Annotated in this window: 51 protein-coding genes and 1 tRNA gene (1 of these 52 running past the window's edge); 31 read left to right on the top strand and 21 right to left on the bottom strand. The window is 63.8% G+C overall.

From position 1 onward, the window contains the following. From GNK13_RS07890 to GNK13_RS07870, 5 genes are all read left to right on the top strand, one after another. Positions 1–277 carry the end of an FHA domain-containing protein gene (locus GNK13_RS07890; RefSeq protein ID WP_164101962.1) on the top strand. Its footprint begins 1,166 nt before the window's first position, so 277 of the gene's 1,443 nt are visible here — the last part of the coding sequence; its start codon lies off the left edge, out of view; the stop codon is at positions 275–277. Between the two features lie 4 nt (positions 278–281). Next, complete coding sequence (locus tag GNK13_RS07885) at positions 282–926, top strand: hypothetical protein (protein ID WP_203545348.1); 645 nt, start codon at positions 282–284, stop codon at positions 924–926. Positions 927–1,041: 115 nt separating this feature from the next. Then, the gene (locus GNK13_RS07880) at positions 1,042–2,019 is read left to right on the top strand and encodes a formylglycine-generating enzyme family protein (protein ID WP_164101960.1); all 978 of its coding nucleotides are present in this window, start codon (positions 1,042–1,044) and stop codon (positions 2,017–2,019) included. Beyond that, on the top strand, positions 2,016–2,930 hold the full coding sequence (locus GNK13_RS07875; RefSeq protein ID WP_164101959.1) for a TRAFAC clade GTPase domain-containing protein: 915 nt from the start codon (positions 2,016–2,018) through the stop codon (positions 2,928–2,930). The genes GNK13_RS07880 and GNK13_RS07875 overlap by 4 nt, the downstream gene beginning before the upstream one ends. 21 nt (positions 2,931–2,951) lie before the next feature. Next, entirely contained in the window at positions 2,952–3,746 is a 795-nt protein-coding gene (locus GNK13_RS07870; protein WP_164101958.1) for a GAP1-N2 domain-containing protein, read from the top strand. Here GNK13_RS07870 and GNK13_RS21685 read toward each other — a convergent pair. Further along, positions 3,743–3,847: a ribose-phosphate pyrophosphokinase-like domain-containing protein gene (locus GNK13_RS21685; protein ID WP_164101957.1), complete on the bottom strand. Its 105-nt coding sequence runs from the start codon at positions 3,845–3,847 to the stop codon at positions 3,743–3,745. The genes GNK13_RS07870 and GNK13_RS21685 overlap by 4 nt on opposite strands. A 281-nt stretch (positions 3,848–4,128) precedes the next feature. On the opposite strand from GNK13_RS21685, the gene GNK13_RS07860 reads away from it, so the two are divergent. From GNK13_RS07860 to GNK13_RS07850, 3 genes are all read left to right on the top strand, one after another. Further along, positions 4,129–6,405 (top strand): CehA/McbA family metallohydrolase, encoded by a 2,277-nt coding sequence (locus GNK13_RS07860; protein WP_203328980.1) that lies wholly within the window; start codon positions 4,129–4,131, stop codon positions 6,403–6,405. 83 nt (positions 6,406–6,488) lie between these two features. After that, positions 6,489–8,120 (top strand): DUF1549 domain-containing protein, encoded by a 1,632-nt coding sequence (locus tag GNK13_RS07855; RefSeq protein ID WP_164101955.1) that lies wholly within the window; start codon positions 6,489–6,491, stop codon positions 8,118–8,120. 17 nt (positions 8,121–8,137) lie between these two features. Next, positions 8,138–8,641 (top strand): hypothetical protein, encoded by a 504-nt coding sequence (locus tag GNK13_RS07850; RefSeq protein WP_164101954.1) that lies wholly within the window; start codon positions 8,138–8,140, stop codon positions 8,639–8,641. Positions 8,642–8,664: 23 nt separating this feature from the next. Here the strand turns inward: GNK13_RS07850 and GNK13_RS07845 are convergent, their stop codons facing one another. The 3 genes from GNK13_RS07845 to rpsU form a co-directional block, all read right to left on the bottom strand. After that, positions 8,665–9,525 (bottom strand): alpha/beta hydrolase, encoded by an 861-nt coding sequence (locus GNK13_RS07845; RefSeq protein ID WP_203328979.1) that lies wholly within the window; start codon positions 9,523–9,525, stop codon positions 8,665–8,667. 611 nt (positions 9,526–10,136) lie between these two features. Next, positions 10,137–10,210, bottom strand: a tRNA-Val gene (locus GNK13_RS07840). Between the two features lie 197 nt (positions 10,211–10,407). After that, on the bottom strand, positions 10,408–10,602 hold the full coding sequence (rpsU, locus tag GNK13_RS07835) for a 30S ribosomal protein S21 (RefSeq protein WP_164101953.1): 195 nt from the start codon (positions 10,600–10,602) through the stop codon (positions 10,408–10,410). Positions 10,603–11,091: 489 nt separating this feature from the next. Here rpsU and GNK13_RS07830 point away from each other — a divergent pair, with 489 nt between their 5' ends. Beyond that, entirely contained in the window at positions 11,092–11,307 is a 216-nt protein-coding gene (locus GNK13_RS07830) for a hypothetical protein (RefSeq protein WP_164101920.1), read from the top strand. Positions 11,308–11,316: 9 nt separating this feature from the next. Here GNK13_RS07830 and GNK13_RS21680 read toward each other — a convergent pair whose 3' ends face one another. Beyond that, positions 11,317–13,218, bottom strand: a complete 1,902-nt coding sequence (locus GNK13_RS21680; RefSeq protein ID WP_235934925.1) for an ABC1 kinase family protein — start codon at positions 13,216–13,218, stop codon at positions 11,317–11,319. Between the two features lie 262 nt (positions 13,219–13,480). Between GNK13_RS21680 and GNK13_RS07820 the strand changes: the two genes are divergently transcribed. Continuing rightward, entirely contained in the window at positions 13,481–14,791 is a 1,311-nt protein-coding gene (locus GNK13_RS07820) for a DUF1570 domain-containing protein (RefSeq protein ID WP_235934923.1), read from the top strand. A gap of 159 nt (positions 14,792–14,950) precedes the next feature. Here the strand turns inward: GNK13_RS07820 and GNK13_RS07815 are convergent, their stop codons facing one another. Together GNK13_RS07815 and GNK13_RS07810 are read right to left on the bottom strand one after the other, a co-directional pair. Then, positions 14,951–16,762 carry a tetratricopeptide repeat protein gene (locus GNK13_RS07815; protein WP_164101952.1) on the bottom strand — a complete coding sequence of 604 codons (1,812 nt, stop codon included), beginning with the start codon at positions 16,760–16,762 and terminating at the stop codon, positions 14,951–14,953. A gap of 240 nt (positions 16,763–17,002) precedes the next feature. After that, positions 17,003–18,151, bottom strand: coding sequence for an ADP-ribosylation factor-directed GTPase activating protein isoform b (locus tag GNK13_RS07810; RefSeq protein WP_164101951.1), 1,149 nt, complete (start codon positions 18,149–18,151; stop codon positions 17,003–17,005). Between the two features lie 405 nt (positions 18,152–18,556). Here GNK13_RS07810 and GNK13_RS07805 point away from each other — a divergent pair, with 405 nt between their 5' ends. Then, positions 18,557–19,195: a hypothetical protein gene (locus GNK13_RS07805; RefSeq protein WP_235934921.1), complete on the top strand. Its 639-nt coding sequence runs from the start codon at positions 18,557–18,559 to the stop codon at positions 19,193–19,195. Positions 19,196–19,339: 144 nt separating this feature from the next. Here the strand turns inward: GNK13_RS07805 and GNK13_RS07800 are convergent, their stop codons facing one another. Then, positions 19,340–20,197 (bottom strand): aminotransferase class IV, encoded by an 858-nt coding sequence (locus tag GNK13_RS07800; RefSeq protein ID WP_164101950.1) that lies wholly within the window; start codon positions 20,195–20,197, stop codon positions 19,340–19,342. After that, positions 20,194–21,186 carry an alpha/beta hydrolase gene (locus tag GNK13_RS07795; protein ID WP_164101949.1) on the bottom strand — a complete coding sequence of 331 codons (993 nt, stop codon included), beginning with the start codon at positions 21,184–21,186 and terminating at the stop codon, positions 20,194–20,196. The genes GNK13_RS07800 and GNK13_RS07795 overlap by 4 nt, the downstream gene beginning before the upstream one ends. A 253-nt stretch (positions 21,187–21,439) precedes the next feature. Between GNK13_RS07795 and GNK13_RS21980 the strand changes: the two genes are divergently transcribed. Continuing rightward, positions 21,440–22,114, top strand: a complete 675-nt coding sequence (locus tag GNK13_RS21980; RefSeq protein ID WP_203328978.1) for a hypothetical protein — start codon at positions 21,440–21,442, stop codon at positions 22,112–22,114. A 120-nt stretch (positions 22,115–22,234) separates the two neighbouring features. Further along, positions 22,235–23,386, top strand: coding sequence for a transglutaminase-like domain-containing protein (locus GNK13_RS07785; RefSeq protein WP_164101948.1), 1,152 nt, complete (start codon positions 22,235–22,237; stop codon positions 23,384–23,386). Between the two features lie 177 nt (positions 23,387–23,563). Here GNK13_RS07785 and GNK13_RS21670 read toward each other — a convergent pair whose 3' ends face one another. Beyond that, positions 23,564–23,830, bottom strand: a complete 267-nt coding sequence (locus GNK13_RS21670; protein ID WP_235934919.1) for a hypothetical protein — start codon at positions 23,828–23,830, stop codon at positions 23,564–23,566. Between GNK13_RS21670 and GNK13_RS07780 the strand changes: the two genes are divergently transcribed. After that, a complete protein-coding gene (locus tag GNK13_RS07780; RefSeq protein WP_235934918.1) occupies positions 23,825–24,919 on the top strand; it encodes an EF-hand domain-containing protein in 1,095 nt (364 codons plus the stop codon). The genes GNK13_RS21670 and GNK13_RS07780 overlap by 6 nt on opposite strands. An 82-nt stretch (positions 24,920–25,001) precedes the next feature. Here GNK13_RS07780 and GNK13_RS07775 read toward each other — a convergent pair whose 3' ends face one another. The 3 genes from GNK13_RS07775 to GNK13_RS07765 all read right to left on the bottom strand — a co-directional run bounded on the left by GNK13_RS07775 (position 25,002) and on the right by GNK13_RS07765 (position 28,221). After that, a complete protein-coding gene (locus GNK13_RS07775) occupies positions 25,002–25,916 on the bottom strand; it encodes a DUF1559 domain-containing protein (protein WP_164101946.1) in 915 nt (304 codons plus the stop codon). Positions 25,917–26,242: 326 nt separating this feature from the next. Then, positions 26,243–26,665, bottom strand: a complete 423-nt coding sequence (locus GNK13_RS07770) for a hypothetical protein (RefSeq protein ID WP_164101945.1) — start codon at positions 26,663–26,665, stop codon at positions 26,243–26,245. Positions 26,666–26,874: 209 nt separating this feature from the next. Continuing rightward, on the bottom strand, positions 26,875–28,221 hold the full coding sequence (locus tag GNK13_RS07765) for a hypothetical protein (protein WP_164101944.1): 1,347 nt from the start codon (positions 28,219–28,221) through the stop codon (positions 26,875–26,877). Between the two features lie 480 nt (positions 28,222–28,701). Here GNK13_RS07765 and GNK13_RS07760 point away from each other — a divergent pair, with 480 nt between their 5' ends. The 6 genes from GNK13_RS07760 to mqnE all read left to right on the top strand — a co-directional run bounded on the left by GNK13_RS07760 (position 28,702) and on the right by mqnE (position 34,622). Further along, complete coding sequence (locus tag GNK13_RS07760) at positions 28,702–29,895, top strand: hypothetical protein (RefSeq protein ID WP_164101943.1); 1,194 nt, start codon at positions 28,702–28,704, stop codon at positions 29,893–29,895. A gap of 43 nt (positions 29,896–29,938) precedes the next feature. Continuing rightward, the gene (ygfZ, locus tag GNK13_RS07755) at positions 29,939–30,928 is read left to right on the top strand and encodes a CAF17-like 4Fe-4S cluster assembly/insertion protein YgfZ (RefSeq protein ID WP_164101942.1); all 990 of its coding nucleotides are present in this window, start codon (positions 29,939–29,941) and stop codon (positions 30,926–30,928) included. A 127-nt stretch (positions 30,929–31,055) separates the two neighbouring features. Next, on the top strand, positions 31,056–31,847 hold the full coding sequence (gene ubiE, locus GNK13_RS07750; RefSeq protein ID WP_164101941.1) for a bifunctional demethylmenaquinone methyltransferase/2-methoxy-6-polyprenyl-1,4-benzoquinol methylase UbiE: 792 nt from the start codon (positions 31,056–31,058) through the stop codon (positions 31,845–31,847). Beyond that, entirely contained in the window at positions 31,844–32,521 is a 678-nt protein-coding gene (locus tag GNK13_RS07745; protein ID WP_164101940.1) for a UbiX family flavin prenyltransferase, read from the top strand. The genes ubiE and GNK13_RS07745 overlap by 4 nt, the downstream gene beginning before the upstream one ends. Continuing rightward, entirely contained in the window at positions 32,518–33,441 is a 924-nt protein-coding gene (locus GNK13_RS07740; RefSeq protein WP_164101939.1) for a UbiA-like polyprenyltransferase, read from the top strand. Before GNK13_RS07745 ends, GNK13_RS07740 begins: the two co-directional genes overlap by 4 nt. A 32-nt stretch (positions 33,442–33,473) precedes the next feature. Then, positions 33,474–34,622, top strand: a complete 1,149-nt coding sequence (gene mqnE / locus GNK13_RS07735; protein ID WP_164101938.1) for an aminofutalosine synthase MqnE — start codon at positions 33,474–33,476, stop codon at positions 34,620–34,622. Positions 34,623–34,703: 81 nt separating this feature from the next. On the opposite strand, the gene GNK13_RS07730 is transcribed toward mqnE, so the two are convergent. Further along, a complete protein-coding gene (locus GNK13_RS07730) occupies positions 34,704–35,066 on the bottom strand; it encodes a (2Fe-2S) ferredoxin domain-containing protein (protein WP_164101937.1) in 363 nt (120 codons plus the stop codon). Between the two features lie 94 nt (positions 35,067–35,160). Here GNK13_RS07730 and GNK13_RS07725 point away from each other — a divergent pair, with 94 nt between their 5' ends. Next, complete coding sequence (locus GNK13_RS07725; protein ID WP_203545347.1) at positions 35,161–35,541, top strand: hypothetical protein; 381 nt, start codon at positions 35,161–35,163, stop codon at positions 35,539–35,541. 176 nt (positions 35,542–35,717) lie between these two features. Here GNK13_RS07725 and GNK13_RS07720 read toward each other — a convergent pair whose 3' ends face one another. Next, a complete protein-coding gene (locus GNK13_RS07720; RefSeq protein ID WP_164101935.1) occupies positions 35,718–36,176 on the bottom strand; it encodes a ferritin-like domain-containing protein in 459 nt (152 codons plus the stop codon). Positions 36,177–36,994: 818 nt separating this feature from the next. Between GNK13_RS07720 and GNK13_RS07715 the strand changes: the two genes are divergently transcribed. The 7 genes from GNK13_RS07715 (at position 36,995) to rdgB (ending at position 45,650) form a co-directional block, all read left to right on the top strand. After that, positions 36,995–38,149 carry a glycosyltransferase gene (locus GNK13_RS07715; protein WP_164101934.1) on the top strand — a complete coding sequence of 385 codons (1,155 nt, stop codon included), beginning with the start codon at positions 36,995–36,997 and terminating at the stop codon, positions 38,147–38,149. Between the two features lie 269 nt (positions 38,150–38,418). Further along, the gene (locus tag GNK13_RS07710) at positions 38,419–39,504 is read left to right on the top strand and encodes a hypothetical protein (RefSeq protein ID WP_164101933.1); all 1,086 of its coding nucleotides are present in this window, start codon (positions 38,419–38,421) and stop codon (positions 39,502–39,504) included. A gap of 6 nt (positions 39,505–39,510) precedes the next feature. Further along, positions 39,511–40,587 (top strand): AAA family ATPase, encoded by a 1,077-nt coding sequence (locus tag GNK13_RS07705; protein ID WP_164101932.1) that lies wholly within the window; start codon positions 39,511–39,513, stop codon positions 40,585–40,587. Then, positions 40,584–42,005 (top strand): DUF58 domain-containing protein, encoded by a 1,422-nt coding sequence (locus tag GNK13_RS07700; protein ID WP_235934916.1) that lies wholly within the window; start codon positions 40,584–40,586, stop codon positions 42,003–42,005. Before GNK13_RS07705 ends, GNK13_RS07700 begins: the two co-directional genes overlap by 4 nt. Then, positions 42,002–43,777, top strand: coding sequence for a DUF4129 domain-containing protein (locus tag GNK13_RS07695; protein WP_164101931.1), 1,776 nt, complete (start codon positions 42,002–42,004; stop codon positions 43,775–43,777). Before GNK13_RS07700 ends, GNK13_RS07695 begins: the two co-directional genes overlap by 4 nt. Before the next feature lie 182 nt (positions 43,778–43,959). Then, the gene (locus GNK13_RS07690; RefSeq protein ID WP_235934914.1) at positions 43,960–45,045 is read left to right on the top strand and encodes a hypothetical protein; all 1,086 of its coding nucleotides are present in this window, start codon (positions 43,960–43,962) and stop codon (positions 45,043–45,045) included. Continuing rightward, entirely contained in the window at positions 45,045–45,650 is a 606-nt protein-coding gene (rdgB, locus tag GNK13_RS07685; protein WP_164101930.1) for an RdgB/HAM1 family non-canonical purine NTP pyrophosphatase, read from the top strand. The genes GNK13_RS07690 and rdgB overlap by 1 nt, the downstream gene beginning before the upstream one ends. A gap of 282 nt (positions 45,651–45,932) precedes the next feature. Here rdgB and GNK13_RS07680 read toward each other — a convergent pair whose 3' ends face one another. The 6 genes from GNK13_RS07680 to GNK13_RS07655 all read right to left on the bottom strand — a co-directional run bounded on the left by GNK13_RS07680 (position 45,933) and on the right by GNK13_RS07655 (position 51,130). After that, positions 45,933–47,132 carry a baeRF3 domain-containing protein gene (locus GNK13_RS07680; RefSeq protein WP_164101929.1) on the bottom strand — a complete coding sequence of 400 codons (1,200 nt, stop codon included), beginning with the start codon at positions 47,130–47,132 and terminating at the stop codon, positions 45,933–45,935. A gap of 51 nt (positions 47,133–47,183) precedes the next feature. Beyond that, complete coding sequence (locus tag GNK13_RS07675; RefSeq protein WP_164101928.1) at positions 47,184–47,909, bottom strand: hypothetical protein; 726 nt, start codon at positions 47,907–47,909, stop codon at positions 47,184–47,186. 154 nt (positions 47,910–48,063) lie between these two features. After that, the gene (locus GNK13_RS07670) at positions 48,064–48,615 is read right to left on the bottom strand and encodes a pyridoxamine 5'-phosphate oxidase family protein (protein ID WP_164101927.1); all 552 of its coding nucleotides are present in this window, start codon (positions 48,613–48,615) and stop codon (positions 48,064–48,066) included. 145 nt (positions 48,616–48,760) lie between these two features. Then, positions 48,761–49,681 carry a 16S rRNA (cytosine(1402)-N(4))-methyltransferase RsmH gene (gene rsmH / locus GNK13_RS07665; protein WP_235934912.1) on the bottom strand — a complete coding sequence of 307 codons (921 nt, stop codon included), beginning with the start codon at positions 49,679–49,681 and terminating at the stop codon, positions 48,761–48,763. A gap of 5 nt (positions 49,682–49,686) precedes the next feature. Further along, a complete protein-coding gene (locus GNK13_RS07660; RefSeq protein WP_164101925.1) occupies positions 49,687–50,280 on the bottom strand; it encodes a thioredoxin family protein in 594 nt (197 codons plus the stop codon). Between the two features lie 70 nt (positions 50,281–50,350). After that, a complete protein-coding gene (locus GNK13_RS07655; protein WP_164101924.1) occupies positions 50,351–51,130 on the bottom strand; it encodes a hypothetical protein in 780 nt (259 codons plus the stop codon). 374 nt (positions 51,131–51,504) lie between these two features. On the opposite strand from GNK13_RS07655, the gene GNK13_RS07650 reads away from it, so the two are divergent. Genes GNK13_RS07650 through GNK13_RS07640 form a run of 3 tightly spaced genes read left to right on the top strand, consistent with a single transcriptional unit; the run spans position 51,505 to position 56,291 of the window. Then, positions 51,505–53,976, top strand: a complete 2,472-nt coding sequence (locus GNK13_RS07650) for a DUF1549 domain-containing protein (protein ID WP_164101923.1) — start codon at positions 51,505–51,507, stop codon at positions 53,974–53,976. 21 nt (positions 53,977–53,997) lie between these two features. After that, positions 53,998–55,302 (top strand): DUF1501 domain-containing protein, encoded by a 1,305-nt coding sequence (locus GNK13_RS07645; RefSeq protein WP_164101922.1) that lies wholly within the window; start codon positions 53,998–54,000, stop codon positions 55,300–55,302. After that, on the top strand, positions 55,299–56,291 hold the full coding sequence (locus GNK13_RS07640; protein ID WP_164101921.1) for a WD40 repeat domain-containing protein: 993 nt from the start codon (positions 55,299–55,301) through the stop codon (positions 56,289–56,291). Before GNK13_RS07645 ends, GNK13_RS07640 begins: the two co-directional genes overlap by 4 nt. The last annotated feature ends 147 nt before the right edge of the window (positions 56,292–56,438 follow it).

The following is a 56,438-nucleotide window of genomic DNA, read 5'->3' as shown; positions in this document are numbered from 1 at the left end:
CCGCGACGAAGAGGCCCTGCGGGAAGAGCGCGTGGCGCTTGCCCAGGAGCGGGCGATCGTCTCCCGCTTGCGAAGCGAACTGGCCAATAAACTCTCCGCCTTGGAAGAGTCGCCCAAACCACTCAAACCCGCGGAGTCGGATGCGGCGACGCGTCTGCAGGCTCTCCGCGAACACCTCCGCGAGATCCACAACGAAGAACAGCAAGCCTCCCCCAAGCCACGCAATCATGGCTTGAGCGGTCGGCTCTCACGGATCTGGAAACGCCTTGAGAATTGATGCGATGGAGATGGATACAACAACAAATCGATCCCACCCTGCGCCGCGGTCGGGGAATCTGGCGTCGGCGGCACCGGGGGCGTCGGCGGCTGAGCTCGGTCGCATCGCAGCCGATGTCGAAGCCTTTTTGGAACTTTGGGTGGGGCGTCTCGAGAAAGTGCTCGGGCAAATCGCTTCCGGTTCCACCGATGAACAGACCCAGCAAGAACGTTTGGTCCTGCAACAGCGGATGGCGGAGTTCGAACTCGCGCGCCGTCACTGGAACGAAGAACGGCGTCGCGACGTGCAGCAAATTCAAGAAACGACCGAACAGCTCTCGGCGGCTTGGGAACGCTTGGAGGAAGAGCAGCGGCGAGTCCTGCAGTCGCAAACTGGCGTGGCCGGACCGGGGGCTCCAGGGCCACGCCCGACGATCGACCGACCGCTGGTCCCGGCCAATCCGGCTCCGAGCCTGCACCCGCAGACTCCGCCACAACCCCACCCGGTCTCACCGCATCCGGCGTCAGTGAATGTGCCTCTTCACGCTCGCGCCTCCGAACCACCCGCGGGGGGCGAACTCCGCTCGAACGAGACCGCCTCGGCCGCGCGTGATCGAGCCGTGCGGCAGTTTCAGATATTGAGGCGTCAAGTCGGGAGTCTGCCCGGATAGAAACCGAGTCTTTTGCCAACATTGTCCACGCGATTTCCGCCGGATCCCTATCGTGTCACTCACTTCGCTTTTTGCCCAATCGGTCGCGTCACTCTGGCACCGCTCCTCTCCCGTCATGGCCGTTGCCCCGGAGGCTGCGTTGGCTTTTGCCGCGGCACCGCCCGATGTCCGTCGGCTGATCCGCGATCGCCGCTACTGCAAACTGCTCGCGGTCGATTCCGATCTCCCCTTCGAGGAATCGTCCAAGGCATTTGCCTGGCAGGCGGTCGAGCAGGAGATGGCGCTCGTGCCGGCCGGCGAGGTCCGGTTGGCGACGAGTCTCGCCGCAACGGCCGGATGGGTCCTCGAAGCCAATGCGAATGCGTTTTGTAGCGATCGAGTCGAAACGCTCTACCTCGATCGGTATCCGGTGACGAATGCCGACTTCGCCCGGTTCGTCGCAGCCGGTGCCTACGAAGAGGCTGATTACTGGCCGGAGGAAGTGTTGCCGAACGTATTGCAGTTCGTCGATATCACGGGCCATCCAGGACCTCGCTATTGGTCACAGGGACGACCCGACGCCAACAAATTGAATCATCCGGTCGTTGGGGTTTGTTGGTATGAGGCGAATGCTTATGCCGTCTGGGCGGGCAAGCGGCTGCCGACATCGGCCGAGTGGCAGCGGGCCGGAACGTGGTCCAGAAGCAGCAGCAGTGCGCAGCTTCGCTACCCTTGGGGCAACGCATTTGATCCCCGCAAAGCGAACCTTCGCGCGGCCGGGATTCTTGATACGGTCGCCGTCGATGCCTTTCCCGAAGGTCGCTCGCTCAATGGGGTCCAACAGTTGATCGGCAACGTATGGGAGTGGGTGCGCGATCTATTTCACTTGGAAGTTAGCGATGAGATTGCCGTTGTCTTCGACCAGCCGATGGCTGAAGTCCGTGGGGGAGCGTTTGATACGTTTTTCCAATCCCAAGCGACTTGCCAATTCCGCACCGGCCAACCCTATCTGCATCGAAGCTCGAACGTTGGATTTCGCTGCTGTATCTCCGACGGTCGACTCGCTCCCTTGCCCGACTCCATGGACTCCTCCGAGGGAATTGCAAACGCATGATTACGGCACCTCCTCATGATGACTATGCGCCATCGCTCGGCAATCTGAGCTGTGCGAGCTGTGGATTTGACATCTCCGACTACGAAGGCTCCTGTCCCGATTGTCAAACCCCCGTGGAACTCTCGCGGATGATCGCCACGCGAGGGATCCCCCAGCGGTTCGTCTCGGTGCTTGGAGCGAGCGGTGCGGGGAAGACGGTTTATCTCGGCTTGCTCTTGGACCTCCTCAATCGTGGAGAGAACCATCTCAAGGGTTTAGCCAACGATGCGTTTTCCGTCGCTCTGCAGGAGCAAGTCGTCACGGCGCTCGAGCATCGCGTCTTTCCCGATAAGACACCTGCCGAAGCCGATGCGTGGAAGTGGGTCCACTGTGAGATCACCTCGGGAGAAAAAGAACGACTGAAGCAGATCGACTTGGTGGCACCCGATTTTGCCGGCGAAGCGATCGCAATGGAGATCAGCCAGGCTGGCCTTTATCCAGCGATTCGGGACGTCGTCAAAAAGTCGCAAGGGTTGTTGATCCTGTGCGACTCGCTGAAGGTGCGGGACGCGGGACCTGGCGAAGATTTATTCGCTATGAAGTTGGCCTCTTACATTGCCCAGCTCCACGCTTCGGGAAAAGAATCGGATCGCAAGCGTCAAGATATTCGGGCGGCAATCGCCGTGGTCTTCACGAAGTCGGACGTTTGCCCGGAGGCTCGAGAAGATCCCGCATTGTTCGCGGCCAACAATATGCCGAGGTTGGCGGAATTTTGTCGCAGGACGTTTGGGAAACATGCCTTTTTTGCGGCCAGCGTGGCGGGCAGTACGGGCATGCTTACCGATCGCTCGGGACGGCAGCGGCAGATCCCCCTGCATATCGAACCGCACGGAATTCTGGAGCCGCTCGAATGGATCGTCGCCAACTGCTGATCCAGGGGCGCCGAGGGCACGATGGAGGCAGCTACGATGCAGGCGGGTACGATGCAGGTTGAACAAGCGATCTTTGCTTCCGCCGACAAGGGAGTGATGAAAGGCTATCAGCTCGTCTCTCAGTCTTCCGGAATCGATCGTCGCTTGGCTCAGGAACTTTGTCGCTGGGCGCCGTCGCATGCCGCGCTCGCCGGGGAAGAGGAAAATGCATCGAGTTGGAATTACTTTCCTGCCGGGGACGACTGGGTCGCAATCACGCGGACGACCTACGGCGGACCGGAGTACAGCCGCCGAGGTGGCCGACAGGTCGTCACGATGATGGTGGCGATGCAGCTAGAACAGTTTGCCGGCTACGCATTCAACCCTCTGGCGGTGGCCAAAACGGCGTTTGCTTTGGGGCATTTGCGGCTGCGCGCCGTGGTGCCGGAGGCGTTGCCGACGATCACCCTGCCCCGTCGCTCGTTCGACCTGCTGGCTGAAGCCTCTCCGCTGGATGTCGGGGGAGCCGCCGCTTCCGGTGGAAGGACCGCTGTTCCGCCGCTGCTGAGCAAGGTGGTCGAGCTGTTGCGGAGCGAGCAACGGGTGGCGGTCGCGGGAGTTCGCGATCCGCTGGCAGCGTTTGAAGAGTTGATCGCGAGGATTCCGCTCGACGAGCGACCCGGAGTGAGCTTCACGACCGGCCTCAAACCCTCGGCTCGGCGACCATTTCGGCTGCACTTCCTCACCACCAGCGATCACGCCCTGAGGCGGGTGCTCGCGACCCAAGGGATTCAGTGCCTCCCCGAGCCGGGCAAACCGCTCGCCACCCTCGGCTAGACATCGGGGTACAACGTTTGGGAGTCGCCGGAGAGCGATTGAACCACATAGACATCCCGCCCCCGGCAATTGACCAGTGGGCGGATCTCGTCGCTATTCATCGCCAGGCCTCGAGGTGGTGCATCAGGGTTGCTCGTCCGGGCGTCCTTTTTGCGAGTGTGCAGCGGCTATACCAACCGGCGGTCTCGAATTTGGTTGCTCCGCCGACCAAAATGCTCCATAAACCAAAGGGTTCCGAAGGACGTATTCCGCACCCCGAGACGTCGCGCAGCTCCCGCCATTCACTCCCCACCCACAGGCTGCTGACATGTCCTGCCTCCGCACCGCTGTCGCGGTTGGTCTTCTAATCCTGGGCAGTTGGGTCACAGCGGCTGAGCCTCCCTTGCCCACGATACGCGCGGTGGAGGCTCAACCCTTCAAAGCCCAAGCCAAACGGGTCGCCGCTGCGCTCGAGTTCCTCGGCTCGCCGCTCACCGACCAGCAGCGCCAGCGGCTCCAGGAGGCGAACGACGAAGCCGACCCGCGCGAGGCCACCGAGCAACTCCAGCAGATTTTCGATGAGCGAGTTCTGGCGGTCGTAAATATCAACCCCGAGAGTCGCGTCAAAGTTTCCACTGGGCCGGCAAGCCGTCGGTTGGTGGAGCAGGGCTGGACCGTGTTCCTGGTGAAGGTGCACAACCAAGCGGGGGTCACGGCGAGCCTGAATGTCAGCAGCCCCCATGCCGCACCGGTCTACAAACGCTCGACCGGTGACAAGGATCCCGAGCCCGAGATTGGGCCCTCCGACGTGCTCGACCGGTGGATGGACGTCGATCTGTTCGACGAAAGCCCGCTGCAGCCAAATCTCAGCGGTTTGGAAGTCGAATACCGGCTGCTGTCGATCTACAGCCGCGATGCGGGTAAACGCGAAGCGTCGTTGGTGTTTGACGTCGGTCAGGGAACGCAAGATCTGGGGTTCCGCAACGAGCTGCCCGTCTTGTTCGAGTGTCAGCCGGCGGTGCGAGTTCGGCTGGATGTGTTGGATGACGATGGCCAGCCCACCACCGGCCAGTTCGTCTTTCGCGACGCGAGCGGCCGGGTCTATCCGGCCCGCTCGCGACGGCTAGCGCCCGACTTCTTTTTTCACGATCAGATCTATCGGCACAGTGGCGAAGAAGTCACGCTCCCTCCCGGCCAGTACGAAGTTACCTACACGCGTGGTCCGGAATATCGAATTCTGAAGCGGACGATCACGGTTCCCGATGCCGAAACGCATGAAGAGTCTTTCCGGCTGGTGCGGTGGATCAAAATGGCGGACTACGCGTGGTATTCTGGCGACCACCATATCCACGCGGCCGGATGCTCGCATTATGAATCGCCCACCCAAGGCGTGGCTCCACCGGACATGATGCGGCACATCCTGGGCGAAGACTTGAACGTTGGATGCGTTTTGTCCTGGGGGCCGTGCTGGTACTATCAAAAAGACTTTTTCGACGGTGCGATCCATCCGTTGTCGGGGCCGAGCCACTTGATGCGGTATGACGTTGAGGTCAGCGGCTTTCCCTCTTCTCACGCCGGCCATCTCTGCTTGCTGAACTTAAAAGAGGATGACTACGAGTATCCCTCGCCCGTCGAATTCGACTGGAGCTATGCGGCTGCGAGCGGCCACTTCTCCGGGACGAAAACCAAACAAGTGGGCGAGTGGCCTTCGTGGGACTTGCCGGTATTAGCATGGGGCAAGCAGCAGGGCGGGATCGTCGGGTTCTCACACAGCGGCTGGGGGCTGCAGGTTCCGGGAGATGAACTGCCGAACTACAACCTGCCCAAATTCGATGGAATCGGTGCGAATGAATACATCGTGGATGTCACGCACGGCGTCTGCGATTTTATTTCCGCCGTCGATACGCCGAGTGTGTGGGAGTTAAATATTTGGTACCACACTCTAAACTGCGGCTACGATTGTCGAATCAGCGGCGAGACTGATTTTCCTTGTATCTACGGCGACCGTGTTGGATTGGGGCGGTCCTATGTAAAGCTGGGTGAGGACGAGCCGTTGACCTACGAAAGCTGGATCGAAGGAATTCGCGACGGCCGCAGTTATTGCAGCGACGGGTTGAGCCACTTGATCGATTTTCAAGTCAATGGCTTGGGAGTGGGCGAACCGGGGGACGCGGGGCGAGCAAGCTATCTGGCGGTCAGCGGTGGCGAAAAGCTGAATGTGACTGCGAAAGTGTCCGCTCTGCTGGCGGAAACCCCTGACGAGACGATCCGCCGACGGCCGCTCGACCAAAAACCGTATTGGCACGTCGAGCGCGCCCGCGTGGGAAACACGCGTCGGGTCCCCGTCCAACTGGTCGTCAATGGAGAACCGGTGGAACGCAAAGAGATCCTGGCCGATGGATCGGTGCAGGAGGTGGCGTTCGAGTACACGCCCGATCGTTCCAGCTGGATCGCGCTCCGGATTCTCCCGAGTGCGCACACGAATCCCGTATTCGTTGAACTCGACGGAAAACCGATTCGCGCCAGTCGTCGCAGCGCCCAGTGGTGCTTGGACGCCGTCGACATCTGCTGGAACGCAAAGAAGGAAGCGATCTATCCGCGCGAGCGAGCGGCAGCCGAAGCGGCCTACCGGCAGGCGCGGGAATCCTACCAGCGGATCTTGGCTGAGACGCTGCCCTAAGTCCCATCGCTCTCCAATACTTGCATCCGCACCCCAAGCTCTGAATCGTTCCGATTCGTATAAAGGCAAGCATGCCCGCCGCGATGTTGCTCCGTTCTCACCGCCCCGCTCTCGGCATCCGCCGCGCCGCCGTCTGCGGAGTGATCCTTGCGATGTTCGCATCGGGCGGCGATGGGCGGCTGCGTGGGGAGGAAGCGAGGGCGGCTGTGGGAGGATCGTCCTCGGCAGCGACCGCGGATTTCGCTCGGGACATTTATCCACTGCTTCGCCGCGCGTGCTTTGAATGCCACGCTGGGGACCAGCAACAAGGCGGTCTGCGATTGGATACTCGGGAAGGGGCCTTTGAGAGCGATTCGATGATCGTTCCCGGCCAGCCCGAGGCGAGTGAACTGGTGCGGAGGATCTCGCTGCCGCACGGAGACAGCGAGATCATGCCGGCGATCGGTCAGCCGCTGCCCCCGAGTGCTGTGGAGCGGATTCGAAGCTGGATCGCCGACGGAGCAGCCTGGCCGGAAAAGCTGGAGCTCGCTCCCCACTGGGCATACCAGAAGCCGGTTCGGCCGCCGGTACCGTTGCCTCTTGCGCCTTCGCCTCTCGAGAGCGGGTGGCCGCGAAACGAGATCGACGCCTTCGTCCTCACGCGCCTCGAGCAAAGCGGCACCCGCCCCTCGCCGGAGGCGGCTCCCGAGGAGTGGGCCCGCCGGCTGTACCTCGATCTCACCGGGCTGCCGCCGGCGCCCGCGGAACTCGACGCGTTCCTCAACGATCCCTCGGACGATGCTTACGAGCGACTGGTCGATCGCTTGCTGGCCGAGCCCGCTTTCGGCGAACGCTGGGCCCGGCCGTGGCTCGATTTGGCCCGGTACGCCGACTCGCACGGCTTTCAGCGGGACGACCTCCGCGACCTTTGGGACTATCGCGATTGGGTGATCGACGCACTTAATGCGGACATGCCGTTCGACCAATTCACCGTGGAGCAGATCGCTGGCGACCTGATCCCTGGAGCCTCGGAGTCGCAGCGCATCGCCACCGGGTTTCATCGCGCGGCACCGATCAATGTCGAGGCTGGCTCGATCCCTGAAGAAACCCGCGTGAACCAGATTATCGACCGGGTGAACACCACGGCGACCGTCTGGCTCGGCACGACGCTCGAGTGCGCCCAGTGCCACGATCATAAGTACGACCCGTTCTCGCAGCGTGAGTACTTCCAGCTGTTCGCATTTTTCAATAGCACGGAAATCGAGGCAGAACGGCAAGACCCGAAAGTCCCTAGCTCGATTGCCTTCGTCGGCCCCACGATGCCGCTGACCTCCAAATGCCGCGATGTCGATCAAGGCATGGCGGCGCTCGTCCGAGATCTCAAGCAGCGGGGAATGCTCGACGACACGCTGGTGATTTGGGGCTCCGAATTCGGCCGCACGCCCCTGCGGCAGGGGGCCGCGAAAGGGGCTAAAGCGAAGCCGGGCCGTGACCATCATAAGGACGCCTTCACCATCTGGCTCGCCGGTGGGGGAGTCAAGCGAGGATTCTCCTACGGCACCACCAATGATTTCGGGTTTGATGTCGTCGACGGTCCGGTTCATGTGCATGATCTGAACGCGACCGTGCTGCATTTGCTGGGACTCGACCACGAGCGGCTGACTTACAAATACCAAGGCCGCGAATTTCGCTTGACCGACGTTCACGGACGTGTCGTGACTGAACTGCTGGCTTAACGAGCGCTCGCCCCTATATGATCTCCCCCCGCAGCCTGGCCGTCGCAATCGCTCTCGCCGCGACTCTTCCCTGCGCGGCGCAGCAAACGACCGCGGAATCCCCGGTCGTCGAACCGAACGTCGCTGAAACTCCAGCGGTCGAACGCATCCCTGGCGGCGGGTCGTTGCTGCGGGTCATTGCCGCCGACCGGCTTTCGATTTCGGTCTACAGTGCCGAGACGTCGAGTTTTGCGCAAGTGAAGTTTGCGACTCCCCTGCCCGACGATCTGCGGCTGATCGCTGAGAATGACTTTGTGGTTTTCCAAGTGGGACGATCGGTATATGCGATCAACCCGGTTGCTGGGAAATGGGCGCGCCTTGAACTATCGGTCGACGCTCCTGTGAAGCTTCGCCTGCATCGGAATTTTGTGATCGCGCTAGACGATCGGGGCATGTTCGTATTCGGTCGCAAGGCGAGCACTTGGCAAGGCATCAACCGAGCCACCGGAAAGCCGCTGGTGGCTGAGAAAGTGGCGGAATGAGGCATCCGAAGTCGGCGAGGCCATTACGGCTTCGCTTGCACCAGTGGGTCGAGGAACTCGAATAATTCCTTGGTGGCCGGGTCATCGGGAAGTCCGAGATCTGCGTTGAGTTTGTTGTGCGTCGTCTCGCGAGCCCCAAATACTTTCACCGGGACTCGGGCGGCTTCCAGAACATTGGCAAGACGCCGAGCTTGGGCGGTGACGTCGGGATGCCCCGCCACGTGCAGAATCAAAAATGGTGGGATGCCCTTCCCCTCGGCGACATGCGTCACCGCAGAAAAATCGATATGTTTTTCTGGATCATTACCAAATTTGACGCGGTGTCCCACACGCGGCAGCGGCAGGCCGTGGAGCGTCTGGCGAAGTTCGGCCGTGTGAATGATCGCCGGTATATCGTACGTGTCTCCGTCGACCGGGACGCAGCCGCGTAAAGCGTCGAAGGGAACCCCTTCCGCTTTGAGATAGCGGTCGTCGATGCAGAGCAGCGCGGCGAGTTGGGCTCCGGCGGAATGCCCCATCACGAAGATCCGCTGCGGATCGCCACCATAGTCGGCAATGTTTTTGTGAACCCAACCGAGCGACTTGGCAACATCTCGGATCAGAACCCCCATCTCCACGTCTGGGAGCAGGCGGTAGTTGGTCGAGACGAACACGAAGCCGCGTTCCGTAAACACTTTCGGTTTGAGCTGCACATCGGTTTTATCGCCGGTCTGCCAACCGCCGCCGTGAATCCAGAAGATAACCGGCTGGCTTTCCGCACCCACGGCCGCATAGATGTCGAGGGCCTGCCGCGGATGGGCCGGCGCTGCGTAGGGGATGTCCGACTTCTTGTCTTGGGCCTGTGCGACCGACAGGAGGAGGAGATAGACCAGGACCGTACGCATCGGGATGACCTCCAGGGCGATGGATCGGATTCGCTCGCGAAGAGCGACACCCGATATCGTAGCCGCAGCGGAAGCCTGCTGCGGCACAAGCTGCAGCCACGAAGGCCGCAATCGAGGTGCGTCCCTTTCTCTCCACGAGCTCATGCTCACGGATTACGTAGAGACGGGAGAACCACGAAGAGCAGGAAGAGCACGACGAAAGGGTGGGGAGTGAACCGCGGATAGCACAGATAGCACAGATAGCACAGATAATTGGCTGTGGATCTCCTCTTCCATCCGCGTTCTCCGTGTTATCTGCGGTGCGCCCCCCCTCCGCGCATCCATTCGTTCGATGCGCGTCACTCGCGGTTGTTTCCCCGGTTAGATCCGGACAGAGATTCCGTTAGCGTCAGCAGGTTTCAGGCTGAGCGCCAGCCCCGGAGGGGGCGACTGTCGCCGCTAAGCGGCTGCTATCACGGGCCGTCCTTTGAGCCGGAGGCGCTAGCCTCGGGCCTCGTCGCCCCGGAATTCTCGCTGCAGCACCCGCAGCTAGCGCCGTCGGCTCAGGGGGGGCTGACAGAGCCTAGGGGGCGCTACTTTCGCGGAGCGAAAGGCGACTATGGAGAGAAAGGTGGGCGATGAGGGATTCGAACCCCCGACTTCCTCGGTGTAAACGAGGCGCTCTAACCAGCTGAGCTAATCGCCCTGGAGGCGGTGCCTGGGCCCCCGGGGGATCGCGGTGGTGGCGATCCGGTGGCGCAGCCCTTGGGGGTTCTGCGGCCCCGCTCGCGCGGAAGCGTGAGGGGCGGCACCGTCGACGCTCGATCCCGTTTGGCGACCGACGCAGCTGTGGGGTCGGCCGCTCGCGATCGGCGGTTCGCAGTTAATGGGCAGCGGGCGCGGCTAGTTGGCCAGCAACCGCGTGCGGCGGGAGCGACGCTCGGCTCGCAACCGCGAGCGACGACGCGTTTCGCTGGGCTTTTCGTAGTACTCTCGGCGACGCATCTCTTTCTTGATGCCGCTCCGCTCGACCAGCTTGCGGAAACGACGCACCGCTTCCTGAATTGTTTCGCGATCCCGAACCACTAACTTGACCATCGATTCTCCCTGGACATCACTCTGGAAGGTCCTCCGCGTGAAAGGAACCTGAGGACGGAAAACAGACACTGAGCCGCACAGCGTAGCAGCCCCCAATCAGGGTCGGCAACGCCAGAGACTCCCTTTTTCAGCAATTTTGAGCCTTTCCGCCCGGCCCTCAGCTTCCGCCTGGGCTTGCGGTGCAGCAGACGGCATGCCGGCCGGGAGTGGCGCGTGCCCTCTCCTCTCGCTTCTGCTTCTGATTCGGCTTCTGCTTCTGCTTCGGCTGGCGGGGCGGCGGCGGTCGAGGTGGCTCGCGAGGGAAGTTGCCTATCCGGTCGAACTTGCGTGGAACGTGAGGGTTGCCCGGCCTGCGCATCCTGAGCGACGCGACCTTTCGGAACCCGGATCGACCGCGCGGGCGAGCGTGGTCGATAGCTCTGGTGCGATCGGTTTACCACGAGATTCGCCCGAGGAACGCGGCAAGGATGCCGCGATGAAGCCCCGCTCATGTCGACCGTACCTGACGCTGTGGATGACGCTCCCGGACAACTCCTCCGGGAGCTCGAACGCCGCCAAGACGATGTGCTCGCCCAGCTCGATCGGCTCAACGAGCAGGTCGAGGCGGTGCTGGAGAAGCTGGGAGTGCGGCTGGATGGAGCCCCGGAACCGGTAGCCGAGCCGTCGACCGATGGGGAGGAAGTGGAACTGGCGGAGGCGGCCTGACGTACGGGCTTATTCTTCTTCTCGGGAGAGGGCTCCGCTGCGGCGGATGGCGCGCATCAGGCGAACCATCTCGAGCAGGCTGAGAACGGCGCCGGTGAGCCCGAACAGGCTCAAGCGATGCATCCCTAAAAAAGTCGACTCGGGGAACAGCAGCGGCGGCACTTGCTGGGCGAGCAGCAGGGCGGAACCCAAAAACAGGGCGCTGGCGATCAGCCCGAGGACGAGCCGGTTGACGGTCGGGCCGACGCGGATGTGTTCCAGGCTGACGCGCAGCCGCCCCTGCCGTACCTGCTCGAGCAAGCTCAGGAATTGATCCGGGGCGACTTCGAGGAAGTTTTCGGCTTCGAGGTAGATCCGCCGCGCTTGCTGGAGTCGTCGCTTCGGGTTCAGGCGGCGGAGCATCGCCCGACGGACGAACTGTCGCATCACGGTCAGCGTGTCAAAGTCGGCTTGCAGGCCCCGCAGCGTCCCTTCGAGCGACACCAGCATCTTGAGCATCAGGGCTGACTGATGCGGGAGCTTGATCCCATGGCGGTGGAGGATCGCCGAGAGGTCGTCGATCGCCGCACTGAGATCGAACTTGTCGAGTCCCTGCCGGCCGTAGGTCCCGATGAACTCCGAAACGTCGCTGGAAAAGGCCATATCGTTGATCTCGGCCGGGGCATTGCCAACCCGCTTCATCAATCGCGTCAGCGACCGCTGATCGCCGACGGTGGTCGCCACCATCATTTCCTCGATCGTCTCTCGGAGGCGATCGTCGATCCGGCCGACCATGCCGAAGTCGAGGATCCCCAGCCGGCCGTCCTCGAGCAGCACGAAGTTGCCCGGATGCGGATCGGCGTGGAACAGCCCGTAATCGAAGATCATCCGCATGTAGCATCGCGCCAGGACTTCGCCGAGCGCCCGCCGCGAGGCGGCCGAATCGGGCCGCCAGGGATCGCCCGCTTTCCAATCATCGACCCCGTCCGCGTGACCGATCACTCGCGGGTGACCGACCACTTCGGGGTGGCCGATCGCTTCGGGGCGGCCTATCGCTTCGGGTTGGCCGATCGCTTCGGGGTGGCCGATCGCTTCGGGTTGGCCGATCACTTCGGGGTGATGGGCCCTGTGCGGATGATTGACCGCTGGCGGCTCCTCGTACCGCATCCACTGGTTGAGCGATGCGCCGCGAAAGCGAGTCATCGTCAGCACGCGGCGGGTGCACAGATGGTCGATCGGAATCGGGATCGCGATCTCCGGCGTGTCGCGGAAGAACTCGGCAAAGAGCAGCAAATTCTGGTGTTCGCGTTCGAAATCGAGCTCGCGGCGGAGCATCGGGCTGAGTTGCCGCACCATCTCGACCGGTCCCCAGGCGGCGAAGGCCGGGACGCGTTCGGCCAGCTGCGCCAACCCGGCCAGCACGTCCAAGTCTTGGCGAACGATCGCTTCGATCCCGTCCCGCTGGATTTTCAACACCACGTCGGTGCCGTCGCGAAGCCGAGCCGCATGGACTTGGCCGATCGAGGCGGCCGCGATCGGTGTCTCATCGAACTCGACGATCTCCGACTCCATCAGCTCGCCGAGTTCTTCGGCCAGAATCCGGCGAATCACCTGCGGCGGGTCGGGGAGCACGTCGGCGCGGAGCGATTCGAGCTCTTCGGCCAACGTCGGACCGACCAGGTCGGGGCGGGCCGAGAGGGTTTGGCCGAGTTTGATGAAGGTCGGGCCGAGCTCGGTGAGCGCCTTGCGAATCCGCACTTCCCGCGATTGGCGCGTCAGCGGCAGCCCCTCGCTGTCCTTCAAATAATCGCGAAAGGGCAGCTGCGGAAAGTGGCTCAGCCACCCGGCGAGCCCATACCGCCGCAGCACCGCCAGGATTTCCTGCCAGCGGCGAAGGTTGCGGTACAGCTGCGGGATGGAGGTGAATTTCATTCGCGAGCAGAGTGAGTCGGTGGTCGAAGCCGGTGCAGTATAATTGTCGCCCTCCCCGTTCCCGACGAGCCGGGTGTCGGCAAGGGGGACAATCGCCCCGACAGCAGGCTCGGTGGGCGATTGCAGGGGATCTACCGTCTGTACCACTCGTTTGGCGGGTGGTCTTCGCGTCTCCTGACCCTCAAACTGCGAGGGACCCCTCGGGCGCTTCTAAACTGGGGAAGTGGGAGTGGGTCGGTCGGCTCACGAATCGAGAGCTCCAATGGAAACACGGATGCAGATCTGCTGGGAGAGAGCGTTGCCCACCGCACAGGCCCAAACCGGCCTCGAGCCAGCGATCGGCCTCGAGCCAGCGATCGGCCTCGAGCCAGCGATCGGCCTCGAGCCAGCGATCAGCCTCGAGCCGAGTGGCACTCGGCCAGGCGTCGCGCGGCCCAGCACTCGGCGGTGCGTCGTCCGGGAGACTGGTGCTTGGATGGTGCGGATCGCGTTGGTCGCGGTCTGCGCGATCGGAGCCGTGGGGACTGTCGGCGGGCCGCATGCCGCGGCGGTGGAGCGGGTTGTGTTTCGTCCCTATCCCGACAGCCAGGAGACGCTGGACGTCGTCGGTGAAGCGCTCGTCCGAGTGCCCAGCGGCGGGATGCTGCTGATGGCCGACGATGGCCAGTTATGGACGGTCCAGCCCGAGCGGCTGATTTCGCGGAAGAGCGACAACCAGCCCCTGGTGCCGATCGACCATCACGAGGCGGCCCAGCGGTTGTTGGCCGAGCTGCCCGCCGGGTTCCAGGTGCACCACACCGCGAACTACGTCATCTGTCACAACACGCCCGAAGAGTACGTCTCCTGGGTCGGGGGGCTGTTCGAGCAAATTCACCAGGGGTTCTACACGTACTGGAAGAACAAGGGCCGCAAGCTGCCGAAGGCGGAGTTTCCCTTGGTCGCGGTCGTGTTCGCCGACCAAAAAAGCTTCGCCGAGTACGCTCGGCCGGAGGTGGGGGAGTTGGTCAATTCGGTGATTGGTTACTATCACCTGCAGACCAACCGCATGACGACTTACTACCTGAAGGACAACGAGCGGCGGGTCGCCACGCTGGTGCATGAAGCGGTCCACCAGTTGGCTTACAACAGCGGACTGCAGCGGCGGATGGCTGACAACCCGTACTGGGTCAGCGAAGGATTGGCGACTTATTTTGAATCGCCCGATTTGAACAGCGTCCGCGGCTGGCGGAACATCGGAGCGATCAACACCGTCAATTTGGCCCGCTTCAATGCCTACCTGCGGAAGCGGCCCCGCGATTCGCTGACCACGTTGATCCGCGACGACTCGCGATTCCGCAATCCGGCCGAAGCGACGTTCGCGTACGCCGAAGCCTGGGCGCTGAATTACTTCCTGCTGCGGACCCGTGAGGAGCAGTACCTCAAATACCTCGACGAGTTGGCCGAGGGTCCGCTGATGTCCGAGCCCGATCCGCGGGCCCGCGTGCAGGCTTTTCAAGACGCGTTCGAGACCGACCTCGAAACGCTCGACCGCCAGTTCCTGTTGTACATGAACCGCTACGGCCGCCGGCGGTAGGGGAGCGGCGGTCATGCTCGTACTCGGAGCGAGCGGATTGCCGCAGGAGCGAAGGAACAGGAGAAAGCAGAGGCAACGGAGAAGCATTCCTCTGTTGACTCACTTGCCTCCTGTTCGACTTACGGTTTGTGTCAGGGTGGAAAGCCTGACGGACGGTTTTCAGGTGTCGATGATATCTTCCGGGGCGAGCAGGGGGAGTTCGTTCTCTTCGATCTCCTGGGCTTCGCGCCACGGCTTGCCGGCGCGGTAGCTTTCGAGCTCTTTCTCGAGCTGCTCGAGCTGGTCGTGTTTCTGCTCTTTGCCGAGCTCGACTGCTTTGCTGGACCACTCGATGGCCTTTTCAAAGTCGCCCGTCTCGGCGTAGGCGGCTGCCAGCGTGCTGAGGATATGGGGCTCTTGGTGCTCGGTCAGTTCGGCGGCTTCGGTGGCCAGTTCGAGGGCGCGTTTGCCGTTGCGGAGATCGTCTTTGGGGGTCGTCGAGAGGACCCAGGCCAAGTTGTTGAGCAGCCCGGAGCGAGCCGTTTTGCTCATCGCATCGGGATCGAGGGCGGCTTCGGCATCGGGCGTCGCTTTGGTTTTGAGAGCCGCTTCGTAGTCCTCGATCGCTTTGGCGTGCTCGTTGACACTCAGGTACGCGTCCCCGCGCAGCCGGCGGGCCTGCCAGTGGCTGGGTCGGCGATCGAGGATCGCGGTGGCCGCATCGATGGCTTTCCGCGGACGCTGGTCGAGCTGATAGAAATTGCCGAGTTGCAGCGACCAGATGCTGTTCTCGGGCTGGCTTTGAGCGAGCAGCTGCATGTCGTTGATCGCGTCGGCGTAGCGTTCTTCCTGAGCGGCGATCAGGCTCCGCAAATAGATTCCACGGACGTTGCCCGGCTGCACCGCCAGGGCCGCGTCGACATCGGCTTTGGCGGCGGCGATATCCTCTTCGCGAAGTTTGGCTTCGGCGCGCAGGAGCAGCGCGATCGGGTTTTTGGGCTCGATGGCCAGTGCCCGTTCGAGATCCGAGAGAGCTTGTTCATGCTTGTCGGCTGCTCGCCGCATCTCGGCGCGAAGCAGGTAGAGGGCCGCGGTGGGCTGGGCCGTGATCGCTTCTTCGAGCACCGCTTCGGCGTCTTCGGTACGGTCGAGCTGCAGCAGCGTCTCCGAGGCGGCGACGGCAGCGGCGGTGTTGGTCGGGTCTTTCTCGAGCAAGGTTTTCAAGTCCGAGACGGCACCCTCGGGGTCATCGTTCTGCAGTCGCAGCAGGGCCCGGGCTTGGTAGGCTTCGGTGTTGGCCGGATCGACTTCGAGCGCCTTGTCGAGATCCTCTCGCTGTTTTTCTTTATCTTCTCGCAGGACGGCGCGGAGAACGTAGGCTTCGCTCTGTTTTTCCGCATCGTCGCCGAGCTTCTCGATCGCCGCGGTGGCCGCTTGAATTGCCCGCTCGGTGTCGCCCCCGGGGAGCGTATTGAGCCGCGCGATGAGCAGATGCCCATCGACCAGCGTGGGATCGTTCTCGACCGCTCGCTCCAGATCTTGGAGCGCTTCGCTGCGAAGCTCGTCCAGCTGATTCGCGTCGATCCGTCCGCGCATCATCCGCGCCACGATCGCTTGACCCTGCTGCAGCGAAATCCCGCCGAGCATCTTTTGGGCGAAGGCCTTGTTCTCTTCATCCAGCCCTTTGGCAATCGCCGATTCGACCAGGGCCGCGACTTTCTCCAAGTCGCCAATCGATTGGGCATCGATCTTGGCGACCATCGCTTCGTCGAGATCGGCCAGCCCTTCGTTCTGGGCGTAGCTGATCGACGGGACCGCGGTCAGAGCCAGAGCGGCAACGAGCGGAGCGAGCAAACGCAAGCCGCGCTGCTGGCAAGGCCGCAAAGAGCGCTGCAATACCGCCCCCGGGTGCTGGCCAGAAATGGGGCGGGGGCCAGTCAGCAAGCGGGGGCTGAAACGCAGGCGGGAGGCAGAAAGGAACAGCGAGGCCATGGGGGTTCTCCAGGCCGCGGCACGCGAGGGTCCGCAGCGGTGACATTGGCGAGTGCTAGTGCAAGCGGCCGCGGAATGATGGGCAAGACTCCGCTGCCACTCCTCCCAGTATGGCGAAGTTGGCTAGGGGATCGAATAGGAGTTTTGGGGAATTTGTGCCGACCGCTTCGCAGCGAACCCTTGCGGAGGAGCAAATTCGGCGCCTCCGGTGGTGCGTGATGCGGGGCCTCGCCTCCCGGCTCAGCCGAACCGCCGCTGGCGATAGAGCACCACGCCGTGCAGCGCGTGATAGAGGGCGCCGCACTCGAGTTCGACGTGCTCGGTCGCTTCCAGAACTTCGCACAGCCGCGTCGCTGCCGCTTCCATCCAAGCCGCCCGCAGCATTTCCTCAGGAGCGGCGATCGCTAGGAATTCCAGCACATGCCCGGTCGTCCGCAAGACGTCCGAGAGGTCGCTCGACCAGCCGGGGCGATCGAGGAAGTTGGTCGAGAACGAGCCGTCGGAATTCTGATAGCGACGGGCCGCTTCGATCTGCTCGCGGAGCCGAGCATCGGCGGCCAGCCAAACGCCGGTCAGGTTTCCCCCCTGCTCGAGGTGTCGGTTGCGGGCCATCGCCAAACCGATCAAGCGGTGGGTCCCGCCGCACGCGGCTTGGGTCAAGCTATTGTGCGTCTCGGAATCGACCAGCTCCTCGATCGACCAGCGACGGCCATCGCGGGCCGGCCAGGAATAATCGGTCGGGAGGTAGCGGGTCGCAGCGATCAGCGTCCAGCTGTATTCGAACGCCAGATTGCGGGGGATGTCCCACAGCATTTGCTGCAGTCCGTCGCCGAGCGTGTAGCTCTCCGAGCCGATCTTCAGAGGCGTCTCGGCCGGGAGGTCCGCTTGCGAGAGCACCGCCAGCCACTGGTCGTAGTGCCCTTGCCCGCTCATGCTCCCCACCTCCAACTCGAAGCGGACGCCCCGCCGCGGCGGATCGCCGAGTAGATCTCCCGGGAGCGGATCCCAGCCCGCCAAGCTCCCTCCGTCGAGCAGATAGTCGATCGCCGGAACCAGCTCGCCCCCCGCTTCGATGCGGCAGGCTTTGCCGTAGGCCAGGATTCCATGCAGGACTTGCCAAGCTCCATTCTCGACGGCGCTCAGGCGGCGAGCGAGCCCGGCAGAGAGCACGCGGTCGAGCGCTTCGCGGAGTTCCGCTGACGGGTCTGCTGACGGTTCCTCTGCCGGTGCGGGTGATCCCCCGGAGGAGGCCGCCGCTTCGGAGTCATCCGCCGAGTCGTCCTGGCCGGCCAAGAACTCTCTGTCGGCTACCGGCAAGCAACCAGCGGTGAAGGTCGTCAGGAGGGCGGCGAGGACCGAGCGGCGGTCGAGAGAACTGGAGTGGTGCATGGGCTCGAAGTGTAGTCGTCAACCGAAAAGCCGGCCATAGATTCGCCGAAAATGTTGGCCAGCCAAAATGTCGCCCGCCAGGCGCTACAATACGGCCAGGGCCATCCCCCGTGAGCCGACGGCGCTAGCCGCGGGTGAGCCGACGGCGCTAGCCGCGGGTGAGCCGACGGCGCTAGCCGCGGGCCCTAACCAGGTGAGCCGACGGCGCTAGCCGCGGGTTCCGTCGCGCCGCCGAACGGATCCAGCGCGTGTTGAAACGCCGCTGAAACGCAACACTTTCGTATGCCGCGGACCGGATCGGGCCCGAGGCTAGCGCCTGCGGCTCAAGGGCCCGAGGCTAGCGCCTGCGGCTCAAGGGTTCCGTTGCTTCCTTCCTCCCTAAGCTTCACTGAGAGGTTCTGCCCGATGAAACTTCACCTGCTCGCAAGTCCTCGCCGGTCGCTGCTGTTGCCGGCCGCGTTGGGGGTCCTGTTCGCCTGCAGCCCGACCCCCGAATTCGGTTCCTCGCTCACCGCGGCAGAACCTCACGCTCCCGCCGATCCGCCACCGGGCGAGCCGAAAGCCGAGGAGGAGAAACGGGCCGAGAAGGAGAAACGGGCCGAGAAGGTGAAACGGGCCGCAGAGGCGACGACTCCCGCTGCAGAGGAGGCCGACCGCGTCGCCTGGTTCGAGCAGTACATGAGCGGAGCGACGCTAGCGGGGCGGTTCACGGTCGTCGGCAAAGAACAGGATGAGATGCCCGAGGAAGAGTACACGATTCTCAAGTGTGAGAAGCTGCCGGAAGGCGATCTGTATCGCTTCACCGCCCGCATTCGCTACGGCGAGACCGATGCCGAACTGCCCATGGATCTGCCGGTCCTGTGGGCGGGCGACACGCCAGTGATCTCGCTGACGAATCTTTGGATTCCGGGGCTGGGCACCTTTTCCTCACGCGTGATGATCTATCGCGGACGCTATGCGGGAACCTGGACCCACGGCGAAGTCGGCGGCCACCTGTTCGGCGTCATCAAGAAAGAGGAAGCGGCCGCGGAACAGGAGAAGTGACCCGCTAACGAAAGTCACCCTCCCCCCGGACGCCAATTATCAGCCGCCGGGCGCTAGCCCCCGGTTTCCGAAAAACGCTGGGAAAACCGGACGCTAGCGCGTGGCGGCTGATATTGCGAACGCAAACGATGAACGGTCCTGCGCCTAGACCGCTGCTGCGAGGAAAGCGTCCAGCAGGGGTTGCAGGCGGCGGCAGATCGGCCCTGGCGGTTTTGGGATATCGTCGACCTGGCGGGCCGGCCAGAGTCCCGCTTCGCTGCCGGTCAGTAAGACTTCCTCGGCGGCGCGGAGCGTCTCTGGGCCGATCGCCGCGCGCTCGACCGGAATGCCTTCGGCTCTCGCCAGATGGATCACGGTCGAAAGCATCACGCCGGGCAGGATCCGTCCGGCTGGAGGTGCGATCAGCCGCCCCTCGGCCACCGCGAGCACGTTTGAGACGCTCGTTTCGGTGATCGAGCCGTCGTCGTCGATCAGCACGCCGAGGGCCTCGGGATCGCGCTCCCGCGCTTGCTGGTCCGCCAGATAGTAATGGATTCGGGAGCGGACCTTGATGTCGCGGGGCCAGCAATCGAGTGGCGGCTGGCGGACGCTGGTGATGACGAGTGACTGACCCTGGTCGCGGAGTCGCTCGAGCCGCGGGAAGTCGAGCGGTGAGAGATGCATCCCGAGCGTCGGGGTGTCACTGCCGCGTCGGCCGGGAGTGGCAAACAGTACGATCCCAGTCTCGCTGTCCGATTCGTGTTTGCCGAGCAGTTCACCGATCAATTCGATCAGCCGGTCGTCGCTGGGCAATCCGGCGATTTTCAGCGTCTGCGTCGTGTGAAAGAAGCGCACCAGGTGGGCTTCGAGCAACGGAAGGCCGCGATTCCAAGTCCGCATTCTCTCGACGGCGGTAACGCCTTGGAGGAAGCCCAGGTCGTCGATGCTGAGCCCCATCTGATCGGTGCTCGTCCAGCGACCATTGAGATATCCGGGAGAGCTCCGATAACCTGGAGAACTCATGGAGTGTCAATCAAGTGGGCCATCAGCCAACTTCCTCCGCAATCGTCACTCATATAATCGATCTCATCATGCTCGCGACCGACCGCGCGGCTGCAGTTGACCGCGCGGACCGGCAACGGCGAGCCGTCGTGTCGCGTTCCGAATCGCATCGGCCCAACCGCACCGAGCGCAAGTCCGATATCGGAAAGATCGAGCAACCAGTACTGGCGGAGCGCCACATCACGCGGGTTATACATCAACACCATGCGGTTCATGTTTTTTGTCGCCAACCCATGGTAGTCGCACGCCAATAACCACTCGCGATGGATCGCTGGCGCAATGAGCCCGACATCGACGCGGAGTCCTCGGATCGTGGCTCCCGGCAGTCTTCGGCCATCGAGCGAACCGCCGGCGACGGCATGCAGTGCACCGGTCACCACGCGACCGCCAAAACTGTAGCCGAGCAGATCGAGCGGTGCTGGCGAGACGGCGATCTCGCGCAGCAGCCAGGCGAGATACAGCCCTTGGGAGTCGGTCCGATCGGCTTTGGTGCGAACATCCTTTAGCAGGCCGTGGATCGGTTCGCTCGGCCAGCTCCAGACAATGAAGCGAATATTCTGGGGGGAGGCGCGGCGGGAGGTGATCCGCCGGTAGACGTAGCCCGCCCGCTGAATTGCGTCTGAATGTGTGAAGCGGTTGCCATGGACATAGACGACGTTGGGCGTGGTGGGATCGGATTGGATCGTCGCCAACAGCTCGTCGGCGGTCGCGGGAACCAGTTCCGCTGCTTCGTTATACCGCTGCACGGAAAAGTTGGGGCGATGCAAATCTGCAGCACAGACGTCGGTCGTGAGGTTGCGGGTGCAGAGGATCCAGATCTCATCGCCGCTGCGAATGCTCGAGGCGCGAGCCGACGCCGGGGTCCCGATGCCCAGGAGCAGCGCCAGCCCCAACGCCGCGCCCGTGACCCAAGTGCGGCGGCTGGTCGCCACGAGCAGGACGGACCCCATCTTCGACGGCGTGTGTCGGGACGACGTTTGCTTGGGCCGCATGGGCTTGGATGGTGCTCTATGGGAGGCGGTGAAGTGCGTCGTAATTGCCATCGATCATCGCACGGCGGAAATGTGCATGATGCTTTCATGCAACGTTGGTTGAAAAAAAACATCATGTTGCGTTTGCACCTCATCGGCAGCGACCTAGATTTGTGTGACCCAAGGTTTGGGTCGAACATTTAGGCCCAGTTTGCTCGGGAGGGGGATTGCAATGAACGCTCGACTTGGATCGGTTGTAGCTATCGTTTTGATGTTGCCTGCGGCCGGCGGTTGCGGGGCGGTTCGCAATCTCCTCTACGGTCGCGGCGCGGCGTGTGGGATCTGTGCTTCTGCCGCTCCGACGTATAACGTTGCCCCGCCCGCGGTCGGTGCCCCGAACCTTGGTACCCCCGGCTGCGGCATCCTCGGCTTGGGCGGTCGGGGCTGCGGCACCCCGGGTTACGGCACCCCGGGCTATGGGGCTCCAGGTTGTGGGACTCCGGGCTACGGCGCTCCTGGATATGGCGCTCCCGGATATGGCGCTCCGGCTTATGGACCTGCAGGCTGTGGAGCGCCCCAGTGCGGCGTGCCCAATGCGGGCGGCTGCGGGTGCGGTGGTGAGGCCGCTGGCAGCTACTACGGCGACTACGGCTACTCTGGTTATGGCGACGCGGGTTACGGCGATGCGGGTTATGGCGACTTCGGTTACGGCGACGGGGGATACCTCGGTGGTACCAGTATCGGCTCGCCAATGGTCGGGAACGGGATTTACGGCGGATACCCGAATAACTCCTACATCCCCGACAGTGGCTGGATGCCGGCCGACCCGAACATGGTCCCTGGTTCGGCCACCGTCACCGATGGGGTTCCCGCGGGGACGATGACGCCCATTCCTCGCGGCAACTGAACGCACGCCTCGATTCGTTTTTCCGACAGAGTTTTGGGGAGCGAAGTAGGATAGAGTGCTCCTGCCGCCACCGTGTTGCTCCGCAAGATCACTCGCAATCGCTCAAGGTTAACTCTGGAGATGTCTCAGAACTGCCGCGACCACTCGCTGCTTTCGGACCCGACGACTGGGGCTCAGCCGACGTCTGGGAACGCTCGTCCGACGCCGCTCGACCGCCGCCGCTGGTTGCGGATTCTGGCCGCTGGCGGAATTGCCAGCCTGGGTTGGGGCGGCCGGGGCTGGAATGGTTTGGCAGTGGCCGACGACGAGGGAGCCCCAGACGAGGTGGCTGATCAAGCGGAGTCCCCAGAAGGGGCGGAAGGGGCGAGCGACCCCGCGCTGCTCGAGTACCGCGACCCGAAGGTCCAGCGTTATCGGTGCGGCTTGGTGCTGGAGACGGGCAGCGCCAACTGCCGGGGGATCGTCAGCACGTTCCCCATTCCCCGGGAATGGCCCGAACAGCAAGTCAAGTTGGTCGAGCAATCGGTCGATCCGGTTTTTGCCAGTTCGCTGCAGGTTCGCGAGCTCGACGGGCTGGTGAGTCAAGTGGTGATGCGAGCCGGCGGAGTGCCGGCCGGCAGCACGGCCGAGGCGACCTTCACGTTCGAACTCACCCGCTCGCGGATCGTTGCCCCGCCATCGGTCGCCGGGCTCAGTGCTCCTCGGCGTCCGGGCCGCGAACTCAGGCAGTATCTGATCAGCAGCCCCTACATCGATCCTGGCAGCGCCCGGATTCGCGTGGCGGTCCGCGAGATCGAGGCGGTCCTGGCGGAGTCGCAAACGCGGGAAGCCGCTGTGGATTCGCAGGACTGGAAGCGGATCGAGACGATCTACGACTGGGTTCGCGAGAAAGTCGCCTACGTCGAAGGGGACATCAAGACCGCTGACGAAGCGCTGAAGGATGGCACCGGGGACTGCGAGGAGCTGACCAGCGTGTTCGTGGCGATCTGCCGGGCGATGCGGATTCCGGCGCGGATGGTCCACGTGCTGATGCACTGCTATCCGGAGTTTTATCTGGAAGATGCGGACGGCCAGGGACACTGGTTCCCCTGCCAGGTCGCCGGCACGCGGCAGTTCGGGAGCATGGAGGAGTACCGGCCGATCTTGCAGAAGGGCGATCGTTTCAAGACGCCTGAGCAATCGCTGCAGCGGTACGTGGCCGAGTACTTTCGAGCGGCGGCGGTCCAGGGAGGCAAGCCGAAACCGCGGTTCGTTCAAGAAATCCTCGAGTGAGAACGTCGACGAAACCTCGGTGGCTGCCTAGGGTTTAGATAATTCGTGGCTCTGGTTGGTCGCGGTTCGCTCCGATCGGCCGTCCGGTCCCGCTGGGGACTGCCGTTATCTCCCTCGAGGTTGCTTTCGATGCGCTGTCTCGCCACTGGGCTGATCGCCGCCCTGAGCTTGGTCACCCTAGGTTCGTTTGCGCCCCCTGCCCTGGCCCAACCCGGTGAAGGTTTTCGTGGCCGCGGTGACGGCGATGGCGGGGACCGCGGTGGCTGGCGGGGCCGGGGGGGTGGCGATCGTGGCGGCGATGACCGTGGGGGCGATCGTGGCGGCGATGACCGTGGCGGTGACCGTGGGGGCGATCGTGGGGGCCGCGGCGGCTTCGATCCGAGCAACTTTCTCGAGCGGCTCGATCGCAATGGCAACGGGATGCTCGATCCGGACGAGATGCAAGGTCCGGCAAACTTCATGGTCCAGCGGATGCAGCGCGAGGATCCGAGCATCCGGACCGATCGTCCGATCCCGATGAGCAAACTCAAGGAGGCGATGGAGAAGATGCGGGCGAGTCGCGGCGGGGGCGACAGCGACCGGGATGACGGCCGCGGCGGTGACGATGATGACGACGATGCGCTCGTCGTCGGCGTCTTGGTCCCCGGCTTTGGCGGCGTCGAGCTTCCGCCGCTGGTTCCCGGTTTCGGGGCTGCCGCGGAATTGCTCGCCGTTCGCGTCACCGACGCCGATCTGCGGGAAGCCGAGGAGAGTTTGCGTCGCTACGACCGCAACAAGGACGGCTTCATTGGAGCCGACGAGATCTCGCGTCGCTGGGATGGCAATCCGGTGGATTTTGACCAAAACCGCGACAACAAACTCTCGCCCAGCGAGCTGGCGGTTCGCGTGGCGCGGCGGCGGGTCAATCGCGCCGAGGAGGAGACGCGTCGCGCGGACCGCGGTCGACGGCGCGACGAGGGAGATCGCGGCGAGGAGGAGGTCGAGGATCGCTTTGGCGGGCGGCTCTCCTACCGCCCACCGAGCGATGCGGCGCCCGAGGGACTTCCCGGCTGGTTCTCCGATAAAGACCGCGACGGAGATGGCCAGGTGATGATGAACGAGTACGAACGGAGCTGGAGCGATGACAAGGTGGAGGAGTTCTTCTCCTTCGACCTCAACCGCGACGGCGTGATCACAGCCCAGGAAGCCCTGCGAGCGGTCAAGCAAGGCGCTTCGTCCGCTCCCTCATCCTCCGCTTCGATGGCTTCCTCCTCCCGGGAGGAATCTTCGCGCTCGGGGTCCCGCTCGCGGTCCCGCTCGGACGACGACGCGTCGAGCTCCAGCAGCCCCGGCACCAGCGGGGAAGTCGACCCCAAGTACGTTCAGTACGCCGAGCGGATTCTCTCCCGCTCCGATAAGGACGGCAACAAGGTGCTGACGGTCGACGAATGGAAAACCATGATCATGGACATCAGCCCGGCCGATGCCGATCGCGACGGCAAGATCACCGTCGGCGAGTACGCGGGTTGGCTGCACGCCCGAGCGAACCAGTAGAGACGGGCTAGCCGGTTGAGCCGTGGGATGGCGCGGCGGAGTCCGTTTCGCCGCCGCCACCAATCCCCATCCGCCGGAGTGCTCAGTATTCTCCGACGACCTCTCCACCCTGGGCCGTGCTGAGAGCGCGGTAAGTCAGCAGGTCGATCGTTTCACCCACGAACCGTGCCGAGCCATCGCACAGGGCCACTTGCACTCCTCCGGGATGCCGGCTCCGCGAAGCAAACATGGTGGGATCGGTGGTCGTTGACAGAGCACACGGCAAGTTCTGCTTCGGCATGTCCGTGAAGTAGCTCGTCGTGTGGAGACGATCGGGAAGGTTGCTGTTAGGTGGCAGGTAAGTGGTGAAATTGGAATTCAAACCCCACCAGCTCATGCCTCGCAAGTCGTTTGCCGCCTGTCCTTGGAGAATTTCGCCAGCCAGCAGCGTGTTGCTCGTGCCGTCGCTGAGCGCGGAGAAGCCCACGATCTTATGCAATGTGGTCGTGGAAATTTCGGCGAAGGGCGCCCCGCCAAAAATGACTCCGTTTAAGTCGGCTTGCTGCTTGTAGTCGGTGTTGCCAAAGTTCACCCCGTAGTTGTGCAGCGTCATGTTGCTGTAGGTCGCAGGCGAGTCGCTGGGGCAGGAGTGCGCATCGAGCCGCTGTTCGGTCACGCGGCGGTTGGTGGTTGAGCTGTATCGTGAGGTATCGACGGGAATGCCCCATTTGTTGCCATGGTCATACAGCTCGTACAGATTGTCCTGCTCGATGTACGGCAAGGTGCTGACGACCCACGTGCCCCATCCCCAGCCCCAAGCGCCCGCAGGAAAGCTGTTATGGGTGTCATGGTAATTGTGGATCGCCAATCCGATTTGTTTCAGATTGTTGCTGCACTGCATCCGTCGAGCTGCTTCGCGAGCGGCCTGCACGGCAGGGAGCAGAAGGCCCACCAGGACCCCAATAATCGCGATGACGACAAGCAATTCGACGAGCGTGAATCCGCGTCGTAGTCTCATGAATAACCTCCGGGAACGAAAACAAGTAAAGCATCAGGACAGGCGGGACCGACGCTGCGATCAGCCGCAATGCGTTTAGGTTCTGTCAAAAAACCTGGCGATTTCACTCTTTTGAGCCGTAGGCGCTAGCCTCGGGCCTCGCAGTCCCGGGATCTCCGCTGCAGCACCCGCGGCTAGCTCCGTCGGCTCACCCGCGGCTAGCGCCGTCGGCTCACCCGCGGCTAGCGCCGTCGGCTCAGGGGGGTCTGACAGAGCCTGGCCCCCGGTCCGCGAAAATGCAGTGAGAACCGGACGCAAGAAGCGTGGCGGCTGATGACGGCAGAGCCTTAGGGGATGGCGATGTCGTACGTGTTGGGGCCGCCGTCTTTGATCACGGTGGTCAGCGTGCTTTGCGCATTGAACTCCGCAGGGATCCGTTCAACGCGAGGAGCGAACATGGAGGGATCGCCGGGAGCTTCCTCGGCGGGAGGTGGTGCAGTGGACTCGCTGGCCGAAGAGACTCGTACAATCATTTCGCCTGGTAGGAGGCCGTCGCTCGCGGCGATCTCGTACTCGCCTTGATGAATTGCGGCACCCGACATTTGCGAACCATCTTTGGAAACAAATTGAATGGTGCCTGTTTCAAGAGGCTGGCCTTGATAGGTCACGGTTCCCGAGACTCCTACCCGCCCACCGGTGTCGGGGCCGCAGCCGACGTAAATTACCGACAGGGCGCCAAGAAGAAATGTCAACGTAGTCGAACGCGACATACAGCGAGCTCCGGAGGTCAATGGCTGCGAGTTGGGTGGTGTCTCCACCTTATAAGAGTGGGGGATCCGCGATGCAAGCGAATTCTCGGTGCTTGGGGTTTCGCGGGATGGGGTTTGGGACGAATTCTGAGACGATAGGGAGTCCCTTGAGAGTCATTAACCCTCCTTAGACCGCTTTCGAAAAATTTGAAAAATTCCTGTTCCGATTTTTATTCGAGGGCGTCTTTGAGCAGCTTTTGGTAGGTCTGCTGGTCGGCCTCGTACTGGGTTCTCAATTCACCGCCAACATCTTTGCCGTCGGCGAGATCGTCCAGGATTTTCGTCAGTTGCTCGGTGAGCTCCGGCCCCACACGGGGCTGAAACCAGTGCAGTTTGCCCTCCGGGCCGAGCACGCACAGGGTCGGAGCTTCACGGACGTTGAACACGTCGCGGCCGGTCGCGGCGAGGTCGTCGATGAACCGAAGTCCGACGTTCCACCGCCGCAGCATCTGGCCGGTGGCCTCGGGACGGGCTGCGGAGGCTTCGGCCATGACCAGCAGAAACCGGGTGCGGTCGCTGATCGCCGACGGCATCCGGTCGGCCACCGCTTGCAACTGCCGCGCGGCCATCTGCGAGGCGGGATGGTCGGCGATCCAGAGCAGAACGGTAAAATCGCGGTCGGAGCCCTGCTCCGAAACGAGCCGTTCGCCGTCGGGTCCGCGGAATTCGAATTCGGGAAGCGGACCGCCGAGGTGGGGAGAGACCAGCGGCGGAGGGGGCGGGACGAAGTTGCGGACGATCGTGGTGCGGGCGGCCAAGGGGCCCTCCTCAGCTGTGGTGAGGGGGCCAGCTGTGGTTGGGGGGCCAGCTGTGGTTGGGGGGCCAGCTGTGGTTGGGGGGCCAGCGGCGAATCGCCAGTTTTCGCTGGGGGGGATTTCGAAGCTGGCCGCCGGCAACTCGATCGTCAGCCGCACGTCGCTGACCTCCGGGTTGGCGGTCAGACCCGTGGCTTCGGCCGGCAGCTCCACACGCCGCAGCAGCAGCGTGGCCCGTTCGATCCAGAGTTTGTAGACGAGTTGATCGTTCTCGATGATCAGCGCGTCGTAGGGCTCGCCCTCCCTGGCCCCGGAACGGTCGAGGCGGAGCGCCGTCGATTCGTCGAAAAGCCCTCCAAGTGGCTGATCCGACAGCAGCAGCTCCAGCTGTGGCGACGGGCCCCCGAGTCCGGCGGTGGCGAAATGGGTGAGGGTCGGATCGGCGTAGATGTCGGCCAGTTCGAGTTTTTCGCCGAGCAGCGGTCGGCTGAGCTGTTGGCCGTCCATGTTCGCGGTCAGCGGATCGTAGATCACTGCCCGCAGACGTCCATTCTCGGCGATCATTTCGGCGGCATAGGCCCGCAGATGCAGCTTGTTGGGCCGCTGGAGCACGACCGCCAGAGGGGCCTCGTCGACATATTTTTGTCCGCCCTGACGGTAGGATAACCGGACGCGAGCGTCATCGGAGTAGGTTTTTGCTCCCCGATATCGGGCAATCATGGCTTCGAGCAGTTGTCTCGCCGCCTTCTCGTCGGATTGCATGGGAGAGTCTCCGCGCGCCGATACGGGTTGAGAGACGACCTCGACGCTAGCCGGACCGTCCGGTTCGGAAGCCGGCTGGCCGCAGCCGACCAGGAGCGAAGCGAGCAGGCCCGACGACCAGCCGAAGAAGCCCGACCGCCTGCTGAAGAGCTCTGACTGCCCTCGGAAACCGCGGAACAACCGCATCGTGGTTGATCTGGACGCCGCCGGGGGGTCTAAAGACAGCTCGGGGGCTTGCGGAGTTCGGGAGGCGTGTCCGAGTGGCGTCGCGGGTATGTCGGGCGTCGCGGGCATGTCGGGCGTCGCGGGCAAGTCGGGCGTCGCGGGCATTCCGCAGTTCGCGGGCGGTCTTCGGTTCGCATGCGGGCCGCGGGGATGCATGACAGCTGCCTCTGGAATCTCGAGCGAAAAAATCGGGATGATCGGGGCGGGAAGAATCAGTATCGACAAAAACGGATGCGACGGTTGACGACAACGAGGATGCGAATTGGCATCGGGCACGCCGAGACGGTGGAACTGCCGCCGGCAGGGGCGATGGAGATGTGGGAGTTCCACCCCGATCGCGGCCGCCGGATCGATGCGGTCCGGGAGGTGGCGAGGCGGGCTGCGGCAAGGCCCGAGGATTATCCTCCGCTCGCCGAGGCGATTGTCGACGGTGACGCCGTGGCTTTGGCGGTCGATCCGAATGTTCCGCATGTGGCGGAAGTCGTGGCTGGGATCGTCGATACGCTACCGCGGGAGCGGATTGGCAGCTTGTCGGTCGTGCTTTCCGAGGAGGCGCAGGAGGCGACCGCTGAGCAGCTGCGGCAGATTTTAGCGGGCTTGGGAGAGATCGAGGTCACGATCCACGATCCGGCCGACCGCGAGTCGCTCGGTTACCTGGCAGCCAACACGGCGGCCGATCCGATCTATCTGAACCGCCGGCTGCTCGATGCCGACCTCGTCCTCCCGATCATCACAGCCCGTCCAGCCGGTTCGCTCGACCCGGCGAATTTTGACGGCGGAGTGTTTCCCGCTTTTGCCGACGGCGAGACGCAGCGGCGGCTCCGCGGCGAGACGATCGACGCGGCTGGCCAGGACGACCGTGAGGCGGCCGAAGCGGCGTGGCTGTTGGGGCTGCAGGTGCTGGTCGCCGTCGTGCCCACGGCCGATGCCCACGTTGCCCGCGTGCTGGTGGGAACTCCAGGGGGGATCCGCCGGGCCGCCGAGCACCAGGTCGAGGCGGGGTGGCAGCGGGACGTCTCTCGCAAAGCGTCGCTCGTCTTCGCCTGCATCGACGGCGGGCCGCAGCAGCAAACCTGGGACAACGTCGCTCGGGCGCTGCACGTCGCGCGGCATCTGGTCCGCCCGGGAGGAACGATCGTGGTCACGTCGCGGCTCGGCGAACGCACGGAGAAGTCGCTGCGACGGTTGGCGGGGACCGAGACTTATGAAGCGATGTTGCAGCGGATCAAGAAGGATCGGGGACGGCACGCGCTGGCCGCCTCGTTGCTGCTGCAGCTTCGGCAGGAAGGCCGCGTGCTGCTGATGTCCGACCTGCCCGCCGGGGAGATCGAGGCCCTGGGGATCGGCGCCGTGGAGTCGACCGACCAACTCCTTCGGTTGGTGGAAAGCCATGATAGCTGTGCGATAATTCGGAGTGCTCAGTTCTGCGGAATCGGCACTCTTCCATGATGACCTTTACGACCCTCTCCATGTCCACCTTGAAGATGAAACCGTGAAATCGATCAACGAAGAGCAAGCGGTTGGCGAATCGATTCGCGACTGTTTCGAATCCGGAGAAATCTACGTTCCGGTCGAACAGGTCTCGTGGATCGATTTGCTCGGTGCCGACCGCGGCAAGGTGCTTGGCAATCTGACCACCAACCACGTCGCCGGCCTCGCTCCGGGGGAAGGCTGCGAGACGTTCATTACGGACGCTCGCGGGAAAACGTTCGGGCACGGTTTCGTCTACGCGCTCGACGACCGCTTGCGGCTGTTGACCGTGGGCGATCAGTTCGAACGGCTCTCGGCCCATATCGATCGCTACGTGATTCGCGAAGATTTGACGATCGAAGACCGCACCGCCGAACTGCACACGGTTTTCATTCCGGGAGTCGGCCAAACGCGGTTGACGACGCGGCTCGGGCTCACCGCGGCCGAACCCCCGCGTCTGAAAACGCAGATTGGCCAGCTCGATGCGGTCGAGCTGCGAATCTATCAAGTCCCCTACACCCGCGACGCCGACTGGCTGCTGCAGGTGCCCGCCGCGCAAGCCGACGCGCTCGACGCGGCCCTGGTCGCCCTCGACATCCTCCCTGGGCACTGCTCGCTGATGCACTGCGGGCGGATCACCAATCACTTCCCGTGGTTCGGGATCGATTTCACCGAAGCGAATTTGCCGCAGGAGATGGATCGCGACGACCGGGCGATCAGCTTCCGCAAAGGATGCTATCTCGGCCAGGAGACGATCGCGCGGCTCGACGCGATGGGGCAAGTCCAAAAGAAACTCCTGCTGTGGCGGTTCGATGGCTCGGTCGTTCCGCCGCAGGGGACCGAGTTGCGGCAGGGAGAGAAGGTCGTCGCGACTGTCACTTCGGGAACCTACTGCTTCGCGCACCATGCGCCGTTTGCCCTGGCCCTGACTCGCCGCAGCCACTTTGCTCCCGGAGCGACCGCCGAGAGCGAGTACGGCACCGCCACGGTTGTCGACCCGAACGCCGAGTGAGCGGCCCAGACGAAGCGGCCCAGACGAAGCGGGCTGTACGAAGCGGGGGCCTGCGGCGATAACCGTAACGGAACGTTCGCCCCCTTCCCCCGAGTCGCTTGCCCGCGTGGATTCTCCGAGTCGATTGATGGAACCGCAGACCTCCGCGAGCGACGGGCCCCGAGAATCCGAGAAGCCGCATTCCGAGCCGACTGGTGCTCAGCCGAGGGAGGCGGCACCGCTCGACAAGAGCAACCGGCGGGTCCGCGACATGTTTGGCCAGATCGCCCCGCGGTACGATCTGCTCAATCATCTGCTCAGCCTGAATATCGACCGGGCTTGGCGGCGGCGGACGGTCGAGCGGCTGCGGATCTCCGGCGACGCGCCGGTTCTCGACACGTGCACCGGGACGGGCGATTTAGCGATCGCGATCAGCCAGGCGGTGGGGGAGAGGATCACGGTCATCGGGAGCGACTTTTGCCACCCGATGCTGGCCCACGGCGTCGCCAAGCTCCATCGCTCGCCGCGGAATGTTCATTTCGTCGAGGCCGATTCGCAGCGACTGCCCTTCCCTGACGACACCTTTCAGTGCGTGAGCGTCGCGTTTGGGCTGCGGAATATCGCCGACACCGATCGGGGGCTCGCTGAAATGCGCCGCGTCTGTCGGCCTGGCGGACAGGTCGCCGTGCTGGAGTTCTCGCAGCCGACCGCGCCGATCCTGAAGCAGACGTACGGGTTTTACTTCAAACACGTGTTGCCGCGGATCGGTCAGTGGATGGCGCGGAACGACAAATCGGCGTATGAGTACTTGCCCGCCTCGGTGTCGACGTTCCCCAGCGGGCAGGCGCTGGCCGATCGGATGGAAGCGGCGGGGATCCGCGAGGTCCGCATGCATCCGATGACCTTCGGCGTGGCCACGCTTTACGAAGGGACGAAATGAGCCAGCCGTCCGCTGCCGAGTCTCCGCTGGTCGTCGCGATCACCGGTGCGAGCGGGGCTCCCTACGCCTTGCGGTTGCTGCAGGTGTTGGCCCGCGGCAAAGTGCCGGTGCATTTGACGGTCAGTCCTTCCGGGGCGGCGGTCATCGAGCAGGAGTTGGGGCTGGCGATCGATTTGCGGCGGTTCGATCCGGCGATCCTGCTCTCGGCCGCTCCGCCTTGGGCGCTGCCTGAGGAACAGGCCGCAGTGGCTGCGGAGATGAAACGGGTCGACCGCTCGCTGCTCCGCTACTACCACTACCAGGACTACATGGCGCCGATCGCCAGCGGATCGGCACGGACGCGGGGGATGATTGTCTGTCCGTGCAGTGGCAGCACGCTCAGCGGGATTGCTCGAGCGGCGGCGGGAAATCTGATCCAGCGTGCGGCCGAGGTGCATTTGAAGGAGCATCGCAAGCTGGTGCTGGTCCCTCGCGAGACGCCCCTCAGCGTGCTGCAGTTGGAAAACATGCACCGTTTGGCGGCAGCCGGAGTGGTCCTGTTGCCGGCGATGCCGGGCTGGTATCACGGCGTTCGGGGGCTCGGCGATCTGATCGATTTTGTCGTCGCTCGGATCCTCGACCAGTTTGAACTCGGAGAGGGATTGATGCGGCGGTGGGGAGAGTCGGAAGAATGAAAACGCTGCTCCTCCGCGGGCGGATGCTGTTGGAGTTGATCCGCTTTAGCCACACGATCTTCGCGTTACCGTTCGCGGTGCTCGCGACCGTGATGGCGTTCCGCGTTCCGCTCTCGAGCGGTGAGCTGCCGGCGGTCCGCCCGCAGGACCTGCTCGGGATCCTGGCCTGCATGGTGCTGGCCCGCAGTGCCGCGATGGCGTTCAACCGCGTGGTCGACGAGCGATTTGACGCGGCGAATCCGCGCACCGCGAGCCGCCACTTGCCGGCCGGGCTGTTGCGGCGGAGCGAAGCGATCGGGCTGACGGTCGTCTGTTCGCTGGGGTTCGTCGCCAGCACGCTGCTGTTTCTGCCCAACCGACTGCCGCTATTCGCGTCGCTGCCGGTGCTGCTGTTCCTGCTCGGCTATAGCCTCGCCAAGCGGTTTACTTCGGCCGCGCACCTCTGGCTGGGGGGCGCCCTCAGCTTGGCGCCGATCTGCGCGTGGGTAGCGATTCGCGGCGAGGAGGTTTTGAGCGCCCCGGCTGATCTGTGGCCCCCCGTGGTGCTGGCGGCGGCCGTGGCGCTGTGGGTCGCCGGGTTCGACATCATCTACGCTTGCCAGGATGAAGCGTTTGATCGCCAAGCGGGACTCAGGAGCGTGCCGGCCGCTTGGGGAGCCCGCGGAGCGTTGCGGTGGGCTGCGGCGGCGCACGCGGCGATGGTCGGCGTGTTGGTTGTGCTGCCCCTCGTTTCGCCGGTACTCGGATTGGGGTGGCTGTATTATGCTGCCGTGATCGGCATTGCCGCGCTGCTTTGGTACGAACACCACCTGGTGCGCCCCGATGACTTGGAACGCGTCGGCATCGCTTTCTTCCATGTCAACGCAGTCGTCAGCGTCGTCCTGCTGCTAGCCGCCAGCATCGATTGCTGGTGGGTCTAGAGCCGACCCGACCTTTGGATAACGGAACCCACATGATCCAGACCGAACGAGACGCCCGCTTCCGGGAAATCCGCGACAAAGTCGAGTCGGGTGAGCGGCTGTCGATGGAAGACGGGCTGTTTTTGTACGATCCTGACGTCCGTTTGCAGGAAGTCGGTCTGCTGGCCAATCTGGTCCGCGAGCGGATGAATGGGAATGTCGGGTTCTACAACATCAACACCCATCTGAATCCGACGAACGTCTGCGTCTACCGCTGTCGGTTTTGCGCCTTTCGCTCCGATCTGCGCGACCCGAAGGGGTACGTGATGGACGACGAGCAAGTGCTCGCGCGGGGGCAAGAGGCTCACGAAGCGGGCTGCACCGAGATGCACATCGTCGGCGGACTGCACCACAAAAAGCCCTACGAGTGGTATCGGCATCTGATCGAATTGCTGCACGAGGCGTATCCCAAAATCCACCTCAAGGGCTGGACCGCCGTCGAGATCAACTGGTTCGAGTTTCAGACGAAGCAGAGCGTGCGATGGGTCTTGGAGGATCTCAAGGCGGCCGGGCTGGGAAGCATGCCGGGGGGCGGAGCCGAGATCTTCCACCCCGAAGTCCGCGACCAGATCTGCGAACACAAGGCGACGACGCACGCTTGGCTGGACATCCACCGCACGGCGCATGAGCTCGGGATTCGCACCAACTGCACGATGCTCTATGGGCACCTGGAGAAAGCGTACCACCGCATCGACCATCTACTCCGGCTGCGCGAACTGCAGGATCAAACCGGGGGTTTTCAGGTCTTCATTCCGCTCGCCTTCCATCCCGAGAACACCAAGCTCGACCATCTGAAGAAACCGTCGGCGCTGATGGATCTGCGGACGATGGCGGTCAGCCGGTTGATGCTCGACAACATCCAGCACATCAAGGCGTACTGGATCATGCTCGGCATCGAGACCGCCCAGACCGCACTGGCCTACGGGGCCGACGACATCGACGGGACCGTCCGGCACGAGTTGATCTATCACGACGCCGGCGCGACGACGCCGCAGAGCCTCTCGGTCGAGCAGATTCGGCAGCTGATCGCCGAAGCGGGCCGCGAGCCGGTCGAGCGGAACACCGTCTATCAAACGGTGCTTCGCGACCCCCACGACTTCACCTGCTGGGAGATCGGCAGCGAAGTCGGCTGCGAGGTGTAGTCGCCTTTCGCTCCGCCATAGTCGCCTTTCGCTCCGCGAAAGTAGCGGGGGACGGAGCTACTTTCGCGGAGCGAAAGGCGACTATGGGGCGATCTGGTTTTGCTCCGGCGGCGGCGTGCCTTGGAGGTGAGCCTCGAGGATCCGCTCGAGCGTCTCTTCGTCGCAGCCTCCGTACCAGCAGCCGCTGGGGAAGACGCCTGCGACCGGGCCGAAGCGACAGACGTCGATGCACTGGCTGCGGATCGTGGTGATCCGAATCCCCTGCTCTTTGCGAAGCTGCTTGGCCCGCTTCCGCAGATGCTTCCAACTGCGGTGCATCTCCGCGGCCGAAGCGCACTTGGCTTTCTTTTCGTCGCCGCAGAGGACGATCGTCAGCTGGGCTTGGCCGAGCCCTAGCTTGTCCGCCCGCTTCTGCGCCCCGTCGCTGTCGTTTCGTTTGCCCACGCGTGACCACCTTGAGGAGAACCAGCGGCGAATCGTTGACAAGGCCGCACCACCTGACTCTAATTGCACTTGAGAATCGTTCTCAACAGAAACGTTGTCCACCAAGTGGATTGTCAAACGCTCGATGGGCGAGCGTTTTCCAGGCAAGGGGGAGGCTGGGCCCGAACCGATGCGAGAAACCATTCTAACTGTTCTCGAAGGCGACACACCCCAGCAGCGGGTGGTCGTCGTGCTCCGCCATCTTGAGGGCGGAAGGACCGAGCTGGCTCTGCGGCGGGAGTCGTGGAGCGTGAACGTGGGCTGGTTCGTGCAAAGCAGCGTGGAGCTGTCCGCCGATCAGATCAGCGACTTGCGGTCGGCCCTCGGCGTCGTTCCCACGCGCCGCCCCCGCACGCTTGCGTTCGCAGCTGCCGGGCCGCAGGAGAGCGAAGAGTCGCTCGAGTGCATTCCCTTCCCGGCCCATCGGGCGGGTTAGGCAAGGGTCGCCGATAGCCGCCTCTCGCTCCGCGAAAGATTGCATGAAATCAGCCGCCACGCGCTAGCGTCCGGTTCTCACGCCGATTGCAGGAACCGGGGGCTAGCGCCCGGCGGCTGATGAAGGATCCAGGCTCGCGCCCGGCGGCTGATAAATCAACCGACCTAGCTCGCAGCTCAGCCCGATTTGCGGTGGCTGCTCGAGAGTTCGGCCTGGGTTGCCGGGGTTTCGCGGAGCAGCTTGGTGTATTCGTCGACACCTTCCTGCTCGTCTTTGAGGATGTCTTCGAGGAACACGACCAGGGCCCGGTTGCCTTCGGCCAATTCGAGCGCCTTGGTGTACATCTCTACCGCCTTGGCCTCGAACGCGAGGCTGTATTCCAGCACTTCGCGAAGATCCCGCGACTGTTTGACTTCGTTGCGGAGGACGGTCGGAACGCCACCGAGGGCCGAGATCTTGTCGCCAATCAGTTTGGCGTGGCCGAACGACTCTTCCGCGTCCTCAAGAAATTTGTCGGCGTAGACTTCCCGCCACACCCCTTCGATGATGAAGCCGGCCTGAGAGTATTGAGCGACGCCGGTCCACTCGTGCTTGAGGATTTCGTTCAACTGGTCGATTACGGCTTGCATGTTCATCGTGTGGCTCTCGGTAAGAAAATGAGGATGAGAGGCTTGTACACCCGTGATTCAGTTTAGGGCAACAGCCGATTGCGTCGATCCCGGGGACGCGGATCCGTGGGGGGCGGGCCAAAAGAAGAGCAGAAGCCATGCCGCCGAGCGTACGTCAGGCTTTTCAGCCTAACTGCATGCCTGTATCAGCCTGGAAAGGCTGGCGTACGGGTGGGCAAGCCTGACCGGGGCACGTCCATGTGCCCGAGTGGTCGAAAGGCTCGCACAAAACGCGTCCTCATGAACGCGTGGCGTGCCGTTCGCAGATGAGCGCCTCGTGCGCCCACCCCGTGAGGGGCCTGGCGAAAGCTGCTGGAAGTCGGTGACTTCCCGCAACCCTCGTTGCGTCAGCCCGTGGCCGCAAGCTGACACGCGACTTCCCCACGCTGTGGCGAACGCGGAGGACTTCCCTAGCATAATCTTTGATCGTGGTGACGCCAGATCGGTCCCCATCCGAGGGGGCCTTTCCTGACCGCCGAGATCGATCTGACCTGCTTGAGCTAAAATGAACGGCTGTAAGAGCTTACCATCTGCCTGCCAGGCCCCGGCTAATGTCCAGTGGCGCTCTTGGGGGGCCCCTCGAGCAGCGGCTTCGCTCTCCGAACGTCCTCAGAATACCGCTGCTCGGGGCATGGTCAACACGCGGCCGCTCGCCGGCTAATTACAGCAAATAGCGCAGGTGCTTGCCGCAGGCGAACTTAGGGGACAGCGGAAATTTTCCGATTCGCCCCGGCGGGTGTCGGCGGGCAGTGGAAGCTGCTGCGGCACTGCGAGATAATGTCGCCATGCGGATCGACCTCCTGACGACCGAACTTCGCACCGGCGGCGCCGAGCGGTGCCTGACCGAGCTGGCCCTCGGGTTGCAAGCGGAGGGCGATCGCGTGCGGGTCTTCTCGCTGGCTCCCTTGCCCCAGCAATTGCCGCAGGCTGCGCAGTCGGTACTGGCGGGTTCGCAGCCCGCAAGTCGCGACGAGCTGCTACAGCGGTTACTCGGTGCGGGGATCGAGGTTGCCAGCGGGGGGGCTGGGAGCGTTGCCGCGGTGCGGAAGGCGTATCGGTCGGCCCGCCAGTGGCTTGCTGAGGGAAAGCCGGAGGTCCTGCAGACGTTTCTGTACCATGGCAATCAGTTGGGGACGCTGGCCGGAGTGTCGGCGAGGGTACCGGTGCGAGTCGGCGGCATTCGAGTCGCGCAGCCCCGCCCTTGGCGGTGGTGGTCCGAGCGTTGGGCGGTCCGGAGAATGGACGCGGTGGTTTGCGTCAGCCAATCGGTCGAGCGTTTCGCCCGCGAGCGGCTGCGGCCCCCTAGCGGAACGCGACTGCTGACGATTCCCAATGGGATTCGCGTGGAAGCGATGGCCGGTGCCGCGGCCCGCGACTGGAGTCGCGACGGAGTGCGTCCCGGCAGCCGAGTTCTGCTGTTCGTTGGCCGCCTGCACCCGCAAAAAGGGATCGACCTTCTGCTCCGGTCGGCCGCCGACCTGCTCGACCGCCACCGTGACGCTGCGCTGGTGATCGTCGGTTCAGGTCCACTTGAGCCGCAGGTGAAGCAGACGCTCGCGGCGTTGCCAGCGGATCGGGCGATCCACCTGCCCTGGCAGAGCGACGTTGCCAGCCTTTACGCCGGAGCGGAGATCATCGTCGTGCCGAGCCGCTACGAGGGGATGCCGAACGTCGTCCTCGAAGCGATGGCTGCGGGGCGGCCGGTCGTCGCGGCGGACGTCGAGGGGGTCAGCGAGCTGCTGGGCGAGGAAGCTGGGCTGCAGTCCTACCCGCCAGGCGACGCGGGCGCGATGCTCGAGCGGATCGCTCGCTTGCTTGCGATGCCCGAGTTGCAATCATTGGGGAAAGCCAACCAGTGCCGTGCCGCCGCCGCGTTTTCGCTCGAGTCGATGGTCGACCGCTATCGCACGCTCTACCAAGAGCTGCTGGCTGACCATTAGGTTCTGTCAGAAACCCCGGCGATTTCACTCGCTTGAGCCGTAGGCGCTAGCCTCGGGTGAGCCGTAGACGCTAGCCTCGGGCCTCGCAGCCCCGGGATTTCCGCTGCAGCACCCGCGGCTAGCGCCGTCGGCTCAGGGATTTCTGACAGAGCCTAGTGCTGGCGGGGCACTGATTTTTCATGTCTCGCCGGAGCAATCTTGTCAGCGCCGGTGGGGTTCAGCCGGTATACTTAGTTCTTGCACGCTTCGTCCGCCTACCGGATCGACTGATGCGGAATCCGCTCGCCATCCACTACTTGTCGTGTGCCCTCGCCCTGCCGTTGGTCGCGGGAATTGGGGTGGGGCTGCCAATGACGGCAGCCGTTGCCGATGTCCCGCGCCCGGCGAGCGATGCGCTCCGCCGCGCCGCCTCGTGGCAAAAGCCTGATGCGGAGCGGATCGCCGCGATGCTTGCCGAGGGTCTCGAGGAGCAGGGAGTTTCGCAGGCTCAGACCGACGCGGCTGCCGCGGAATTGTTGGCCCAGTTGCAGGTGGAGGGAAGCGATCCGCTGGACGCTTTCGTAGCGGCGGCTGCGGAGGTGGTTCCGGCGGTGGCCGAGATTGTCGAGCGGGCGGAGCGGAGTCCCACGGCAGTTGCGAACGACGCGCTGCACCCGGTCGCCCAGGGTCTGCGGCCATCGATCCAGGTGTGGCTGGCTCGCAGCCTCGTGCGACTGCGGCTCTATGACGAAGCGCAGCCGCTGCTCACGGCGCTCGACCCGGGGGGGACGGTCGATCCCGCAGCGGTGCTGTTCTACCGAGCCGCCTGCAACCACGCTCTGCTCGCCAAGCAATCGACGATTGAGGATTTGGAACGGTTGCTCGAAAACGACGAGGCGGCTCCGGAGCGATTCGTGCGGACGGCGCGGCTGATGTTGGCCGACATCAAACCGCTGGAAGAAGACAGCTTGGATGAAATTTCGCGGTTGATGAATGATGTCGGCCGGCGGCTCGATCTCGGACGCAGCGGTGAACCGGTTCAGGAGCGCGAGCAGGAGATTATCGACAAGCTGACGAAATTGATCGACAAGCTCGAGCAGCAACAACAGCAGCAGCAACAGCAGCAGCAGCAACAGCAGTCCGGCGGCGGCAATGCCCAAGGGGGCGAGAGCCAGCCGATGCAGGACAGCCAGATCGCCGGGGCCAGCGGTGAAGGGGATGTCGACCGCAAGGATCTCGGTGACCGCAGCGGATGGGGCAACCTCCCGCCTGCCGAACGCCAGGAAGCGTTGCAGCAGATCAGCCGCGATCTGCCGACGCACTATCGTGAAGCGATCGAAGCGTACTTCCGCAAAATGGCAACCGAGCAAAAGTGACTGACCTTGAGCACCCAGAACTCTTCTCCGGCGGTCGTCTCAGAATTAGCTAAGCGGATCATCACCAACGTCGAGCAGGTGATTGTCGGCAAACGCAAGCAGCTCGTCCTGGCGCTGGTCGCTTGGCTCTCCAGCGGGCATGTGTTGCTCGAGGACGTGCCGGGGGTCGCCAAGACGATGCTGGCCCGATCGTTGGCCCGGAGCGTCGGGTGTCGTTTCAAACGAGTCCAGTGCACTCCCGACTTGCTGCCGAGCGACGTCACCGGCACCTCGATCTTCAACCAAAAAACGGCCGAGTTTGAGTTCCGCCCGGGGCCGGTGTTCACGCAAATCCTGCTGGCCGACGAGATCAACCGAGCGACTCCTCGGACGCAGGCCTCACTGCTCGAAGCGATGGCCGAATCGTGCGTCACGGTCGACGGCGTCACGCACGCGCTCGCGCCTCCGTTCCTGGTCATCGCCACGCAGAACCCGGTCGACCACGAGGGAACTTTTCCGCTGCCCGAAGCCCAGCTCGATCGTTTCCTGATGCGGTTCAGCCTCGGCTATCCGACGATGGAAGAGGAGCTGCGGATGCTCGACCTGCTGCAGCGTGCGCACCCGGTCGACAAGCTCGAAGAAGTCGCCTCGGCGGCTGAGCTGCGAGCCGCTCAGGAAGCGATCCGCCAAGTCCACGTCGATCCAAAAGTCCGCCAGTACTTGCTGCAGATCGTCAGCGACACGCGCGAGCATGAAGATCTGGCGCTCGGTGGAAGCCCGCGAGCGAGCATCGCCCTGTTTCGCTGCGCTCAAGCGATGGCCGCGATTCGTGGCCGAGGCTACGTCCAGCCCGACGACATCAAACGCTTGGTCGGCCCGGTGATGAACCATCGCGTCATCGTTCGCCCCGAAAGTCGGCTGCGGAAGATCACGGCCGAACAGGTAATGGAAGAGATCGTTGCGGAGATCGCGGTTCCGACGATCGAGGCCACGCCAGCCGCGGCGGCCGGGAACGAGTTGCTGGCCGAGGGCGCGCGGGGCTCGAGCCAAGCCGCTCCTCGAGTCGCCGCCCAGGCCTCGAGCGGGCGAGGCGTTCGGCGGTGAGCGTCGGCGACCCCGCGCTGCCCGCCGTCGACGCGTCGAGGCCCAGCGCCGGTCGGCCCAGTGAAGAGCCGTTCGCTGGGGCCGGGGCTGGGGGAGCGGGAATCGGCGTGCTCGGTTGGTTGGCCGCGGCGGCGGCACTGATTCTCCTCGGGATGATTGCGGGAGCTTCGCTGTGGCTTTACGCGGCCTACGCGGCGGTGGCGCTGTTCGTCGGCAATCGCTTGCTGGCGCGGGCCTGGTCGAACCAGGCGGTCGCGCGGCGGCGGACCGGGCCGCTGGAAGTCGAGGTCGGTGCGACGGTGCCGATCGAAATCGTGGTGGAGAATCGCGGGCGGCTTCCGATCGCGTGGTTGTTGGTCGAGGATCTCTTGCCGCGGGCGGCGCTCCTGCACGATCCCCCGCCGCTGGGAGTCGAGGGCTCGCGGTTGCAGTTGATGCTGCTCGGCCCCGGCCGGTCGCGCTTCCTCGGCTACCGACTGAAGTGCAACCGCCGCGGTTACTACCAGATCGGACCGAGCGTGTTGGAGACGGGGGATCTGATGGGGCTCAATCGGCGGTACCGCGTGGGGGCCGAGCCGCAGTACTTGCTGGTGATGCCGCGGGTCATTCCGCTGGCCGGGTACGACGTCGCTTCGCGGCGGCCGATCGGCGAGATTCGGATCAGCGATCAACTGATGGACGACCCGACGCGGCTGCGCGGGATCCGTCAGTGGCAGCCGGGCGATCCGCTGCGTCAGGTGCATTGGGCAGCCACGGCGCGGACCGGGACGCTGCACAGCAAGGTCTACGAACCGACGACCGTGGCTGGCGCAACGCTCGTCCTGGACCTGCACCGCGACACCAATCCTCAGCGCCATGAGCCGGTGCGGAGCGAGTTGGCGATCACGCTGGCCGCGTCTTTGGCCGCGGCGCTGTACGAGATGGGGCAACCGATCGGTCTACTCACCAACGGGCGGGACGCCGCCGATCGAATTAAGACCGAAGGCTGGGCGGCCGATTTTCGCACTCGTTCGCTGGCCCGCTCGACGCTGGCGATGCGGGACGAGGACTCGCGTCTCCGGCCGGTGGTGATTTCGGCGGACCGCGGGCCGGTGCATCAACGCGAGATTCAGCGGACGCTGGCACGGCTGGAGTTGACCGCAGCCTTGCCGCTGGGAGTGACGCTGCTCGAGGCCGAATCGCGGCTCGCTCGCGACACGACGCTGATCGTCGTCTTGCAGCAAGCCGAACCCTCGACCACCGCCGCGATTCTGGGAATGGCTCGTCGCGGCTGGTCGGTCGCGATCATCGTGAACAGGTATGATGTGAATGATTACGCCAAAGTCGCCGGACCCTTCATCGCCGCAAATATCCCCGTGATGCAGTTGGTCGACGAGCAACAGTTGCCGGAGGTCTGCCGGCGGGTGGTGAGTCGATGAGCCGACCCAAGCAAACCGCCGCCGATTACGCGGTGATCGCGATCTGTCCGTCGCTGATCATCGTGATGCTCACGGCGCTGGTGCATTTTTTGGTGCTCTGCCTGTACCGCGGCGATTTCCCGGGCAGGCTGATGTACATCCTGTTCTTGTTCATCTTTGCGACGACGTTGATCGCTCGGATCGCGATCGAAGAGGGCCGCGGCTATGCGTCGGGGTATGCCGCCGCACTGGGGCTTGCGACCTTCCTGGTGATCAGCCAGTTCGTCACCCTCAGCGGCCCCATGGCGGAACTGAGTTGGTTGTTCAACCTGCTGCTGTTGGGGCTGATCTGGTGGTTGGCCGACCGCGTGACTTTCGATTGCACAGTGATCGATGATGCGGAGCGGGCCAGTGGCGAGGGATTGGTTTCGGCCAGCGGATTGTTTGGCGGGACTGGTTCTCTCGGGGCGCAGCGCAGTCGCACCGCGGCGGCCGATCTCCGCCTCGACGGCACGACGAGCAGCGAAGAGCGGGAGCGGGAAGATTCGCGGGCGCTGCCGCGGAAGAAACGCGGCCATCAGCCGGGCCGGTGGGTGTTGTATTTGGCTCTCGCAGCGCTCCCGATGTTCGGACTCGGTCAGCTTCTGCTGCCCGACAGCGAGGAGATTCGCCGCAGCGCGTTGTGGTCGCTCGGACTGTACTTGTTCGCCACCCTGACGCTGCTGGTCACCACCAGCTTTCTCGGGCTCCGCCGCTACCTGCGGCAACGCGGGACCGAAATGCCCACCGATGTTTCGGTGGCTTGGCTCGGCGGCGGAGCGGTTTTGGTCGCCGTGATGCTGCTGGTCTGTTTCGCGCTGCCACTGCCGGGCCGGCTGGTCGCGGCGCTCGAGGTGCCGAATTGGGTCGTGTCGCCCGAGTGGCTCGAGCCGAGTCGATACGGATGGGGGGACGAAGGGACGGGGTCTGCCGATGACGCTCCCCCAACTGCGACCCAAGGAGACGATTCCGAGGCCGAGCAACCAGGCGACGGGCAACGGCCAACTGGTGAGCCGTCGGGTGGAGAGCAGTCGGGTGGTGAGCAGTCCGGAGGTGAGCAGTCGGGCGGTGAGCAGTCGGGCGGTGAGCAGTCGGGCGGTGAGCAGTCGGGCGGTGAGCAGTCGGGAGAACGGTCTTCGGAGGGAGCGCAGCGGGCTGAAGCCTCGTCCTCGGCAGCCGAGTCGAGCGGGAGCGGGCCGGCGAGCAGCCCTCCGCCGCCGTCGCCCGCTCCTTCGCTGCCGCAGCTCGGGAGTTGGTTGACGACGCTCGTCAAGCTAGTGATCGTCGGCGTACTGCTGGCCGTGATCGTGATCTTTGCTTACCAGCATCGCGACCAGCTTCGAGAGTGGTGGGAAAGCGTGTTGCGGTTTTTTCGTGGGGAAGTTGCGGCGGAGGGGGCGCCAGAGTCGGAGCCGGCAGGGATTTCCGCTCGGCCGCTGCGATCGTTCGCTTCCTTCCGCAACCCGCTGGCCGACGGCAGCGACCCGGCGGCGGCGATCGTCGTCTCGTTCCAGGCGCTCGAGGCTTGGGGACGGGAGCAGGGTGCGCCGCGAGGGGAAGAGGAGACGCCGAGCGAATACATGCGGCGGGCTCGGCGGCTGTTGGGAGATTCCGCGGCGGCCGGCGAATGCTTGGTGGAAGCCTACAACCGGGTGGTCTATGGGCAGGGGAAACCGACGCGCCGCGACTTGGCTGCGGCCGAGGAAGCGTGGCGAGTGATGCTGCGGCCAAGGCAGGCGAATCTCGCCGAATGATCTTTCACCTGACCGCCGCGGTCTGGTAATCGACGTCGAGATCGCTCCAACCACGCTCCACCCGCCTCGACGGGAGAAACCAGATGGCATCACGCGCCGGTACTGCTTGCGGCTCTGCTCCATGCAACCTGTCCGCTGTTTCGAAGCCGATCGGCTTCACGCACGTCTTGAGGGGGGGGCTCGTGGCGCTGCTTGCCGCTTCCCTGCTTCCGACTTTGGCGACCGCCGATGGGCCTTCGTTCCTGCGGCTGTTCGGGGCCCGGAAGGTCGAAGCCGATCCAGAGCAGGCGTATGAGCTGACCGAGGTCGAGGGGCCGTGGATGATTCTGGCCGAAACGTTCTCGGGGCCCGAGGGAAAAAAGCAGGCTCACCAATTGGTGATTGAACTTCGCCGCGACTACAACATGCCAGCCTACGTTTATAAAGAGAACTTCGATTTCACGAGGCCCGTCGGTTCGTTCGGGCCCGACCGGAAGCAATTGCGATACGCCAACGCGGCTCGCTACGAAGCCTACGCGGTGCTGGTGGGTGAGTTCGATTCAGTGAACCATCCCGAGCTGAAGTCGACGCTCCAAACCTTAAAGACGATTCAGCCGGGTGTGTTCCAGCAGGTCTCGCCGGAGACCGAAGTCGGGCCGATGGCTGCCATCCGCCGGATTCATCAGCAGCTGACGCAAGGTGAGCAGCGGAAGACGCGAGGTCCGATGTTCAATGCCTTCGTGACTCGCAATCCGATGCTGCCGGACAATTTCACCCAGGCCCCGGAAGTCGACTCGTTCGTCCGCCGCCTCAATGAGAATGTCGAACACAGCCTGCTCGACTGCAAAGGCAAATACACGGTGGTCGTGCGGACCTTTGAAGGGCTTTCGACCACGATGATCGGTGGCAAAGTCGAAAAAGATCTCAAGCCGAGCAGCGAGCGGCTCGACCAAAGCGCCGACTTGGCCAACCAGATGGTGATGGCTCTGCGGGAGAAAGGAGTGGAGGCTTACGAGTTCCACGATCGCTCCAAGAGCATCGTCACGGTCGGCAGCTTCGAGAGCCTCGGGCGGCCCGTCGGCAATGGCTTTGAGTACGCTCCGGAGATCCGCCGCACGATCGAGCAGTATGCCTCGGGCGAACGATTTGAACGCGATACGCAGGGCAGAATGGTCCGCGTAGCGAATCACATCAAGAAGATTCCATTCGACGTGGAGCCGCATCCGATCGCGGTTCCCAAAGTCACCAAACGCAGCCTCTACTCCGCGGCGACAAGCCTGGGACGCTGATGTTGGATATTGTTCTCGGTTCGCATAATGCCAAAAAATTGGTAGAGCTTCGCGACCTGCTCGCGGGCTCGGGAATCTGCGTTAGCTCTTTGGCCGAGATCCCCGAGGCGATCGAGGTCGAGGAGACGGGAACGAGTTTCGTAGAAAATGCCCGGCTCAAGGCGACCGAGCAAGCGCGACATCTCGGTCGCTGGGTGTTGGCCGAAGACAGTGGGCTGTCGGTGGACGCTCTGGGCGGCAGACCCGGCGTCTACTCGGCACGCTACTCGGGCCCCACCGCAACCGACGCGGCGAACAATCGCAAACTGCTTGAAGAGCTGCAGGGGGTGCCGGCCGAAGATCGGTCCGCCTTCTACACCTGTCAGCTCTGTCTCTCGGATCCCGACGGCGAGGTGCGGCTGGAGATTAGCGGAATCTGCCGCGGGCAGATCGCCACGGCGGAAGCCGGGGCGCATGGTTTCGGCTACGATCCGCTGTTCTTGATACCCGAGTACCACCGAACGTTCGGGGAGCTCGGTCCAATGGCGAAGAAGGCCCTCAGCCACCGCTCGAGGGCGATGCGTCTCCTGCTGCCGCCATTGCAACGCCTGGCGTCTTTCCATTGAGCCGTAGGCGCTAGCCTCGGGCCCAATCCGGTCCGCGCCGCGCGAAAACGTGGCGCTGCGGCGGCGTTTAGATACGAGTTCGATCCGTCCGGCGCCGTCGGCTCACCCGCGGCTAGCGCCGTCGGCTCAAAAAGTAGAAGGCATCGCCCGCTGTCCAGATCCTCCATCAGCCGCCGGGCGCTAGCCCCCGGTTCCCGAAAACTCCGTGACAACCGGACGCTAGCGCGTGGCGGCTGATGGGCAACTCCGGCTAGCCAGGGGGCTCGCGGAAAAAAGCCTCATCTAATACCGCAGAATCGCTTTGGGATGTTGCGGGGCGCGCTCCGTGCCGTAGCGGAGCGGAATCACGCGGCCGCTCGAGCGAAGCGTGTCGACCACCGCACGGTTGACCAGATCCTCGCAGGCCGCACCGTCGGCGGCTTCCTCGTCCGCGTCGACCAGCGATGCCGAGGTACCGTCTTCGCTGAGCTGCCCTGCCTGTTGGGCGCGGGGATCGAACAGCAGGACGTCAATCTTGCCGACGGCCGCCGCTTCAGCGACTTCGGCAAACCCTTCAGCGCCTTTTCCGGCAGCCGCGGCCGTTCCGAAGCGATCGAGCATCTGCGACTGATCGCCCTCGAGCACCGGAGCGGCGATCCCCCAAGCTCGCTGGCGAAGGTCTTGGAGCGACAGCGAGTCGGGGCTGCCCGCGACGCCGGTTTCCAGAAGCCGTCCGCGACGGTGCTCGCGGCGGTAGAGTCCGGCCAGACCATTGTCGGCGGCGAGGATCAGCGGCGAATCATCCTGGTAAAGATAGGAGGCGACTCGCTCGGCGACAGCCTTGATGTAGTGGACCGTGTCGGCTTCGAGCTTCGATTCGCCTTCACCATGACCATGGTAGTGCGCCTGGCCCGCGTCGCTCGGCGTTCCCCGATCTCCGCGAGCACCCGGGGGGGCCGCGCCGCCGTGAGACTGCAGTTGGACCTCGGGATCGCGGACCGCAACAACTTCCTCGGCGGTGATCGGAAAACCGCTCGCATTGATTTCGACGAGTTCCTTCTGAGAGCCAAGGAACAGTTTAGCGCGCTCCTCGGTCAGGGCGAGCACATAGAACGGATCACTCGCCGCCACCGAAGCGAGGATCGGTTTAACATTGAACCGCGGGCCGATCGTCATCGATTCCTGGACCGCCTCGGGCAACCGCAGCATCCGCGCGGTTCCCGGGGCGAGGTAGATTGCCAAACCGTAACCTTGATGCTGCCAGAAGCTGAGCTGGCCGAGGACATCGCGAGCCGGTTCAAGGAGCGAATCGATATCGGGGCGCCGCATGCCCCGCTCTTTCAAAGCCTCCTGCGCTTTATTGAGGAGATTCTCCAGGCGAATCGGATCTTGCCGCGAGTCCTTCCCGGTGGGATGCGAAGGCATGAGGATTGAGACGCAATTCTCTTGCTCGATCGCAGCCAGGTCGGCCAGCGTATTGGGACGGATGAGGTCCATATCCATGATGCATCCTGAGTCGGAGGGCGGTTGACGAGTAAGAATCGTGGTAGCCGGTCAGGGTGTGGTTTCTTGCAAAGTCCGCATGTAGCTGATCGTCTCCAGTTCACGCGTCGGGTGCCGGGCGAGCAGTCGCACGGCGGGGTCAATCAAGTGCTCGAGCCAGTCGCCAAAGAGGACCTCGCGAGGCCATTTCGGATAGCGTTCGAAGGCCAGCAAAAAGGTTTCTTCGATGATGTCATCGATTTGCAGGCGATGGCCGAGGGCGGCGGTGACCTGCGGGTACCGCTCGATCCAGCGGCCGATGCGGGTTCGCAAGGAGTCTTCATAAGGGAACAGGCAGCGGCGGAAGGAGACATAGTCGTCCTGCTCGTGCGCCTCCTGGACTTTTTGTCCGTCGATCAACTGCGAAGGCTCGACGTCATGGACCGTTCCCGCCGCCAGATGAGCGTGCCGCGCGTCGCCACTCATCGACGATTTATAATGCTCGACCCGTCGCCCCACTTTTCGCAAACATTGCTCGAGCGAGGGTTGCCAGTGCTCAGCCGTATCTCCGGTGGAGAAAGTGCGGCCGGGCAGAACTAACGAAGTCCGGACCTCATACTGCTGACTCGACTCGTTCAGCACGATCGTGATGTATAAGACCGCGGTCGGAAAATCCTTCACGAGTGGGCGGAGGTAGTCGACGTCGGTCTCGATCGAGGTGACGTCGGCTTCGGAGATTTTGAATCCCTCCGCATCCAAGTCGATCCGCATTTTCGATGCTTCGTCGCTATTGGGCATGACGCAAACCTTAGTGAGGGTGCAGTCCTTGGCTGTCGATGCGATCCCCGCCGAAATCGCGGAGTCCGTGCCGCCAAGAGTGAAATCCAGGAGTCGAATCGAGGGTCAGAAAGAAGGATCGAGTCAATCGAGTAAGAGGACGTTATCGAAGACGTTACAGAGACAATTTTTCATGCTCGCCAGGCTCCTTGAGCCGCTCCCCGGTCGTAGCCGCTTTGACCATCCCGGCGATCGTGACGGCCAATCCGGAGCTAGAATCCCAATACTCGGCCATCGTCGGCCGCACGCGGAGCAGCGCGAGCCGGGGATCGTCGGGCCCCTGAGGGAACCAGGCTTTGGCGAACGGATTCCAAAGCTCTTTGATTTTGCCGCGGTCCTGGGAAAGTTCTGCGATTCCCGAGACCGAGACGAATTTGTGGCTGCGGGGATCGGCGTAGCTCACACACACATGGCGATCGGCCTGAATCTCCAGCACTTTGGCGGAGTTCTGGTCAGTAAAAAACCACAGCTCACCGTCGAACTCCGTCGCCTGAGTGACCATCGGGCGACTCCGCAGCGAGCCATCGGCCGTTTCGGTGACCAGCATCGCGGTGTCGATGTCTTTGATCAGCTCTCGAAACTTGTCGAGGTGCTCTTTCTCGGGTAGCTCAGGGTTGTCGTGAAGCTCAGGGTTGTCGGGACGTTTGGGGGGAGTGGCCTCAGGCATGGCGGCGTCTCTCCGGTGGTTCGGGTAGCGAACAGCGGCTCCCCAACGATCATCATTAGACGAGGGGAAGCGGCGGCTGAACCCCGTCCGTCGGAAACATGGCTGGGAAACGTACACCTCGTTGCCGAAGCAAAGGGCATGCCGATCAGCCGGTGCCGGGAGCCATCCTAGGGGTGCTGCGGGGGGCCTGGCGGACCTTGACCGCGGCCCGCAATTTCGCGCTTCGGCTGCGGGGATTGGCCGCGATTTCAGCCGCTCCGGCCAACACCGGTTTACGAGTCAGCACTTCCAGCCGGTCGTCCTTCCGCAGAGCGTGCTTGACGATCCGATCCTCGAGCGAGTGGAAGCTGATTACGACCAGCCGCCCACCCGGATTGAGAAACCCGGGCATTTGTTCGAGCGCATGGGCCAGGATGGTCAATTCTTCATTGACAGCGATCCGCAAGGCCTGGAAAGTTCGCGTGGCGGGATCGATGGGATGATTTTTCGAGCGTGGGACGCAGCGTCGCACGAGTTCGGCCAGCCCCCCGGTCGTGCGGACCGGCTCGCCCGCCTTCCGCCGTTCGACGATCCGCCGGGCGATCCGCCGGCTGAACCGCTCTTCGCCGTACTGGTAGATCACGTCGGCGATCTCCTTTTCGGGCAACCGCAGCAGCAATTGCTCGGCGGTCTCGCCGCGGCCGACGTCGAAGCGGAGGTCGAGCGGACCATCGCCTTGAAAGCTGAACCCGCGTTCTGGATCGTTGAGCTGGTCGCTGGAGAGCCCGAGATCGAGCAGAATGCCGTCGACCGCTTCGATCTCCAGATGCCTCAGCACGCGGTCGGTGCGATGGTAGCTGGCGTGCAGCGGAACGACCGGCGGAGAGGCTTGCTCACGCAGGGCTCGCTCGACCGGGATCGCGTCGCGGTCGAGCGCAATCACCCGCCCGCTGGCCGTGACCCGCTCGGCGATCAGCCGCGTGTGGCCGCCACCGCCGAGCGTCCCATCGAGGATCGTCTCCCCCGGAGCCGGCGCGAGGTACTCGAGGACTTCCTCCGGCAATACCGGGATGTGGATCGTAGCCACCGAAATCAAGCGGTCCCGGCGGGATTGAAGTAGGCCGGTTCGTTGCCCGGCTTCCATTTGATGTTGCAGCCGATGCTCGGCGTCTGCGCTTCCGGGGCTTTGCCGCTGGCCAAAATTCCGTCGAGCGCCGCGCGGAGGTCTTCGCCGGTGATGGGCCGATCGGTCTTGGGGCGGCTGGAATCCATTTGCCCGCGGTAGGCCAACCGCCGTTCGGCGTCAAACACATAGAAGTCGGGGGTGCAGGCAGCGTGGTAGGCTTTGGCCACGCTCTGGTCGGCGTCGTAGAGGTACGGGAAGGTGTAGCCCTGAGCGGCCTTCTCTTCGGCCATTTTCGCAGGCGAATCGTCGGGGTAGGCGTCCGCATCGTTGCTGCTGATGCCGACCACCGCCACGCCCTTCCCCTGGTACTCGGCCGCCAAGTCGCGGAGCCCCGCGGCGACGTGCTTGACGTACGGGCAGTGGTTGCACATGAAGACGACCAACAACGCCGGAGCGCCCTGGAAGTCGGACAGCCGCACGAGGTTCCCCTCGGTGTCGGGCAAGGCGAAATCGGGGGCCGACGTTCCCAGCGGCAACATCGTGCTGGCGGTACGAACCATGGCGTGGTCTCCTCTCAAAGATGGCAAGCGGATAAGGGGGCCAGTTAAGGGGGCCAGTTAAGGGGGCCAGTTAAGGGGTTAACGGCAGCGGGATGTGCAGCAGTTGGTGATAGAGTTCCGCGACCGCCGCCTCGGACGGTTCCTCCGCCCAGCGGCAAGTCCAGTAGCGGGCCTTGCGGATCACTCCCTTCTCCAAAAACTCGGCGAGCAAGCGATAGCAGACCGGCCGAGCGGCCGAAGCTCCCCCCGCCCCGCTGCGATTCTCGGCCCCACTGCGGTTCTCGGCCCCGCTGCGATCCTCGGCGACTCCGCGGTCGCTCGGCGGCAGCAGAAGCACGCACACGCTCGGCCGCGGCGTTTCGTCGAGCCGCGTCGCAACTGGAGGTGCGACGCTCGATGGAGAACCGGCGGTGGCGTCCGGGGCCGTACTGCCAGAGCCGTCGACCGCGGGCAGCGGCCGACCGGCGGCATCACTGACCAAGTCCAGCGTCGGGTGGCTGTCGAGCAGATCGGTTTGAATCGTCACGATCGTCTCGCAGACGACCAACTCCGAGGTGCTGCGGACGACGCGATGGCAGAGATTCAGCCCGAACTGGCCGTCTGCGGTCTGGGGCAGGTTGGCGATCAAGTCGCGGCCCCGCGAATAAACTTCGGCTAGCGGAGGAAAGGCCGTTCCGGGGGGTGGCAGCAGCCGCACCGAGGAGGCGGGGATCTCGTCGCTCGCCGCCGGATCGACGCGGCGGTCGATCCACAGCCCCGCTTCGGGACGCGCCGGATCGGTGCCGAGCTGCCACGGCGTTTCTGCGTCGCGGAATCTCGCTCGGCCATTTTCGTCGATGATCCAGGTCACGCCTTCCGCCCTCTTTGACTCTCTGGTGATGCCTCAGCTCTCGCTCCCTGACGTTTTACAACAATTGCCCCTCACCGGCTGCAGGGGGAACGGGGCTGCAAGTGGAGCTGTGCTGCTAGGGGGGCTGTGCTGCTAGGGGGAGTTGGGGCTCGGCGGTGCAAAAAAAGCTCCCCATTTGATTGACCCGCGCAACCCAGAGCCCTATCTTCGGCGGTTAGAGGACGGCACTCTCCCCAACTGATGCAATCACCCCCGGCCGTTCACCCTGCCCCACCCCATCCTCCCGCCCCACCGGGATCCTCGCCGGCTCCGCGAAACTCCGCCTTCTGGAGAAGCCGCCGGCCCGAGGGTTTCCTTTCTCCAGGAAAGCCGCCATGTTGCAGCTGCACTGGTCGCGACCGCGTCGCCTCGCCTCCTTGCTCGCCGCAATCCTGCTGCTCACCACGATCGGGCTCGGCGGCAGCGGTTCGCAGAAGCCGCTGTGGGCTGATGAACCAGCCCCGGCCGCCGCAGAGAAAGCGGCCCCAGAAAAGGCTGCAGAGGAAAAGGCTGCAGAGGAGCGGGCGGCTTTGTCGCAGCTTCGCCACCGCGTCGACGAGCTCATCGAAGCGGCGGCGATCGGACCGCTCGCCCCGCTCTGCAGCGATCATGATTTCGTGCGGCGAGTGTCGTTGGACCTGACCGGCGTGATTCCCACGCCCGCCCGCGTCCGCGAGTTTTTGGCCGACGAGCGGGTGGACAAGCGAGAGCGGTTGATCGACGAGCTGGTCTCGAGCCCCGAGTTTGCCCGCCACATGGCGGTGCTGCTCGACGTTGCCCTGCTCGAACGGCGGACCGCTAAGCACATCCCGGTGCCTTCCTGGGAGCAGTATCTGTTCGAGTCGATCGCGGCCGACAAGCCGCTCGACCAATTGTTCCGCGAGCTGATCGTCGGTGATCGGCTCGGCGCCGAGACGCAGCCGGCGACCAAGTTCTTGACCAGCCGCGAGGCCGAACCGCACGCGGTCACGCGGGGCATCGGCCGGTTGGCGTTTGGAATGGATCTGCAGTGCGCCCAGTGCCACGACCATCCGCTGGTCGACGACTACTACCAGTCGGACTACCACGGGTTGTACGCGTTTCTGCACCGAACCAGCTTGCTGGCGGCTGCCAAAGGGAACAAGCTCAGCGAACGGGCCGATGGCGAGGCGAACTTCACTTCGGTCTTTACCGGTGACGGTCGCCAGTGGGTGCTGCCCCAGCTGCCCAAGGGCAAAACGCTGCTGTCTGAACCCACTTTCGCCGCCGGCGAAGAGTACACGACCAAGCCGGACAAGACGGTCGCGGGGGTGCCTAAGCACAGCCGCCGCGAGGCACTGGCCCAGCTGCTCGGCGAGAGCCGCCAATTTCAGCGAAACGTCGCCAACCGGATTTGGGCGCTCGTCTTCGGCCGTGGAATCGTCGATCCGCTCGATTACCATCACACCGACAATCCGCCGCAAAACCCGGCGCTCCTGAATCTCCTGGCCGACCAGGTGCGGGAGAGAAGGTTTGATCTGCGGGGGATGATCCGCGAACTGGTCGCGACCCGCACCTACCAGCGAGCCTGCGATGCGCCCCGGCCGGAGACGGTCAACTTTGCCGACATCGCCGCCCGCGCCGAGCGATTGGCGGGGCGGCTGGAGGCGGCATTGGCGGCGGTCGAGCCCCTGCAGAAATCGGCGGCCGCGGCGAATGAGGCTTGGGAGCAAGCGCTCACCCACAACGAAGCGGTGGCGGTCCAGTTGCCGGAGCTTCAAAAGGGAGTCACCGCTGCGAAAGAAAAGCACGAGCAAGCGGTGGCGGCTCAGAAAACGGCTGCCGAAACCTTGGCCCGGGTGCAGGATCAAGCAGCGGCACTCGCGGCCGCGGCGAGCCAAACCGAAGCCGCGGCTGCAAAACTCGCCGATGACAAAGAGCTCGCGGCCGCGGCGGCGACGGTGCGCAGTAAATCCGACGCGGTCGCCGCGACCGTCCCGGCGGCCATGTCCGCGGTGAGCGGTGCGGAAGCCGCCACGGCAGCGGCAGTGAAAGCGGTCGCCGAAGCCGAAGCGGCGGTGGCCAAGGCGGTCGAGTCGCGAGTCCCGGCGGAGAAGTTAGCCGCGCTCGAGCAAGCCCGGCTCGCGGCGGTCGCGCAGTGGACCGCCGCCAAACATGAGCACCAAGCGATAGCCACACAGCTGGAAACCTGCCGCACGGCGGCTGAGTACGTGTCGGCCAACGAGAGCGATCCGGCGACCGCCGAAGCTCGCTGGCAATCGCTCGTCGAGGCCTGGACGATCGCCGGCCAAATCGCACCCCTCAAGCCGCTGACCCCCGAGCAGCTTGCCGCCAGCGGAATGCGGGCGACCGGCATGCTCGCCCCCCAGATCGCTGCCGTCGAGGCCAAACTCGACAAGGCTCCACCAGAACCCTTGAAGGCGGCCGCTGAGGAGGCGAAGCCGAAGCTCAAGGCAAAGCTGGTCCAGCAAGAATTGCTCAACCAACTTCGCGGCACCGTCCGCCAGTTCGTCACCCATTACGGCGGGCTGCCGGGCGAAGACTTCCAAGCCACCGTCAACCAGGCTCTGTTCGTCGGCAATAGCACCCTCGTCGCCGGCTGGTTGAACCCGGCGGGCGACAATCTCGCCCAGCGATTGGCCGCGAGCGAGGATCCGGCCGCGGTCGCCGACGAGCTGTACGTGTCGGTGCTCTCACGACACCCGAAGCAGGATGAAAAGCAGGCCATCGCTGAAGTGCTGGCCGACGCTGGGGAAACCCGCCAGGAGCGGCTTGGCGAACTGATTTGGGCCCTGCTCTCGAGCACCGAGTTTCGTTTCAACCACTAACTGTTTTCGAGGGAGAACGCCATGAAATGCCGTTACGCTTGTCAATCGGCGGAACACCTCACCAGCCGGCGTTCCTTTCTCAGTGGGATGGCAGCAGGCTCGGCGGGGCTGGCTGCGGGACTCGGCGGAATGGGACTGGGCGGGATGCTGGCGAGCAACCCGGCAATCGCCTCCCAGGTCCAGGCGAGACATAAGAAGATCCTCAACATCTTTCTCCATGGGGGCGTCAGTCAGCTGGAGTCCTGGGATCCAAAACCCAATACCGACACCGGTGGGCCTTTCCGCGCCATTCCGACTTCGGCTCCGGGAATCCATATCAGTGAGCTTCTGCCGCACACGGCAAAGCAGATGCATCATCTTTCCATCGTGCGGAGTCTGAACACCAAAAATGGTGACCACGGGCGGGGCACGGTCGAGATGATGACTGGCCATAAAGAAACCCCCGGAACCGAGTATCCGCACCTCGGCGCGGTGGTCGCGAAATCGCTAATGCGCCCCGACTTCGCTCTTCCCGGTCACATCCTGATCCGTGGCGGCGGGCCCGGAGCGAGCTCGGCGGCGTATCTCGGTCCCAAGTATTCGAGCGTCGTGATGAACGGAGGACAGCCGCCGGCCTTTACCGAGCGGCCCGCAACGCTGTCGCTCGAGTCGGACCAGCGACGCAATGCATTTCGAGCCCGGCTCAACGATCGGTTCGCCGCGCGTCGCCGCACCGCCGATACCGACGCCTACACATTCTCCTACGAGCAGGCGCAGAGCTTGCTCGCCCAGCGGCAGGTGTTCGAGGTCAGCCGCGAATCCGAAGCGGACCAGGAGCGGTATGGGACGAGCGAGTTCGGACGCCACTGTCTGCTCGCTCGCCGATTGCTCGAGCACGACGTTCCGTTCGTGCAGATCAACCACTCCAACTACGACACCCACTTCGAGAACTTCGATTTTCACATCGAACAGCTCGGAGAATTCGATCAGCCATTCGCGAATCTCGTCGCCGATCTAGCCGACCGAGGGCTGCTCGAGGAGACGCTGATCTGCGTGATGTCGGAATTCGGACGCACGCCGCGGATCAACAACCGTTACGGACGTGACCACTGGGGCACCGCCTGGAGCGTCGTGCTCGGCGGAACTGGGATCCAGCCCGGTGCGGTGTATGGCAAGACCAACGAGAACGGCACTGCGGTCGAGGACGGCGAATGCGATCACGGACACATTTTTCACACTCTGCTCCAAGCGGTGGGGATCGATTCGACTGCCGAATTTGATATTGGGGGTCAGCCGTTTCCAGTTGCCGATCCGGCCAAAGGTCCTCTTTGGGATGTGTTGACATGAGCACGATCGAACCCGCAAAGGCCCACGTGGAACTGGAGCATCCCCACGCTCGGCCACTGACCGCGTGTCATTGGGACCCGCTGGGCAGGTATGTGTTTTTTGGGGCGGAGGATTATGGCGTCCACCGCTTTGACGTGGCCACTAAGACCGCCGTCCCACTGATGGCTCACGACAGCTGGGTCCGCGGCTTGGGCTGTTCGCCGAGCGGCGAGCAGCTGTACAGCGGCGGTTACGACGGTCGGCTCGTTTGGTGGCCAGCGGCGGCGGAAAAGCCTGAGCCGATTCGAGTCGTCGATGCCCACCGAGGCTGGATTCGCGAGCTGGCTGTCAGTCCTGTCGGTGAGCTCGTCGCCAGTTGTGGGAACGACAACTTGGTCAAGCTCTGGAACGCAACCGATGGCTCCCAGGTGCATGAATTTTCGGGCCATGAGTCGCACGTTTACAACGTTGCGTTTTCTCCCAATGGCGAGAGTCTCGTCTCTTGCGATCTGCACGGAAAACTGAAAGCCTGGGATCTGAAATCGGGGAAGCTCCAACGCGATCTGGGCGCGGCCGAAGCGCTGTACCTGTACGACAAAAGTTTCCTCGCCGATATCGGCGGCGCCCGCTGCATGAATTTTCGCAGTGACGGAAATCAGGTGGCGGTCGGCGGAATCACCAAAGTCACGAACGCCTTCGCCGGGATCGGTGAAGCGGTGGTGGTGCTGGTGGAGGCCGAGAGTGGCAAAGTCGCTCGCCAACTCGAAGCGAAGGAGAAAGTCCACGGCACTACCTGGGGTATCGCCCATCATTCGCAAGGACTGTGGGTCGGTGTCGCCGGTGGCGGAGGTGGCGGGTGGCTTTACTTCTGGAACGAGGAAGGCGAGCCGCAGGAGATTTTCAAGTTGAAGTTGAAAAGCCCAGGCCGCGGAATGAGCCTCGCAGCCGACGGCCTCCGAGTCGCGGTCGCCCACTCGGACAACCACTTGCGGATCTACTCGCTGGTTTGAAAGCCAGTTGAGGATTTAGGTTTCAGGTTTCAGGGATTTGAGATTTGCTGACAGAGCCTAGCTGGACAGCGCCACTTTGGATTGGTTCGGAGCAGGACGGCTCGCGGAAAAATCGTTTAACGGCAAGCCGAAGGCGACTGCTTTTTA

The sequence above is a fragment of the Candidatus Laterigemmans baculatus genome, assembly GCF_010367455.1.
Classification (GTDB): Bacteria; Planctomycetota; Planctomycetia; order Pirellulales; family Pirellulaceae; genus Laterigemmans; species Laterigemmans baculatus.
Note: the sequence above shows the minus strand (reverse complement) of the source record. Positions and strands in the feature narration are given on the sequence as shown.

Excerpts from the sequence above, each read along its gene's own strand:
- GNK13_RS07885 (WP_203545348.1), top strand. The coding sequence starts at position 282 with ATGGAGATGGATACAACAACAAATCGATCCCACCCTGCGCCGCGGTCG.
- GNK13_RS07880 (WP_164101960.1), top strand. The coding sequence starts at position 1,042 with ATGGCCGTTGCCCCGGAGGCTGCGTTGGCTTTTGCCGCGGCACCGCCC.
- GNK13_RS07875 (WP_164101959.1), top strand. The coding sequence starts at position 2,016 with ATGATTACGGCACCTCCTCATGATGACTATGCGCCATCGCTCGGCAAT.
- GNK13_RS07870 (WP_164101958.1), top strand. The coding sequence starts at position 2,952 with ATGGAGGCAGCTACGATGCAGGCGGGTACGATGCAGGTTGAACAAGCG.
- GNK13_RS21685 (WP_164101957.1), bottom strand. The coding sequence starts at position 3,847 with ATGAATAGCGACGAGATCCGCCCACTGGTCAATTGCCGGGGGCGGGAT.
- GNK13_RS07855 (WP_164101955.1), top strand. The coding sequence starts at position 6,489 with ATGTTGCTCCGTTCTCACCGCCCCGCTCTCGGCATCCGCCGCGCCGCC.
- GNK13_RS07850 (WP_164101954.1), top strand. The coding sequence starts at position 8,138 with ATGATCTCCCCCCGCAGCCTGGCCGTCGCAATCGCTCTCGCCGCGACT.
- GNK13_RS07845 (WP_203328979.1), bottom strand. The coding sequence starts at position 9,525 with ATGCGTACGGTCCTGGTCTATCTCCTCCTCCTGTCGGTCGCACAGGCC.
- rpsU (WP_164101953.1), bottom strand. The coding sequence starts at position 10,602 with ATGGTCAAGTTAGTGGTTCGGGATCGCGAAACAATTCAGGAAGCGGTG.
- GNK13_RS07830 (WP_164101920.1), top strand. The coding sequence starts at position 11,092 with ATGTCGACCGTACCTGACGCTGTGGATGACGCTCCCGGACAACTCCTC.
- GNK13_RS21680 (WP_235934925.1), bottom strand. The coding sequence starts at position 13,218 with ATGAAATTCACCTCCATCCCGCAGCTGTACCGCAACCTTCGCCGCTGG.
- GNK13_RS07820 (WP_235934923.1), top strand. The coding sequence starts at position 13,481 with ATGGAAACACGGATGCAGATCTGCTGGGAGAGAGCGTTGCCCACCGCA.
- GNK13_RS07815 (WP_164101952.1), bottom strand. The coding sequence starts at position 16,762 with ATGGCCTCGCTGTTCCTTTCTGCCTCCCGCCTGCGTTTCAGCCCCCGC.
- GNK13_RS07810 (WP_164101951.1), bottom strand. The coding sequence starts at position 18,151 with ATGCACCACTCCAGTTCTCTCGACCGCCGCTCGGTCCTCGCCGCCCTC.
- GNK13_RS07805 (WP_235934921.1), top strand. The coding sequence starts at position 18,557 with ATGAAACTTCACCTGCTCGCAAGTCCTCGCCGGTCGCTGCTGTTGCCG.
- GNK13_RS07800 (WP_164101950.1), bottom strand. The coding sequence starts at position 20,197 with ATGAGTTCTCCAGGTTATCGGAGCTCTCCCGGATATCTCAATGGTCGC.
- GNK13_RS07795 (WP_164101949.1), bottom strand. The coding sequence starts at position 21,186 with ATGGGGTCCGTCCTGCTCGTGGCGACCAGCCGCCGCACTTGGGTCACG.
- GNK13_RS21980 (WP_203328978.1), top strand. The coding sequence starts at position 21,440 with ATGAACGCTCGACTTGGATCGGTTGTAGCTATCGTTTTGATGTTGCCT.
- GNK13_RS07785 (WP_164101948.1), top strand. The coding sequence starts at position 22,235 with ATGTCTCAGAACTGCCGCGACCACTCGCTGCTTTCGGACCCGACGACT.
- GNK13_RS07780 (WP_235934918.1), top strand. The coding sequence starts at position 23,825 with ATGCAAGGTCCGGCAAACTTCATGGTCCAGCGGATGCAGCGCGAGGAT.
- GNK13_RS07775 (WP_164101946.1), bottom strand. The coding sequence starts at position 25,916 with ATGAGACTACGACGCGGATTCACGCTCGTCGAATTGCTTGTCGTCATC.
- GNK13_RS07770 (WP_164101945.1), bottom strand. The coding sequence starts at position 26,665 with ATGTCGCGTTCGACTACGTTGACATTTCTTCTTGGCGCCCTGTCGGTA.
- GNK13_RS07765 (WP_164101944.1), bottom strand. The coding sequence starts at position 28,221 with ATGCAATCCGACGAGAAGGCGGCGAGACAACTGCTCGAAGCCATGATT.
- GNK13_RS07760 (WP_164101943.1), top strand. The coding sequence starts at position 28,702 with ATGCGAATTGGCATCGGGCACGCCGAGACGGTGGAACTGCCGCCGGCA.
- ubiE (WP_164101941.1), top strand. The coding sequence starts at position 31,056 with ATGGAACCGCAGACCTCCGCGAGCGACGGGCCCCGAGAATCCGAGAAG.
- GNK13_RS07745 (WP_164101940.1), top strand. The coding sequence starts at position 31,844 with ATGAGCCAGCCGTCCGCTGCCGAGTCTCCGCTGGTCGTCGCGATCACC.
- GNK13_RS07740 (WP_164101939.1), top strand. The coding sequence starts at position 32,518 with ATGAAAACGCTGCTCCTCCGCGGGCGGATGCTGTTGGAGTTGATCCGC.
- mqnE (WP_164101938.1), top strand. The coding sequence starts at position 33,474 with ATGATCCAGACCGAACGAGACGCCCGCTTCCGGGAAATCCGCGACAAA.
- GNK13_RS07720 (WP_164101935.1), bottom strand. The coding sequence starts at position 36,176 with ATGAACATGCAAGCCGTAATCGACCAGTTGAACGAAATCCTCAAGCAC.
- GNK13_RS07715 (WP_164101934.1), top strand. The coding sequence starts at position 36,995 with ATGCGGATCGACCTCCTGACGACCGAACTTCGCACCGGCGGCGCCGAG.
- GNK13_RS07710 (WP_164101933.1), top strand. The coding sequence starts at position 38,419 with ATGCGGAATCCGCTCGCCATCCACTACTTGTCGTGTGCCCTCGCCCTG.
- GNK13_RS07695 (WP_164101931.1), top strand. The coding sequence starts at position 42,002 with ATGAGCCGACCCAAGCAAACCGCCGCCGATTACGCGGTGATCGCGATC.
- rdgB (WP_164101930.1), top strand. The coding sequence starts at position 45,045 with ATGTTGGATATTGTTCTCGGTTCGCATAATGCCAAAAAATTGGTAGAG.
- GNK13_RS07680 (WP_164101929.1), bottom strand. The coding sequence starts at position 47,132 with ATGGATATGGACCTCATCCGTCCCAATACGCTGGCCGACCTGGCTGCG.
- GNK13_RS07675 (WP_164101928.1), bottom strand. The coding sequence starts at position 47,909 with ATGCCCAATAGCGACGAAGCATCGAAAATGCGGATCGACTTGGATGCG.
- GNK13_RS07670 (WP_164101927.1), bottom strand. The coding sequence starts at position 48,615 with ATGCCTGAGGCCACTCCCCCCAAACGTCCCGACAACCCTGAGCTTCAC.
- GNK13_RS07660 (WP_164101925.1), bottom strand. The coding sequence starts at position 50,280 with ATGGTTCGTACCGCCAGCACGATGTTGCCGCTGGGAACGTCGGCCCCC.
- GNK13_RS07650 (WP_164101923.1), top strand. The coding sequence starts at position 51,505 with ATGTTGCAGCTGCACTGGTCGCGACCGCGTCGCCTCGCCTCCTTGCTC.
- GNK13_RS07645 (WP_164101922.1), top strand. The coding sequence starts at position 53,998 with ATGAAATGCCGTTACGCTTGTCAATCGGCGGAACACCTCACCAGCCGG.
- GNK13_RS07640 (WP_164101921.1), top strand. The coding sequence starts at position 55,299 with ATGAGCACGATCGAACCCGCAAAGGCCCACGTGGAACTGGAGCATCCC.